The sequence below is a fragment of the Alcanivorax quisquiliarum genome (genome assembly GCF_023051175.1).
GTDB classification, from domain to species: domain Bacteria; phylum Pseudomonadota; class Gammaproteobacteria; order Pseudomonadales; family Alcanivoracaceae; genus Isoalcanivorax; species Isoalcanivorax quisquiliarum.
This window is the reverse complement of the sequence record NZ_JALKII010000006.1, coordinates 115,344-173,014: the sequence shown is the minus strand read 5'-3', so window position 1 is coordinate 173,014 and position 57,671 is coordinate 115,344. Positions and strand designations below refer to the sequence as shown.

The following is a 57,671-nucleotide window of genomic DNA, read 5'->3' as shown; positions in this document are numbered from 1 at the left end:
GCGGCGAGGGCGGGAGGCAGGCATAGCAGATCCTTGCGTGCAATGGGCATCATCAACACCACATTGTTGCCCGCTGCACCGGTTCAGGCCAGTAACGCTTTGTTGAATCGAGCGTAGCATCGCGGTGCCGAGCCCAGCCCAGCCAAGCCCGGCCCAGCCAAGCCAAGCCAAGCCAAGCCAAGCCAAGCCAAGCCAAGCCAAGCCAAGCCCGACCCGACCCGACCCGACCCGACCCAGCTTGGCTCGGCCTGGTGCGTGGCCTGGCACCGGCAGCGAGGAAGTTTGCCGGTTGCTGCGGAAAATGGCCTGCAATCTGCAATCTGCCATCCACCGTCCCTCGTCCGTTTCTGCTGTTCCGTTACCTTTTGCTGCTTTGCTTGTCTTGTTACTGTATAACATTTGCGGCCGCGGTCTTGCGTGTGGTGAAGTTGGCCGCCATCAACACTGCTGCTGTGAAGGAAACCACGCATGCCTCGATTTTCCCGCTTGTCGCTCGCGCCGTTGTTGTTGCCCGCGCTGGCCTGCCTCAGCATGCCGGCGTTCGCCGGCACGCCGCATGTGCACGGCCAGGGGTTGCTGCAACTGGTGCGCGAGGGCGAAACGCTGTGGGTAGAGCTGACCGTGCCGGCGATGGATGTGGTCGGTTTTGAGCAACTGCCCACCCAGCCGCAGCGGGTGCGCGATGTCGAGCAGGCCGCACAGCGCCTGGGTGATGTGGCGCACCTGTTGAAATTGCCGCCAGCTGCCGGCTGTGAAGTGCAGACGGCATCGGTGGAAAGCGGGCTGCTGCCAGTTGCAGCGCAGGCGCCGAGGCATCACGCTGACCACGACCACGACCACGACCACGACCACGACCACGACCACGACCACGCCGATTTTCATGGCCACCTGGAACTGAGCTGCAAACGGCCGGATGCGCTGCGCTCGGTGGAGATCGTGCTGTTCGTCACCTTGCCGCGCCTGGAGCGGCTGATCGTGCAGAGCCTCGGCGAAACGAGCGCGCAGGAAGTGCGCCTTCAACGCGGCGGCGATTACCGCGTGGTGCTGCCATGACGGCGCCAGCGGCTCTGCATATGGCAGATGTGCGCTACCGCTGGCACCGGCGCGCCCCCTGGGCGATCAACCTGCCGGTGCTGACGCTGGCAGCCGGGGAGCATGTGTTTCTCGCCGGCCCGAGCGGCAGTGGCAAGAGCACGCTGCTGGCGCTGATCGCCGGCATCGCGGCACCACAGGCCGGGCAGATCACGGTGCTGGGCGAGCGGCTGACCAGCCTGTCCGGCGCCCGCCGCGACTGCTTTCGTGCCGAGCATCTGGGCATCATCTTTCAGCAATTCAATTTGCTGCCTTATCTTTCCGTGCTGGATAACGTACTGCTGCCGTGCCGGTTTTCCCGCCGCCGGCGCCAGCAGGCCATCGAGCGTGACGGTAGCCCCGAAGCGCAGGCAACGCGGTTGCTCGGGCGGTTGGGGCTGGCGGCGGACGATGTGCTGCGCCGGCCCGTGACGGCGCTTTCCGTTGGCCAGCAGCAGCGCGTGGCCGCAGCGCGAGCCCTGATGGGCGCGCCGGGGCTGGTGATTGCCGACGAGCCGACCTCGGCACTGGATGCTGACCGCCGGGCAGAATTCGTCACCCTGCTGGTGCAGGAGTGCCAGGCCGCCAGCGCGGCGCTGCTGTTTGTCAGCCACGATCTGTCGCTGGCATCGCGCTTTCAGCGCAGCGTGTCATTGCCGGACATCAACGCGCTCTCACCGCCCGCTGCATTGGCGTCGAGCGGCCCGCACACGCAGGGAGCCGCCACCGAACACAGCACGCTGCCGGGCAGCCACGGGAGCCGCCCATGACGGTACTGAAACTGGCGCGAGCAAGCCTCTGGAATCGCCGCACTACCGCCGTGCTGGTGGTCTGTTCGATCGCCCTGAGCGTGGCCCTGCTGCTGGGCGTGGAGCGGGTGCGCACCGAGGCCCGGCAGAGCTTTGCCAATACGCTCTCGGGGGTCGATCTGATCGTCGGTGCGCGCAGCGGCCCGATCAATTTGCTGCTTTACAGCGTGTTCCGCATGGGCGACCCGACCGCCAACGTCAGCTGGGCCAGTTACGAGACATTGCGAGAGCATCCTCGCGTTGCCTGGGCCGTGCCGCTATCGCTGGGCGATTCCCATCGCGGTTTTCCGGTGCTGGGCACCACGGCGGAATATTTCGAGCATTATCGTTACCGGCAGGGCGAGCCGCTGGCGCTTGCCAGCGGACGCATCTTCGACGATGTGTTCGATGCCGTGCTGGGGGCCGAGGTGGCGCGCAAGCTCGGCTATCGCGAGGGGCAGCGTATCGTGCTCGCCCACGGCACCGGCGCCATCAGCCTGACACACCATGATGACAAGCCGTTTCGTGTGGTCGGCATATTGGCACCGACCGGCACGCCCGTGGACAACACCGTGCATATCAGCCTGGCAGGCATGGAAGCACTGCACATCGACTGGCGCGGTGGCGCGCCGCTGCCCGGCTACCGTGTCGGCGCCGAGCAGGCGCGGGACATGAACCTGACACCTTCTTCGGTGACGGCGGTGATGCTCGGCCTGACTTCACGCCGGGCTGTGTTCCAGATGCAGCGCGAGATCAACACCCGGCGTGATGAAGCGCTGCAAGCGATACTGCCCGGGCTGACACTGCAACAATTGTGGGACATGATGCGCGTCGGCGAGCAGGCCCTGCTGGCCGTTTCGGCGCTGGTGGCCGTGGTTGCCCTGACGGTCATGCTCACCGCCTTGCTGACCGGCCTGAACGAACGCCGCCGGGAAATGGCGCTGTTGCGCGCACTCGGCGCCCGGCCGTGGCAGATATTTGCGCTGGTGCTGGGTGAATCGCTGGTGCTTTCGCTGGCGGGGGCGTTGCTCGGCGTGCTGTTGTTGCAGGCGCTGGCCTGGGGTGCATCGGGCTGGCTGGGCGGCCAGCTTGGCATGACGCTGCAACTGTGGCCGCCCACCTGGCGCGAGGCAGCGCTGCTGGCCGGATTGATCGGCGGCGGCGTGCTGGCCGGGCTGTGGCCGGCCTGGCGCGCTTATCGCAATGCACTGGTCGATGGCATGACCATCAGGATGTAAAACCGTCGGAAAGGTGAATGATGCACAACCTCAGATTTGCCGCGCTCTGCCTGCTGCTGATGGTAATAGCGCCGCTGCACGCCGCCGAAGAGCTGGAGTGGGATGACATGATCCCGCCCGGCTGGCCGCCGGAAGAGCTGTTCGATGGCGTGGACATCAACCAGCTCGAAGATGACGACCCGAAAGCTATCGAGTTTTTTTCCCGCCTGGAAAAACTCTGGGACGAAGCACCGATGGTGGACGCCCTGCACGGCAAGCGGGTGAAACTGCCGGGCTACGCGATTCCGCTGGAAGGCGACGGCGAAACCGTCACCAGCTTTTTGCTGGTGCCGTATTTCGGCGCCTGCATCCATGTCCCGCCACCACCGCGCAACCAGACCGTTCTGGTGGACATGCAGGGCAACAGCAAAGCGCAGATTGATTACGCTTTCTTCACCGTGTGGGTCACCGGTGAAATGCGCGTGGAGCACAGTGAAACGGATCTGGCGCTGACGGGCTATACCCTGCTGGCCGAACAGGTGGAGCCATATCTGGAGCCGGAAGACGACGCCGGCGGCTATCAGGGCGAGGGCGCCTATGACGATCCCTACGGCGATCCCTACGGCGATCAGTATCAGCAGCCCTGACGCGATGCGGCACGCGTGATGCAATCAGCAGCGCGCCGGTGACATTCGCGCAGCGATAGCGCTACACTTGGCCCCGTCAAGGGGAGTAGCTTCTCGCCACAGTGTCGTCATCACGGCGGTTCCGGTTTCGGTGCCCCCGGTGCTGTGGGCAACGGATGCAACGTTGCAAGCAAGACCTTGCCTTCAACGGGCAGGTCGTGCGTGCAAGAAACAGAAACGGCCTGTTCAAGTGAGCGGGCCGTTTTTATTTGAGAGGCAACAACATGCAGACAATCGGTACCTGGTGGATGTGGGCCGGCTTTGCCGTGATCGTGCTGGTGATGCTCGCCATTGATCTGATGATCGGCGGCGGCAAGCGCCACCGGGTTTCGTTCCGCGAGGCCGCCACCTGGTCGGTGGTGTGGGTTGCGGTGTCGCTCGCGTTTGCCGGCGGTTTGTGGTTTTACCTGGATCAGGTTGCCGGGCGTGTGGTGGCCAACGACACGACGCTGTTATTTCTCACCGGCTATGTGCTCGAAAAATCGCTCGCCGTCGATAATGTGTTTGTGTGGATGCTGATTTTCAGTTTCTTCAGCGTGCCGGCCGATCTGCAAAGGCGGGTGCTGCTGTACGGCATTCTCGGCGCAATCGTCCTGCGCACCATCATGATCTTCGGTGGCAGCTGGCTGATCAGCCAGTTCGAATGGATTCTGTATATCTTCGGTGCGTTTCTGGTGTTCACCGGCATTCGCATGTTGATGCCGGAAAAGGAAACCGATCTCTCCGATAACGTGCTGGTGAAATTCGTGCGCCGCCATTATCCCGTTACCGAACAGCTCGAAGGCGAGCGGTTTTTCGTGATGCGCAACGGTGTGCGTTTTGCCACGCCGCTGTTTCTGGCGCTGGTGCTGGTGGAGATTTCCGATGTGGTGTTTGCGGTGGACAGCATCCCCGCCATTTTTGCCATCACCACCGATCCGTTCATTGTGCTGACCTCGAATATTTTTGCCATTCTCGGTTTGCGGGCAATGTACTTTCTGCTGGCCGGCATGGCCGAGCGCTTCTCCCTTCTGAAATATGGCCTGGCCGCCATTCTGGTGTTCATCGGCACCAAGATGCTGCTGATGCACTGGTTCCATTTGCCGGTGCTGGTATCGCTGGGCGTGATCGTTTCGATCCTCGCGCTGACCATTATCCTCAGCCTGCGGCGCCCGGCCAAAGCTCATTGAGGCCGGGTGCCGGAGCGTGCCGCCAGCAATTGATCGAGCAGGCGCGCCAAGGCTGCCTGTAGCGGTGGCTGCACGCTTTCCGCCTTGCCTTTGCGGCATAGTGCGAACAGTTTTTCCAGCTCGCTTTCCTGGCGCCGGCCAAGCACCGTGCGCCAGTCCGCTGCCGGCTCGGCAGGCAGCTTGCTGCCGGGCAGGCGGCTGCTCAGCGTGCTCCAGGCAGTGATCAGCCGGCCAAGCAGCACCCATGGATACTGGCGATTCTCCACCGGCCCGAAGCGCACCGTAGCGTGATCGGCGCTGGTGCGCGCCAGCCGCTCGGAAAAATACACCGACGCCGCCGAGCCGGCCGCACCCACCGCCGCCAGCGCGGCGGTCAGCGAGCCCAGGCTCATGCCACCAGTGGCGGCATCCAGCGATGCACCCACACCAGCGCCCAGCGTGCCACCGCCCGCACCCGCCAGGAGCGCCAGCCGCTTGCGGCTCAGGCCCCAGCGCTCCCAATCCTCGATCACGAACAGCTTGCTCGGGTCGGGCATGCTCGGGTCTGGGACATCCTGCTCGCTGGCATAGCGCATCACATCCGCATCAGTCTGTAGATAAATTTCCGCTAGCGCCGACAGCGCCTGCGCTTCCTGCTGTTGCTGATGCGACTGCCAACGTGCCTGCAAGGTAGCGATAAAAGCGGCATCCAGTTTATGGCCATCCAGCTCGGCCTTTTCCTGATGCGTCAGCATGTCGAGCAGCGTGCGGCTGATCAGCCGTGCCGATTCCTGCGCCGCACCATGCTGATCGAATACAAACTGCGCCATGGTGCGCTGATACAACGGATGCTGCTGCAACGCATCACGCTGCGCCCGCTGCCAGCGGTGCGCACACCAGCGCAGCAGCAAAAAACGCGGCAGCAGGGCATACACCAGCCACAGGCAAGCGAGAAACGGCCACCAGCGGCCCAGCAGCGCCGGGTCAGCCGCGCTGGCGGTGCCCGCCAAACGGTAAAATTGCGAGGCTTCCACCAGCTCCAGCGTCGGCACCGCTGGCGCCAGCCACAGCCAGGGCAAGGCCAGTGCGCGAACAAACGCGAGCAACTCCGGCGGCTGGATATTCAGCGTCGTGCTCCAGCCGAAGGCAATATCCTGCACCGTCACATACACGAACAACGCCAGCAGCGCGGCGGCATTGAAGGCCAGCGCAAAGCGTTGCGTCAGTAACAGCAAAAACGGCGTGTGCAAAGTATCGAAGATGCCCGGTTGCTGATGCGGCGCATCCAGCAGCCGGCGCAGCGGCCCGCGTAAAAAACGGGCCGGTAAATAGCCCAGCAGATCACTGAGCAGCGGCAGCCGCCGCGCCTTGCCCAGCGACATCGCCAGCGCTGCCAGCGCGAGCAAGGCTTGCAACAAGGCAAAGCCGATAATCCACAGCACATTCACCTGCGCGGTGCCATCGTAGGCCACCAGCCCGGCCATGAACCCGAACCCGAGCAGCAGCCCCAGCAGCACAGCGGCGGTTTGCACGCGCCGCAGCGCCGTCACCAGCCGGGCGCCGGGCGAGGGTGGTTGCGGGAAGGCGTTGGCCAGCCACTGGTCAAGCCGCGCCGTTTCGGGTGTGTCCGGTGTGGTTTGCTTCAGCACATCGGAAAATCCGGCCTGCGCCGGGGTGGTGAAAGTGCCGCCCGGATGCCAGGCGGCATCGAGATCCACCAGCCGCTGCAACGGGTTGGGCGCTGCCCGCTGCGCCGCCACGGCGGTGCCAGGCTGCGGCGGCAGTATCTCATGCGATGGCCCGGCTCGGCGCATCCGGCGACGCAGCAACAGGCGAGTCAAAATCCAGCTGGGGCGATGCTTCATGCACGGCTCACAATAATGGCAAGACCAGTTCAGGATAAGGTGCCGCCCCAGTGTAGCGGAACATTGCGGCGGCGACTGCATGGCAGGGCTTGCCGCCGGGTGCGGCTTGCCCGAGGTGCGTTGGCCAAGGCTTGGGCTGGGGGTATCTCAGAGCGGAACTCAGAGGAGGTAACCCGGAGGAGGTGGTAACCCAAGGCAACCCCGAACGTAACCCAAGAAGTACTCAGGAAGTAACCCAGGACGTGCGACCAGCCTTGTTGTGAAGTGTGACGGGCGGAATGTTGTCGGCTCGTGAGCGCGAGAATGGCAATCCCGGCGCAGGGCCGGGGGCGCGTATGATGGAGCAAGGTGTATCGAAAGCTGAAGGAGCCGGCAGCACCTCGTCCGGGTATGAACCATCCCGCACGGTGCACACTATGCCATCAGCATCAGCATCAGCATCAGCATCAGCATCAGCATCAGCATCAGCCGTCAGCCGTCAGCCGTCAGCCGTCAGCCGTCAGCCGTCAGCCGTCAGCCGTCAGCAGTCAGCAGTCAGCGCCAGCGAATGCAGCCGCGCCTGATGATCGTAAATATCCGCCACAACAATCAGCTCATCCGCACCGGTTTGCGCCACCAGCGAATCAATGCCGGCCCGCACCGTTTGTGGCGAACCGATAATTGAACACGCCAGCATCTGGCTGGCCTGCATTTTTTCACGCGGCGACCAATACTGCTCGATATCGTCAATCGGCGGCTGGCTGAGCCCGCGTGCGCCGCGCAGCAAATTGGCAAACGACATCTGCTGGGTGGTCGCCAGCCGGCGCGCTTCATCGTCAGTATCCGCCGCAATAATATTGACGCCCACCATGGCGTGGGGTGCTTGTAACTGTGCCGAGGGTTTGAAACGGCTGCGATACACCTCCAGCGCCGGCATCAGCTGCTGCGGCGCAAAATGCGAGGCAAACGCATAGGGCAAGCCAAGCTCCGCAGCCAGCGCCGCACCAAAGGTGCTTGAGCCCAGAATCCACAACGGCACCTGCGTGCCTTCCCCGGGAATAGCGCGAATATTCTGGCCTGGTAGCGCCGGCGCCAGCAGCGCCTGAAGCTCCAGCACATCCTCGGGAAAGCGATCCGAGGTCGCCGGTGTGCGGCGCAGGGCGCGCAGCGTGCTTTGATCCGTGCCTGGCGCACGGCCCAGGCCGAGATCAATCCGGCCGGGATAAAGATGCGCCAGCGTGCCGAACTGCTCCGCAATCACCAACGGCGAGTGATTCGGCAACATGATGCCGCCGGCACCCACGCGAATGCGCGACGTACCCGCCGCAATATGGCTGATCACCAGCGACGTTGCCGCACTCGCGATGCTCTCCATGTTGTGGTGCTCCGCCACCCAGATACGCTGGTAACCCAGCTGCTCGGCGTGCACGGCCAGATCACGCGCATTGTCCAGCGATTCGCGGATGCTGCCGCCTTCCGTGACGCGCACCAGATCGAGAATTGAAAGGCGGGGCATGATACCTCTCCTGTGCAGGGGGTGCGGGTAAGCACGACCCAGAGAAAAGCCCCAGTCGGATCAGCGCCTGGGGCTTGGGCTGCCGGAGGGCCGTGCGTGCAGCAGGCCGATCCGGCCGGATCAGATGCAGCCTAGTGTAACGAAATGGCGCGGCGATGGCTGCCCGGCAGGACAAGCGTCGGCCGTGACGGAAAACCCCCGGCTGGGAATGTCCGGCAAGTTGCTGATAGCGATCAGGGCTGCTGGAAGCTTGGGAATCGTTGTGCTGCGTGCTCCGTGTGACACACCAGGCAGGCATCCAGCATCTCACCAAATACAGCGCGCTGCCGAGGCTTGTCTCCCGCCTGAGCTGCCTCTGCCAGCCGGGCACTCAACGCGTGAAATGCCGCGTCACGCGCCAGAAACTCTTCCGACGCGGCCGCGAGCAGCGCCCGTTCCTGATCTTCGGTCAGCGCCTGCGCCAGAATAAAACTGTCATGGATTTGCCGGGCCTCGCGAGCGACCAGCGCGTCCTCGCCACGCACCATGGCGTTGATGATGTTCTGGGTAGCGCCGAGAATGGCATTCATTTCCTGGATCAGCAGCCCTCTCACATCGGGAGGGAGTCGAGAGCCAATGTCTTCTTCCGCCAGGGCCGGCGTGACAGGAAAAATGCTGTATGAAAATAGCAGTACACATATTTTCAGATATCTGTTTATCGACATTGCAGTGGCCCGCCTATCATGGATGGGTGTGCCTCGATGCTACGGGGCGGGGCAGGCCGGTTCAAGGGCACAGGTGCCTGCTGTGATGGGCGACAAAAAACGAGATGGCGCGCGCCAGTGAGAAATCAGCCGAACCAGCATGTGTTGACCATGAGCCTTATGGGTTCTACATTCGGATTTGTATCGAGGGCAAGTGGGGCAGCTCTTTACAGGTGTCACAGTATTGCCGCTGAAGAACGCCATATTGGGCAGGTTGTGGTGCGGTGGATCGCCAAGCTACTGTGCTCTGGCATATGTCCATATTTTTATGGCGTGAAAAAGTGCTGGCCACGGCTGGGCGGGCGTTATAACGATAACAGAGCTGCATTTGAGGTTGGGACATCCGGCGCAAGCCGATACCAACAGGGAGAAAGGAGTATGGAACGCAAGAAGCTGTATAAGCCCATTCGCATTGTCAGTTTTATCGTGCTCGCCTTGATGCTGGCATCCGTCCTTTTCGCATTCACCATGACCGGCCTTCACTGGACCGGCATCAATGTCTGAATCCTGAAAGGGGTGCCCTCATGAATAACAGACAAGCCAGGATCTTCGCGTGGGGTTCGACCATCGCCGCTGCGGTGATATTTCTCGGCCTGACGCTGGATAGCCACCGGCAGTTTCCCAATCTGACCAACGCGGAAAATATTACCCCCGAGGTGACGCACGGCAAGGACGTGTGGCACAAATACAACTGCATCAACTGCCATACCCTGTTTGGCGAAGGTGCCTACTACGCACCGGATCTCACCAAGATTACCCAGCACCGCAGTGAAGCCTATCTGCATGCCTACATGCGCGATCCCGGCAGCTTTTACGATGAGCAGCGCCATCGGCGCCTGATGCCGCAGCAGAATCTGAGCGAAGAAGAGATCGTGAATCTGGTCAAGTTTCTTGATTGGGTAGCCAATGTCGATAACCAGGGCTGGCCGCCCCGGCCGATTCTGGTCACGGGTGGCTTCACGGCCGGGCCGGGTTCCAGCGGGGCAGGGCAGCCAGTGCCGGTGCAGAGTTCCTCCACCTCGGTGGGTGTGCGCCCCGTTGACGCCGGGGATGATATCCGCGCCCTTGGCGAAAATGTATTCCGTACCGCCATGCCCACCTGTGTTGCCTGCCATTCGCTGGCGCCCGGCGCGGACGGTGCCGGCCCGAGCCTGGCGGGAATCGTCCGCCGCACCGAGGCGCTGCTGGCGTCGGGAAATTATCAAGGGCAGGCATCCGATGTGGAAGGTTATCTGAGAGAGGCCATCGTTGATCCCAGCGCACACCTGAATACCGGCGGCATGTATTCCGCCAATGGTGTGTCCTTCATGCCGGACACCTACGGCGAGAGCCTGAGTGAAGAAGAGATCGAGCAACTGGTCGCGTTCCTGACCACACTCAAGTAATACAGGCAGCCGCAGCGCCGTGCTTGCCACGGTGCGTGGCTCAGACGGAGAACAACGATGCGCTACAAGTCACAGTCAGTCGCCTATTGGTACTTTGCCGTCGCCCTTGTGCTATTCGGTCTGCAACTGGTCTTCGGCCTGCTGTCGGCAACGAAATATCTGGGGCCCGATCCGCTGCTGTATATTCTTCCTTTCGACGTTACCAAAGTCATTCACACCAACCTGCTGATCGTCTGGGTGCTGACCGGTTTCATGGGCGCCACCTACTGGCTGGTGCCGGATGAATCTCGTACCGAGCTTCACAGCACAAAATTGGCCTACGTTCAGCTGATTCTGTGGACGGGCATGGGCGTGGCGGCGGTGATCGGTTATCTGTTCCGCTACGGCACCGGAAACAAGTTGCTGGAGCAACCTCTGCCGCACAAGCTGGTGATGGTGGTCTGCTTCCTGATCTTTATCTACAACATCGGCATGACGATCAAGAAATCCGGGCGCTTCACCACTACCGAAGGAGTGCTGGTGCTGGGGATCGTCAGTTCCGCCGTGCTGTTTTTCCCGGCACTGCTTTATTACGAAAACTACACCGTTTCGATTTTCTACCGCTGGTGGACGATTCACCTGTGGGTGGAAGGTGTGTGGATGATGATCATGGGCGCGTTCCTCGCCTACCTGCTGATCCGCCTCTCTGGCGCGGATCGCGAGGTGATGGAGAAATGGCTCTATGTGATCGTCGGGCTGGTATTTCTGGCCGGCATCCTGGGCACGGCACACCACTATTACTGGGTCGGCGTGCCGCATTACTGGTTGCCAATCGGCGGGTTTTTCAGTGCGCTGGAGCCGCTGGCTATTGTCGGCATGGCGATTTATGCCTACGGTGCGATGCGCCGCTCGGGCATGTCGCACCCTAATGTGCTGGCGTTGCACTGGACATTGGGCAGCACTATTTTCACCCTGTTTGGCGCCGGGCTGCTGGGGCTGGCGCATACATGGCCGAGCATCAACAAGTGGACACACGGCACGCTGATAACCGCCATGCACGGCCACGCGGCCTTCTACGGCGCCTATGCCATGATCACGCTGGCGATGATCAGCTACGCACAGCCCTCGCTGACCCAGGGCCGCCCGGAAAAAGGCACGAGCATTGGCTATTGGGCATTCTGGCTGCAATTGGGCGGGATGTTCGGCATGACGATCTCCTTTGCCACGGCGGGCATCGGCCAGGTTTATCTGGAGCGCATCATGGGCATGGGTTATCTGGATGCACAACTGAAAATCCAGATTCACTTTGTCATGCTGATTATTTGCGGCACCATCTTCGCTACCGGGGTGGCGCTGTTTATTTACGATTTCTTCCGCTATCGGCCGCGCTTCGATGTCGACGAACCGGCGGCAGAGGGCAGCACGGCATCTGACGCCCGCGTGAGTTGAGATGAGAGCAGACGACGCGTTGCGCGGCCTGGGCAGCCAGGCCGCCGAAGCCCCCTGGTATCACCCCACCGGCAACGAAGTGGGCCGGGTCGGACAGTGCCACGCCAATGGCCTCGCGGTGATGCTCAAGGGGCCGACCGGTTGTGGCAAGACCCGTTTCATCGAGCACATGGCCTGGAAGCTGGGGCGCCCACTGGTCACCATTCCCTGCCACGATGATCTGGCCGCCAGCGACCTCATCGGCCGCTTCCTGATCCGCCACAACGGCACCGTCTGGCAAGACGGTCCGCTGACGCGTGCGGTGCGGGAGGGGGCGATCTGCTATCTGGATGAAGTGGTCGAGGCCCGGCAGGATACCGTTGTGGTGCTGCACGCGCTGACTGATCACCGCCGTATTCTGCCGATCGACAAGACCGGCGAAACCGTACAGGCCGCGCCCGGATTCCAGCTGGTGGTGTCGTATAACCCCGGCTACCAGCGCATGCTGAAAGACCTCAAGCCGAGCACCCGCCAGCGTTTTGTTGCAATGGATCTGGATTTTCCGCCTGCGGATATCGAGGCGCGCATCGTGCACCGTGAAAGCGCGGTTGATGACGCCGCCGCTCGCGGGCTGGTGGCACTCGCCGAACGTATCCGGCAGTTGCGTGACCGTGGCCTGGCCGAAGTGCCCAGCACGCGCTTGCTAGTGAACGCCGGCAAATTGATGGTCGCCGGTATCGGCCCGCGAGAAGCCTGCCAGGCGGCCATTGTATCGCCGCTTTCCGATGAGCCATCCATGGTGGCCGCGTTAAGCGATCTGGTCGAGGCCACTTTTGTCTAGGCGGGCAAGGGCAATGAAAATCTGGCGCGTGCAAGCCCGCCGAATGCGGAGAAGCGCATGTACACAATATGCCGCGTTGCAAACAATGCTTTGATGAAACCCGCCGCCGGGCCAGCAAATCATGGCTGAAGCAGAAGACCTGCTCAGTGATGCCGCACGCCACGCAACGGTTTATGCCCAGCGGCTATGGCGCCGCTACCGCCCACCGCCGCCGGCGGCACCCACCGCGCTGCTGGCGGATATCGCACCGCGACTCGATCTGCTGGTGACCGCCGTGGCCGGGCGCAGCCTGCCCATTCGCATCGCGCAACTGCCGGCCCGGCCGACATTGCTGTCACGCATATATCGCCGCAACCAGTCGCCCTGGCTGAAACAACCCATACCGGCCACCAGCGGGGAGCGGCTGTGGTTGCCGGCCGACTCCGGCATGGAAAACATCACCCAAGGCAACGCATTTTTCCGCGCCATGGCACTGCAACAGGCGGCAAGGGCCAGCCGTGGCAGCGCCGAGTGGCTTGATCCGGCCTGGCCGGCATTGCTTGCGGATGCTTATCTGCTGCTTGAAGCCTGGGCCGCCGATATCCAGCTGGCGGAGCAACTGCCCGGCATGGCCAGCGCCGTCACCCGGTTACGCCAGCACGCGTTGCAGATGCGCCCGCCGCTTCACGCGTTTTCTCCCGTGCGCCGGCCACTTGAAAGCTTGCTGCGGCAATTGCTGGCAACACCCTGCGGGCAGCTCTGCACGGTAATGCCGCACAGCTCGTCACCGCAAGATTCGGTATTGCTGGCACCGAAAGTGCTGGCCAGTATCGGCCTGCCCCCTGACGACAAAAACGGCGGCAATGCCCCATTATTGAAAGACTGGTGGACAGGCGAACTGCGCCGGCCAGCGCTCGGCGAGCGCAACACAATTGCCGACAGCGGCATACTGACCGAACCACAGACAACCAGCGAACCGACGCGCAGCTCCCGCCTGCTGCGGCGGCCGGAAGTGCGTGAAGCGGAAGACGGCGAGGACGATAACAAAGACCCCGGCATCTTCATGGTGCAAGCGGATGAACCGCATCAGCAGGCGGAAGATCCTCTCGGCCTTAATCGCCCGGTCGACAAAGATGAAGACATCAGCGCCGATGAATATGGCGACATGCTTTCGGAGCTTTCCCATGCGCGGCTCGTCTCCACGCCGGGCCGCTCCAGAGAAGTGCTGATCTCCGACGACCCGCCCGACACCAACACCGCCATGCAATTGAAAACCGCGATCCGCGAACAGAACGGCCTTCGCTACCCGGAATGGGATTATCGCATCAGTGCCTATCACCAGCCCGGCACAACGCTGCATGTGCTGCCCAACTTGCCGGGTTCCCAACAGTGGGTGGACGAGACACTGGCCGAACACCGCAGCCTGCTCAACCAGATCCGCCGTCGCTTTGAAATGCTCAGCGCCCAACGCGTTACCCGGCGCAAGCAACTGGATGGCGACGATATCGACCTGCAAGCCTATATCGACAGCTATGCTGATTTCCGCGCCGGCAGCAGCCTCTCCGAGGCGCTATACCAGACCCGGCGCACCGCCGAACGCAATCTGGCCATCACCCTGCTGATCGACATCAGCGGCTCCACCGACAGCTGGATAGCCAGCAACCGGCGCATCATCGACGTGGAGCGCGAAGCGCTGTTGCTCGTCAGCGTGGCACTGGAGGGGATGGGCGAACCGTGGTCAATCCAGGCATTCTCCGGCGAAGGGCCGGATGCCGTCATCGTCCGCCAGATTAAATCCTTCGATGAAAACTACAGCAACGACGTGGCGCTGCGCATCAGCTCACTGGAACCGGAACACTACACCCGCGCCGGCACCGCCATCCGCCACGCGAGCACCGGGTTGCTGAAGCAGCCGGCCAGCCACCGGCTGCTATTGGTGCTCTCGGATGGCAAGCCCAACGACAACGACATCTACGAAGGCCAATACGGCGTGGAAGACATGCGCCAGGCCATCACCGAAGCCACCCTGCAAGGCATCTCCGCCTTCTGTCTCACCATTGATCGCCAGGCCCCGGCTTACCTGCCACGCATCTTCGGCGCCCACAATTACGCACTACTGCCGAAGCCGGAGTTATTGCCAATGGTGTTGCTGGATTGGATGAAGCGGCTGGTGATGCATTGAGTGTCGACCATCGGCGAGCGGTGCCAGTCTCTATGTCGAATCAAGACCGCTTCCATTTTTTTCCAACCCCGCCAGCACCGCCCGGAAATTCGCCAGCCTTTCGATAATTGCCTCGGTCGGCTCATTCAGCGCGGCCGTAAATGGTCGCGAAGCAAATCTGGCAGGCGGCTTTCCCCATCTGCTCGCTACCCGAATCAATAAAAACCCAATAAAGTGTTCGCCTGCCGGGTAAATTGGATACTGATAACAGGAGCGCCCTGTGAGCATTCTCGATAGCGTCAATAACCCCCTTGAAATTGCCAGCGTTACTCTGCCCGCTGGCGGTGTTATCGGCATGGCCATCTGCCCGGGGAAAATTCAGCAGCAGTCCGTATCTGGTGAATTCAAGCGTGATCTCGATCTGGATCTCGACCTGATCAAAGTCTGGGGTGCGGCAGCGGTGGTCACGCTGATGCCACAAAGCGAACTTGACGCGTTGCAGGTTGGTCATCTGGGTACAGTGACAGAAAGCCGGGAGTTGCTCTGGTTTCATTTACCTATTGAAGATATCTCCGTACCCGAAACCTCTTTTGAGCGCGATTGGCTATACCAGGGTTTACGACTGCGGCAGCTACTGCGGGCGGGCAAGCGTATTCTGATTCACTGCCGGGGCGGCTTGGGCCGTACCGGCATGATAGCGGCCCGCCTATTGGTCGAGCTGGGAATGTCCGCCAACCAAGCTGTGACGGAGGTGCGCAAAGCCCGCCCCGGCGCCATTCAAACGCCGGCACAGGAGCATCATGTCCACGAGGCAAACCTCGCCACCAACGACGACTGGCTGGATCGCCTACTGGGCTGTTTGCTCGGCGGGGCTGTGGGCGACGCCTTTGGCTATGCCGTCGAGTTTGATTCCCTTGAATTGATCCGACAACGCTTCGGCCCCAAAGGGATGACTCAGCCACAGTATCAACAAGGCAAACTGGTGGTCAGTGACGACACGCAAATGACCCTGTTCACGCTGGAAGGCTTGCTCCGTTGCACGGACGGTGAGGGGGCTGTCAATCAGGAAGAGGCACTGGAGCAGATTCGGCTGGCTTATCTGGATTGGTTGGATACGCAAAGTGGCCGAGCCGCCTCGCCCCATCTGAGCGGACAACTGGCACGCAGCCCAGCCTTGCGAACACAGCGAGCACCGGGTAATACCTGCCTCGCAGCACTGAGCCAGGGCGGTAAAGGCACCCTGAGACAAGCCATCAATAACTCCAAAGGCTGTGGCGGGGTTATGCGAACTGCACCCGTTGGATTTCTGAGCCTGAACGACCCTTTTGATTTGGCGGCGGGAGCAGCAGCTTTGACGCACGGCCATCCCGACGGGTGGGCATCGGCGGGCGTATTGGCGCGTATCGTCCGTCGTCTGATTCGTGGCGAGCGCAAGTTTCTGGCCGTGCGCAACGGTTTCAGCGACGCCTCCGAATGGGGGCATGTATATGGCGTCGTTCCGAGCACTGATCTCTACCGTCTGGCCAAAGAGCTTGGCAGCCGGATGCGCTTCAATCCCGAGCAGGCAATTCGCCGTCTGGGGCACGGTTGGGTAGGTGACGAAGCACTGGCCATTGCGCTCTATGCGTTTTTATCGGCCCGCAACTTTCAAGATCTGATCATCCGCGCCGCCAATCACGATGGCGACAGCGACTCCACTGCGTCCATTGCCGGTCAGCTCTGGGGTGCCGCACGGGGTATCGCCGATATCCCTCACGCCTGGGTGCGCCGGCTGGACGTGCTGGACGATATTCTGGCTCTGGCCGCACAAGCCAAAGATTGGCCAGTCGAGGTCGATAGCCAAAAAGAAAATTGGTTTGCATCCGGCCGGTTACCGCCGCCTTTAGCAGGTGTGGGCGAAGGCGGTGAAGACGATAGCAGTCCAGAAGATGATGAAGGCTGGAGTGATGGCGAAGACTGCGAAGTAATAGATGAAAACGCAGAGTGGGAAGATATCGCGGTCGAAGGGTGCGACAGGCTGAAAGAAAAGTGCGAGCCGACGGGCGAAGAAAAGTGGGACGACACCCTGGAGATTGTGATCGAGCAGGCGAAACCGGACATTGTCAGCCAATCGCCGGGCTTGAAGGAGCAGTTTGACGCCGCCTGCATACCTGCCGAAGCGTCAGCCACCGAATACCCGCCACCGGCTTTTTTTGATTTTTCCGATGCGGTACAGCGAGCGCATGGCCTGGTTGCCTTTTATCATCATGGAAACTCTCACCGGCTCCAGACCACCCAGCTGATTTGGGAGCAGCTGCCGGCGCCGCGAGCGGATAACAGCACCCGCCTTTGCCAGCACATGGGCATAAAAGGTCATGGCAAAAAAGGTCTGCTGCGATTAATGTCCCGCTTCCTCAAAGAAGCCGATGAGGCCTGCGCCGCCGTTGTCACTGACGGCACCAGCCTCACGCCCGAAGGCACCATCGACTGGGCTGCCACCGCAGACGAATTTCAGCAAATGGATAAAGCCCTGTTGAGTTTTGCCTGGGCTTTCAGCCGGGCGGTTGAACGATTTGTGCAGAAGGCCTCACACATCCAGCATGAATAGATTGCTGATTGGAGTTATCCGGCACCACCCCGCAGCCTTGCCGGTGGTCTTGAGCATACTGCGGATATGCTGCACGAAGTTGAGCTGCTTGTTCGAGGTGGTTGCCCAGAAGTCCTGACGGTTATAGGTCAGGTCATCAGTTTCCTGCTCGCCTTCTTCATTGGTAAAGCTCATGGAGTTTTTCTTGCCGAAAGGCGGGTTGGCCAGTACATAGTCCACACTGATCGGGCTGGGCGCGATCAGTGCGTCATTCGGGGAAATCAAGCTCTCGCCGTCAATTTCGCCGATGTTGTGCAAAAAGATATTCATCAGGCAAAGGCGGCGATCATTTCGATCAGTCGATACAGCTTCGCCGGGTCCTGAATTTTATTCTGTGCCTTGGTAAAGATTTGCCCGAGCATACCCTTCTTGTTGCCCAGCTTGCGTAGCAGCTCCACATACAGCACTTCCAGCTCCGCACCCTTCTTGCGAGTGAGCGCCTGCCAGGAATATTTTTTCGGAATACCCACATCCCGATTGTGGGGCGGCTTGCTGTATTCACCGGCCATTTTCAGGAAGATCAGGTAGGTGAGCCACTGAATACGGTGTCCGGCTTCCCTTCACAAATGATAGGTTGCCGCCGATACATGGACGAGTGTAGCCCGAAAAGAGCTGCTCCGGCCCTTCCTATTACAGCCAGCCGATTGCAGCCAGTAGAGGAGGGTAGCGGTTGGCAGCGCCACGGGCAGGCTTTTTATGAATCTGCGAAATGCCCCTGCGAGGAAGGGGCCGGGCTTACCGGCCCCCTGATCGGGCTTCTATCGTCGCGTGATCATTCCGCTGGCGTCAGCTTCAACAACGCACTGCCACCACCCCGCGTGCCGTCTTCCAGCAGCCAGATGGCACCCTCCGGGCCTTGTTCCACTTCGCGGATGCGGCGCTGCATTTCGAAACGCTCGGCTTCGCGAGCGTTCTCGCCATCGAACTCCACACGCACCAGCGCCATGGACGACATGCCGCCAATAAAGCCGCTGCCGTGCCAGTCGGGGAACTGATCGCCGTCATAGATGATGAATCCGGCAGGGGAAATCACTGGCGTCCAGGTGATGACGGGTGCATTGAATTCCGGGCGGGTGCTGTGATCGGGGATCGGCGTGTCATCGTAATGGTTGCCGTTGGAAACGAGCGGGTAGCCATAATTGCCGCCGCGCTCGATCAGGTTCAGCTCGTCGCCGTCTTTGGGCCCCATTTCATGTGCCCACAGGCGGCCGTCTGCATCGAACGCCATGCCAAGAATGTTGCGGTGGCCGAGTGACCATATTTGCGCGGCAATATCGCCCTGATCGGCGAACGGGTTGTCTTCCGGCACGCTGCCATCGTCATTGAGGCGCACGATCTTGCCCAGGTTGGTGTTCATGTCCTGCGCCGGGTCGAATTCCTTGCGTTCGCTGGAGCTGATCCACAGCATGCCATCGTCGTCGAAGGCGATGCGGTAGCCGAAGTGGCCGTCACCGCTTTTCTTGGGGGTTTGGCGCCAGATCACCTCAAGGTTTTCTAGCGCGCCGCCACCTTCGTCATCGAGCGCCAGTTCGGCGCGTGCGACAGCTGCGCCAAGGCCGCTCTCGTCGGCTTCGACAAAGCTGATGTAAACGAGCTTGTTATCCTCGAAATCCGGGTGCAGCACCACATCGCCCAGGCCGCCTTGTGCGACATGCTCAACCTCGGGGACGCCGGTGATCGTGCCGGTGTGGTCGTTATCAATGTCGTACAGCTGCAATTCGCCCGCCATTTCGGTGACCAGCAGGCGGCCATCAGGCAGAAACGTCATCGCCCAAGGGGAATCGAAGCGTGCCACTTCGATCACGTTGAACGCTTCCCGCTCGGGCGTCACTTCTGCGGGCGCGGCTTCGGGGGCCGCGGGCGCGATTGCGCTGGGGGTTTCTGTGGTGGCCGTCTCTGCGGCGGTGCTGGTTTCAGGGCTGTCTGTGTTGTCGCTGCACGCCGCAAGCAGCCCGAGGGCCGCGGCGAGAATCAGTGAATATCTGAGGGGGATCATGACAACTCCTTCTGCGTCTGAAGGGGAGCGAGTGCCGGGGCGCGGCTCCCGTTATGAGCATGACGAAGGCCGGTCTGGCAGGGGCTGCCGGGGCCTTGTCAGCCGACTATAGCAGACGGTGCGTGTTTTGCCGTGGCGGTGGTGTAGCTGGGCGCAGGTGTCGTCGATCTGCCTCGGCGCGAGGGGCGACATGATATGTCGCCCTTGTGCGCGATGATCGTCGGCAAGCTTGAAAGCCTTCCAGATGACGGGCTGAATCAAGCGGCCGAAATATCAGACACAATAGGCGATTGATTGCTGCGCGTCGGGGAAGGTCGCGTTGCAAGAAGTCTCAGAGCAGGTGGCGCGAAAAAAAGCACGACGAGGGGGAGGATAATATGGCGGGGGCAATCGCAAAGGCCAGCGCATACGGCGGTATTCTGTTGAAAGAGGGCGGCCAGATACTGCTGAGAGAGCCGAGCAACCATTACGACGGTTACGTCTGGACGTTCGCCAAGGGCCGGCCGGAGCCGGGGGATACACCTGCTGTGACAGCACTCCGCGAAGTGCGGGAAGAAACCGGCTATCAGGCAGAGATCATCGACGTGCTGCCGGGCCTGTTTCATGGCGGCACCACCACTAACGCCTATTTCATCATGCGCGCCCTTGAGCCTCAGAGTGCGCTGGATAGCGAAACCTGGGCCACCTGCTGGGTAACATTTCAGGAGGCGGAGCAGCTTATCGGGCAGACAAAAAATACGATAGGCCGCCAGCGTGATCTGGCCGTGCTCGCTGCCGCCAGAGCCTGGTTCGAACAGCATGGCGCAGCCTGTTTCGAGGGCGCGACGCGCACCAAAGAAGCGGTACAGGGCGAGCCCGTGACAAAGGCGCTTGCACTCGCCGCCGAGCAGCACTATCTCGGTTCGCCAGACGTGGTGCAGGCGTTGATGGCAAGCTGGTTTGACGTGGTCATCGACTGCCTGGCGCAGACCGCCACCGCAGAGCAACGCCACGCCAGAATGGTCGAGCTGGTACGCATCATGACGGAGGATGGCACCGGCTACACCCGCATCCCCAGCTGGCACACTGAAGGCGCGCTGGGCAAGGCGCTGATAACTGCCTGCAATCTGGATGCTGAATATGACCAAGGGGAAAACCTGGCGCTGATTGTTTCGGAAGCGCTGACTGCCATTGATTCCGCAGTACGCGAATTGGCTTACTACACAGTAGACGCACGCGACGGCGCCGAGCAATTCCAGCAGCGCACCGGCGAGCTTCTCAGCTTCGCGGTGGCGGTGTTCTTCGGCACCCATGAACTGCTGTTTCCCGGAAAAACACTGGTGAGTTTCAAGCCGCCGGCGGCTGCCAGTTAGTTTTAACTTTTTGGCCGAGCTGAAAGCCGTGGAGAAGCGCCAGCCCCCGCTCAAGTCCAGAGCATTGGACATCGCCCCCGGCACCCTGCTGATCTTCAAACCGGCCCCGGCGCTTCAAGCCCAGGTGGTGGAAGGCAGTCGCGTGGAATTCATGGGTGAAACCCTGAGCTTCTCCGGGGCCGCCATCAAAGCGTTTCGGCAGATCGGCCACCCTCGTAAAGTGGCGCGAGGGCCGGATTACTGGTGCTGGGAGGGTGTGACATTGACGGAGTGGAGTGTGGAGAAGCAGGTTTAAGCAGGGGGAGGCAAGCTGTTTGGGTCGGCCGCTTGGCATCTTCCGTAAAGGTACGGGCGATCAGGTGCCCTGTCTCCACGCACGCCGGCCACACGGACAAACGGGCATGGCAACCTATGACAGTCGATAGTGCAGCGGTTAAACTCGCCGCTTTGTCCCTCTCGCAAGGAGTTGTTGCGTGAACACGGAAAATCATTCCCAGACGGCTGCGTTTCTCTGGTCTATTGCCGATCTGCTGCGCGGCGACTTCAAGCAGTCCCAGTACGGCCGCATCATCCTGCCGTTCACGTTGCTGCGGCGTATGGAGTGCGTACTGGAGCCGACCAAGGCCACGGTGCTGGCCCAGGCGCAAGAGCACAGCAACAAGCCCGACCTGGTCCGTGAACGCCTGTTGCTGCGTGCCGCCGGTCAGCAATTCTTCAACGCATCTCCCCTGAGCCTGGCGACCCTGTCCGATACCCAGACGCGGGACGACCTGATGAGCTATGTGCAGTCCTTCAGCAAGGACGCCCGGGAAATCTTCGAGCACTTCGAGTTCGATAACTTCGTTCAGCAGCTGGCCAGCGCCGATCTGCTTTATCAGGTGGTGCAGCGCTTCGCCGCCACCGACCTGAGCCCCGAGCGCATCAGCAACTTCGGCATGGGTATCATCTTCGAGGAGCTGATCCGCAGGTTCGCTGAAAGCTCCAACGAAACCGCCGGGGAGCACTTCACCCCGCGTGACATCGTGCACCTGACCACCTCGCTGGTGATCACCGGGCAGGACGACAAGCTCAAGCCCAACAGCATCGTCACCATATATGATCCGACAGCGGGCACGGGCGGGTTTCTATCCGAGGGCGACGAGTACATCCAGTCCATCAGCGACAAGGTCACCGTATCGCTGCATGGCCAGGAGCTGAACCCCGAGTCCTACGCCATCTGTAAAGCGGACATGCTGATCAAGGGGCAGGACGTTACCAACATCAAACTCGGCAACACCTTGGCCGATGACCAATTGGCCGAGAACCGCTTCGACTTCATGCTCAGTAATCCGCCGTTCGGCGTGGAGTGGAAAAAGGTGCAGAAGCAGATCACCGATGAGCACAAGGAGAAAGGCTACAACGGTCGTTTCGGCCCCGGCCTGCCGCGTGTGTCGGATGGCTCCCTGCTGTTCCTGCTGCACCTGGTCAGCAAGATGCGTGCTGTACAGGGAGGTACGAATGTCGCGGGAGGCAGGACGCCGGGAGCGACTGATCCACGGGAAGGCGGTTCGCGCATCGGTATCATCCTCAACGGCTCGCCGCTGTTTACCGGCGGAGCAGGATCAGGCGAGTCCGAGATCCGTCGCTATCTGCTGCAGAACGACGTGGTCGAAGCCATAGTCGCGCTGCCCACCGATATGTTCTACAACACCGGCATCGCCACTTATGTCTGGGTGCTGTCCAACCACAAGGCAGCCGAGCGCAAGGGCAAGGTGCAGCTGATTGACGGCAGCCAGCACTTCGCCAAGATGCGCAAATCCCTGGGCAGCAAGCGCCAGTACATCACCGACGAGCAGATCGACGAGCTGGTGCGCCTGTATGGCCGCTTTGAGGAGACCCCGCAGAGCAAGATCTTCCCCGTTGAGGCCTTCGGCTACCGCCGCATCACCGTCGAGCGCCCGCTGCGCCTGAACTTCCAGACCAGCCCCGAGCGCATCAAGAAAGTGCTGGAAGAAAAGGCCATCCAGAAGCTGGATACGCCAGTTCAGGAGCGCATGATCGACGCCCTTCGCAGCATGGACGCCAGTACCGTGCATCGCAACCGTGAGCAGTTCACCAAGTCGCTGAGAGAGGCTCTCGCGAAGCACTATGTCAAACCCAGCACACCTGAGCTAAGGGCCCTGCTCAACGCCCTCAGCGAGCGCGACCCCGAGGCGGATATCTGCATGACCAAGGGCAAACCGGACGCCGACACCGGCTTGCGTGACTACGAGAACGTTCCGCTGGGTGAGTCGGTGTATGACTACTTCGAACGTGAGGTAAAACCCCATGTACCCGACGCCTGGATCGACGAGAGCAAGACCGATGCGCTGGATGGTGAGGTGGGTATTGTCGGCTTCGAGATTCCCTTCAACCGGCATTTCTATGTATTCCAGCCACCGCGCCCGTTGGAAGAAATCGACCGCGACCTGAAAGCCTGTACCGACCGTATCAAGCAAATGATCGAGGGGCTGTCGGCATGAGGGAAGGTTGTCAGTCCGCAAATTCCGGGTACAATCCGGTCAACAATACCCGCCAAGGCTATGTTCTCTGGAGCACCCTCAAACCGGCAGGTTACTCAATACACCCGCCATGCCTCTCCTGGAAGCACACTCTGGCGGGTTTTTATGCCTGAAGTTTAACGCAGTAGGCGCTTGCGAAAACGTGACACCAGCGGTGGCGCAAAGCTCTCCGGTACACAGCGTCATCCCTGCTGCTGACACTATCCCCCCGAGAGCCCAAGCTGTCACCCTGAGGGCCCAAGCTGTCACCCCGAGGGCCCAAACTGTCATCCTCATTGCCCAAACTGTCATCCCCGCGAAGGCGGGGATCCACACCGGCAAGCAAAGGAGTGCTGCATGAAACAATCCGCCGTCTACCTGTTGTGCAGCAAACCCAATGGCACACTCTACATCGGTGTCACATCCAATCTTGTACAACGGATATGGCAACATCGTGAAGGTGTAGTCGAGGGATTCACTCGTCGATACGGCGTAAAAACACTGGTCTGGTATGAGCAGCACGAAACCATGCAGAGTGCCATCAGCCGCGAAAAAGCATTGAAGAAATGGAATCGCTCCTGGAAGTTGCGTCTGGTGGCAGAACGCAATCCACAATGGCTCGACCTGTGGCCAGAAATCACCGGCCAAGAGTCCGGGTTTTCAAGTACGCCGTCATTTCGGGAAGCCTCAGGCGCACCGCTATCCCGGAACGATTCAGGTGGCTCGTCATTCCCGAGTGCTTTTATTGAGAATCCACGCTCACCCATGGATTCCCGCCTTCGCGGGAATGACGGTATTATTGAGGTAGACGAGCAATGAGCGGGTTTAAGCCGTACCCGGCGTATAAGGATTCGGGGGTGGAGTGGTTGGGGAAGGTGCCAGAGCATTGGGCGTTGATTCCAATAAAGCATCTCGCCTCACTCAATCCGAGAAAGTCGGATTTCCAGGTTGGTATACAGCTACTTTGCAGCTTCGTACCTATGGAAAAGCTGAAGACTGGTGTTTTGCTGTTGGATGAAGAACGCCAAATTAAAGAGGTTATAAATGGCTATACCTACTTTGAAGATGGCGATGTTTTACAGGCCAAAGTGACGCCGTGCTTTGAGAACAAAAATATTGCTATTGCTACTGGGTTGACCAATGGCATTGGCTTTGGCTCCAGTGAAATTAACGTGTTGAGGCCTAATCACTGCGTGAAGGCTGAGTACCTTTATTACCGCTTGCAGGAAGACAACTACATGGATTTCTGCACTTCCAGCATGATGGGTGCTGGTGGACTCAAGCGGGTGCCTACAAATGTGATCAATAATTTCACGATCGCGGCACCTGGGCTCGCAGAGCAAACCCAAATCGCCCGCTTCCTCGACCACGAAACCGCCCGCATCGACGCTCTGATCGAAGAGCAGCAGCGCCTGATCGAACTGCTCAAGGAAAAGCGCCAGGCCGTCATCTCCCACGCCGTCACCAAAGGCCTCGACCCGACGGTGCCGATGAAAGATTCCGGCGTGGAGTGGCTGGGAGAGGTGCCGGCGCACTGGGAGGTTGTTCGGCTAGGTGCACTCTATTCCGAAGCTGCAGATAAGGGTCTACCAGGACTTCCAGTCCTGCAGGTATCGATTCATCATGGGGTCTCGGATAAAGAGCTTACAGAAGAAGAATCGGATAGGAAAATAACCCGCATTGAGGATCGCGAAAAATATAAAAGAGTTCGCACCGGTGATCTCGTTTACAACATGATGAGGGCTTGGCAGGGCGGCTTCGGTGCCGTCAGGGTTGAGGGCTTGGTAAGCCCTGCTTATGTAGTTGCTCGACCTGAAAAAAATTTTGAAATTTCTCGGTATGTTGAGCAGCTATTGCGAACGGACCGCGCTGTGGAGGAAATGAGAAGGTATTCATACGGCATAACGGATTTCCGTTTACGTTTGTATTGGGACCAATTCAAAAATATCCGTATTGCTCTGCCGCCTGAACAGGAAAGGCAGGAAATCATGAAACGGTTGGCTTTGGTAACAGGCGAAGCACGCGTCTTGGAGGATGAGGCGGCCCACTTGGTATCGGTATTGCGCGAACGTCGCTCCGCCCTAATCTCCGCCGCCGTCACCGGCAAAATAGACGTGCGCAACTGGCAACCCGCAACAGCGGATAAGCTGGTGCACGAGCCCATGCCGATGACAGCTGAAGAGCCAGCCTGCTACAAGGTCAGTCCAGAGGGCATGGCATAACCAAATCATTATTGAGGGAGGATGTTATGGTGAGTGATGATTCGGGCTGTTACATCGGCAAGCAGATCTGTAGCTGACCATGGCAGGGGCGGCGCATATGTAAAGTTGCCTGTGTATCCTTACATGATCAGGACTGTATGTAAGGATTCCGCCTGCATCCTTACACATGAGACACAAGCCCAGCCGGAGTCGGTGAGCGGTGAATTCTATGAATGAAGCGCGTTTGCAGAAGTATCTGATACAGCACTTCCCCAGGGAAGACGCCACCTGTGAGTGGAAAGAGTTCAAAAGTCTGCGTCATGCATTGGTTGGTGGCGCTGGTAAAGACGTCATCAGTTATCTGTCCGCTATCGCTAATATGGAAGGTGGTCACCTGGTGATCGGGGTAGAGGACGCTACGCTGCGCATCGTGGGTATTCAGGACTTCGGCAACCATACGGTCGATAATGTGCGGCAGCGTGTATTGGAGCGGTGCCGGGCGTTGGACTCTGAGGGCTTTCGCATTGAGTCTTTCACCACGGACGACACCCACAGAACAGTGTGGGTTTTTCATATTCCCAAGCATCGACCACGGATGCCGGTGTATGCCCATGACAAAGCCTGGCAGCGTTTGAATGACTCGCTGGTGGAGATGCGTCAGGAGCGCTTGGAAGCGATCCTGCAAGAGCCGCTGGAAGTCACTGATTGGTCAGCGCAGATTGTTGAGGGCGCCACGCTAGCTGACCTGGACCCAGCCGCGCTTGAGCTGGCCCGTGAAAAGTTTTCGGAGAAGCATGAAAGAGCGCCTTTTGCTTCTGATATTCGTGATTGGGATTTACCGACGTTTCTCGATAAAGCCAAAGTCACTATCCAAGGTAAAATCACTCACACCGCATTATTGCTGCTAGGTCGGCCAGAAGCAGCACATTTCCTGCCGACCTTGGCGCAAATTACCTGGAAGCTCGTTGGTGAAGAGCGAGCCTATGAGCACTTTGAGCCCCCGTATCTACTCAGCACGACAGAGGTGCTGCACCGTATCCGCAATGTCGGGTACAAGCTGTTTCCGAAGAACCAGCTGCTGTCTACCGAAGTAAGCAAATATGACACCCGAGTGATTCTGGAGGCCCTGCATAACTGTATTGCGCATCAGGACTACCGGCTGCGCTCGCGCATCCTGGTGACTGAGCGTGCAGACCGGCTGGTGTTTGAAAATGCTGGCGGTTTCTACGAAGGCAAGCCGGAGGACTACTTCGGTGGTGAAGTTACGCCGAGCCGTTATCGTAATCCTTGGTTGACCCATGCGATGGTTAATCTGGGGATGATCGATACCATGGGCTTTGGGATCAGCGCTATGACTCAGTCGCAGCGTAAGCGTTATTTTCCTCTGCCTGATTACAGCAAGTCATCTTCGGACACAGTGGTGCTGGAAATCTATGGGCATGTCATTGATGAGAATTACACCCGCTTGTTACTGGAGCACCAGGACCTGCCGCTCAACACCGTGATTTTGTTGGATCAGGTACAGAAAAAACAGAAGATCACGGCTGATGCAGCTGCTTTGCTGCGCAGGCAGGGGCTAATTGAGGGGCGCAAGCCAAACTATTATCTTGCAGCTGAAATAGCGCAGACCACCGGGAACAAGGGCGAATATATCCGCAATCGTGCTTTTGATGACGCCTACTACAAGGACCTGATTCTTGACTATCTGCGAGAGTATGGCTCGGCTAGCAGAGGTGACCTGAGAGGGCTTGTTTTAGACAAATTGTCGGATGCCTTAGACGATCAGCAGAAGGAAAATAAGTTTCGCAACCTGATGTACGCAATGTCAAGACGCGACCAAACCATTGATAGACAACGAGTTCAAGGCAAGCAGCGCTGGGTTTTAGTCCCTAAGCGGCAAGACAACATTTAGACGAATTAGACGGTGTTTAGACAGGTTTTAGACGAAATCCGGGGCGGCGAAGATTGCCGATGCCTCGGGGGTAGACGCTTTGGAAGGGGAATGAGCATGGCCATCAGCAAGGAACACCAGTTCCAACAGGACATCATCAGCGCCATGACCGCCCAAGGCTGGCTCACCGGCCCCGCCAGCGGCTACGACGAGGTCACCGCCCTGTATACCGAGGACTTTCTCGGCTACTTCAAGGACGCCTGGCCGGAGCGCTGGGAGAAGTTCGCCAAGGCTAACCCGAACAACCCGGACGGCGTGCTGGTGCAGAAGCTGGTGCGCGAGCTGGAGCAGAGCGGCACCCTGGATGTGCTGCGCCATGGCTTCAAGTTGCCGGGGGTGAAGATCGAGGCCTGCAGCTTCAAACCCGACCACGGTATGAACCCGGACACCCTGCGACGCTACCAGTGCAATCGCCTGCGCGTGGTGCCGGAGGTATCTTATTCGCCGCACGCGCGGGAAGCCGCGAACGGCGGGCAAAGCTACAACCCGCGTCTGGATCTGGTGCTGTTCGTCAACGGCATCCCCACCGCTACGCTGGAGCTGAAAAGCGAGTTCAAGCAGGCGGTGGAAAAGGCCAAGCACCAGTACCGCTACGACCGTCCGGTAAAAGACCCGCTGACCCGCAAGCCCGAGCCGCTGCTGACCTTCAAGCGGGGTGCGCTGGTGCACTTTGCGGTAGGCCAGAGTGAGGTGGCCATGACCACCAGGCTGGCGGGCAAGGACACCTTCTTCCTGCCCTTCAACATGGGCAGCCTGGATGACGGTGCCGGTAACCCGCCGCCACCGGATGACAGTCAGTACGCTACCGGCTACCTGTGGAGCCAGTTGTTCCAGCCGGATGCCTGGCTCAAGGTGCTGGGCCGCTTCCTGCATCTGCAGAAGACCGTAAAGGAAGACGTCGACGGTAAAAAGATCACTCAGGAAACCATGATCTTCCCGCGCTACCACCAATGGGATGTGGTAAACCAGCTGATCGACACCACCCGTGCCGAAGGGCCGGGGCAGCGCTACCTGATCCAGCACAGCGCCGGCTCTGGCAAGTCCAACTCCATTGCCTGGACGGCGCATCAGCTGGCTGCCCTGTATGGGGATGATGGTCAGAAGCTGTTCAGTTCGGTGATTGTCATTACCGATCGCACCGTGCTGGACAAACAGCTGCAGGACACCATCTACCAGTTCGAGCATGCCCAAGGCGTGGTCAGGTGCATCACCCGGGATATCGGTAACAAGAGCAAGTCCGAGCAGCTTGCCGAAGCGCTGGCTGAACAGACTCGTATCATCATTGTTACCATCCAGACCTTTCCGGCACTGTTCGACGCGCTGGACAAGCATCCCCAGCTGGCCAGTGGGCGCTATGCTGTGATCGCTGACGAGGCGCATTCCTCGCAGACCGGCTCCTCGGCCAGCAAGCTGAAGCAGATTCTCGGCAGCGATGCCCCTGGCGCTGATAGCCAGGATCAGGAAGAGATCAGCGCCGAAGAGCTGCTGGATGCCGCCGTGGCCGCCCGCGCGCCGAATGAACGCATCAGCTATTACGCCTTTACCGCCACGCCCAAGGCCAAGACCCTGGAGCTGTTCGGTCGCGCGCCTGATCCAACCCTGCCACGCGGCCCTGACAACAAGCCCGAGGCATTCCATCTGTACTCCATGCGTCAGGCCATCGAGGAGGGCTTCATTCTCGATGTGTTGCAGAACTACACCACCTACAGCACCGCCTGGAAGATCGCACACCCGGATGGCGGCGACGAGGAGGTGGACTCGAAGAAAGCACGGCAGAAACTCGCCCGCTGGGTGCGCCTGCATCCGTACAACATCAGCCAGAAGGTGGAGGTGATCGTCGAGCACTTCCGCGCCAACATCCGCCACCTGCTCGACGGCCAGGCCAAGGCCATGGTGGTCACCAGCAGCCGGCAGGAGGCGGTGCGTTACCAGTTGGCGATGGTCGCCTACGTTAAACAGATGGGTTACACCGATGTGCATCCGCTGGTGGCGTTCTCCGGTAGCGTACTGCCCGATGAGGTCATTCCTGAAGAGGTGACCGAGAACAGCAGCCTGCTCAATGCTGGCCTGAACGGGCGGGACCTGGCGGATGCCTTCGACACCCAGGATTTCAACGTTATGATCGCCGCCAACAAGTACCAGACCGGCTTCGATCAACCCAAGCTGTGCGCCATGTACGTGGACAAGAAGCTGCAAGGTGTGGACTGCGTGCAGACCCTGTCGCGGCTGAACCGCCTGTTCCCGGGCAAGCAGACCTTCATCCTCGATTTCTTCAACGAGGCTCAGGATATTCTCGATGCCTTCCTGCCGTACTACGCCAAGGCTGAGTTGACCGATGTCACCGATCCGCAGCTCATCTATGACCTGCAGAAAAAGCTGGATGCCGAGGGCATCTATTATTGGAGGGAGGTAGAAGCCTTTGCGCTGGCATTTTTCGATCCCAAAGCGCCGGCCAGCAAGCTCAGTTATTACTGTGCTCCAGCTCGGGAGCGTTTTGCCAAACGCTATGCCTTTAGTATCGAAGCCCAACAGCAAGCGCTGGACTGTAAGCGTACGGCTGAAGCCAATGGTGACGCTGTCGGGTTGAAGAACGCCGAACATGCGCTCAAAGAGGCTGGCGAGCAGATAGACCAGCTCGACCTGTTCCGCAAGAACCTGCGCAGTTTCGTGCGGTTGTACGAGTTTTTGTCCCAGATCGTCGCCTACGATGATCAAGAGCTCGAACAGTTGTGCGTGTACTACAAACACCTTCACCCGCTGCTACATGGCGACCGCCTCGACGACGAGGCGGTGGATATAGGCGATTTGAAACTCACTCACTACCGGTTGGCGAAACGAGCGGAACATCGGTTGCGTCTGGGCGATGAAGACGGAGAGTACGGGCTCAAGCCCGTTACCGCTGTGGGCAGCGGCAAGGCCCATGATCCTGATAAAAAGCGCTTGTCGGAAATTATTAAAGCGCTGAATGATATCTTCGGCGCCGAGGTTAGCGACGATGATCAGCTGCAATTTCTTTCAGGCATTGCCCAGCGCATTAGCCGCCAGGAGGATGTCATGGCCCAGGTTAACAATCACTCGGCGGAACAGGTGATGCACGGGCTGTTCCCCAAGCGCGTGTTGGAAACGGTGCTGGATGCCATGACAGATCATGAAAAACTGTCACTGGAAGTATTGGATAACGAAACTAAAAGCCGTGCGTTCGCGTTGGTGATTCTGAAGATGCTGACGCAAGCGGAAGACTTTTTCCCGATGCGACGAAGCTAAGGCGCCCGGTGGCGGCAGCCACGAGATCAATAGCGGTCATTTAATATCGGGAAGCCGGCTGCAGGTTGGGGCGTCTGTGCAAGGATGGCGCTCTCGGCGAGAATGCTTGGGGTTTCACTTTTAGCTTCCACATAGCCGTAAGCTCGTCCGCCACATAGGCAGCTCAAATCTGTATTTCGCCGAGTCGGACTATTCAGGTTCCTACTGCGCGGATTTGCCAGAAGGTTCCCGTTACCGCGGAAAGCTTGCAAGGCCGCCAATATATCAATTCGACACTTTTTCGGCACTTGAACAAAAAAGCGGAACGGAGAATATATAAAAGCCTTATATATCAACGCGTTCCGCTTTCATTTGTTGGTGGGGCAGATGCGGCTGGGGCACAGCCAGCGCCTGGAAGAGATCTCCGTGGAGGCGGACATCGCCGAGAGCCAGGCACTCTACAAGCATGACAACCGGCTCACCGGTGTGAAATGGGTGGACGGCTTGCGCGCATCGGTGCGCCCGGTGATCACCTATGCCTTCTTCCTGCTGTTCACCGCCGTGAAACTCAGCGCCCTGTACGTTCTGATGGCCGACTAGGGACTCGCATTCGTGGTGGCCCTGCCGCAGATCTGGGATCCGGAGACCCAGGCGCTGTTCGCGGCGGTGATGAGTTTCTGGTTTGGCCAGCGCGCACTGGCCAAGGCGCGAGGGCAGTGAGATGCGGCACATCACTCAGGACGGACTGGACCTGATCAAATACTTCGAGGGGTTCAGCCCGACCGTCTACATTTGCCCGGCCGGATACCCGACCATCGGCTACGGCCATCTGGTTCGGGGTCATGAGCGGGACCGGTACGGGCAGGGCGTCACCGAGCCAGAGGCCGAGGACCTGCTGCGCCGGGATGTCCAGGCGGCCGAACGCGCCGTCCTGCGGCTGATCGACGTGCCCCTGACCGATGGTCAGTACGATGCGCTGGTGTCGTTCACTTTCAACCTGGGGGCAGGGGCACTTCAGCGGTCCACGTTGCCCAGAAAGGTGAATCGGGAGGAGCATGCAGAAGTGCCAGCACAACTGATGCGGTGGGTGTGGGCTGCAGGAAGAAAACTAAAGGGACTGATTCGACGAAGAAATGCTGAGGCCAGGTTTTATGCTGGAATTTCTTGTGACGGAAGAGGAGCTTCAGCCTCGGTTATGCCGGCGCAGGTAGGCTAACAATCGCTCATATCTCGCATCGTTTTCCAATGCTGGATCGACGTTTCGAATTTGTTCCAAGCAAGCACCCAAGTCACCGGGTGGCCACTGTGCTTGTTCGCCGATCACCAAGTCCAGAAAATCCAGTGAAGGTTGGGGGAACTGTCGACAGAGATCGGCTTCGTGAAGTTGATGGACCAGGAAGTCTGGATGTGCAGGCGGTTGTAACCAAGCCCGAAGCATAGTGAATGCTTCTGGAAAGGCGTCCTGTGCCGCCACGCACAAACGTCCGAGGCTTTCCGCAATATTCGGTGAAGTGTGTTTCCTTGTCTTTGGCCAAATCGAGCGGAGGTAAGGAGCGACCCTGTTGGCCCAGTAGTCGGCACGCTGATTACCCGCTCCTTCGAGCGCGCGGACAAGGGCTTGTGCGGCGTCGTGGAGGCCATCCGATGGCAGTGCGCGAGTGGCGCGACCCAATTCAGCAGTTGTGAACGTGTCACCGGGGTCTAATGCGGCAAATGTGAGCAGGGCTGCGTATTGCCCATCGTGTTTACCAAGGGCTGCATAGTGTCGAGCAGTGTCGAGGAAGAAGGGTTTGATTGCTTCCATCAGTGGGCGATAAAGTCGTGGCGACCAGAGGAAGCCTTCCCATGCAGAACGGGCCTCACTTTCGGAATGCTGCCAGTCAAATAGTGGTAGCAGATTTTGTCTTGCCCAGTCTGGGTCCACGCGAAATAAGGCGATAACGTGTGCCGTTAGTAATACGCGGCCATGCCGGTATTTATCAATACGAGTATCACAAAGTGCCGTAAAGATGGGGCTTAGCTCGTCGGGAAGGCCCTGCTCATCTTCCAATGACCTTCGGTACCACCAGTGTAGCAGCGCCTGTGTAACGTGGCCTATCGGATGATTGATTGCGCGCATCACAGGGTCGTCGGTGTCGACACCTTCCTGATGATCCAACGCCAGGATACGGCTCGTGAGCGAAAGAAATAGCTTCTCATGGCCTTCGAAGGTCTTGGCGATGGCCTGAATCCACCAGCTGACGCCATGAGCAAGTGTTTGCAGTACTTCGTCTGGAGCATCGGCTATCACCGGTGCCATGTAGCGCCATGAGCGCTTGATGAGTTTTTCCTCTGACCAGGCCTGCAGGGCCTCACGCCAGCGCTCGGTTGGCCAGACACCTTCCCTGGCTAAGGCGCACAAGGCACAGGCCGTGGTAGCAAAGTTGTCGCGGCAGCGTTGTCGCCAGTCGTCTTCCTGCCAGTGGTCTGTGGCAGGTTGCCGCTTGAGCCATTCGATCAGCTCACGGCGACGACGAGGTGTGGCAACGAACTTGCGCCACTCGTCACCATCGCCCATCCAGTATGGAAATTCATCACGCTGATCCGCCGCTAGCTCCCACTCTGGATACTGGGCTGAAAGTGCGTCCAGCCTTTTCTTGCCAGCTTCGCCCAAGACAGCGCCAGCCTGGGCGATCTTCGCCAGTCGCAGCCAAATCTCCCGGTCCACGATCCTAGCCCAGCGCTCGGGCTCGATGTCGTCCTTGAACATACCGCGGGGTGGTCCAGCAAGGATGGCCTGCTCAAGTTCTTCCAACATCAGCTCATCGAGTTGCGGTGCAAGAGCAACCAGCAAGCGCATGGATTCACGTTCGGTTTCCACCGACCACAACCACCAATGATCATCAGCAAGCAGCCAATCGAGCGCCCGGCGACGGGGTATGACATCGTCTTGCGCTGCGGCGAAGAACGACAAGCGCCGGAACAGCGGATAGGGCGTGTGCGACCACGATCCCGCCGTGAGTGCCGCGCGCTCGCGGGATTGCGCCGCCGTGGCTAGCCACGCATCCCGGGTCAGTTCGATCAAGGCCGTCCAGTCGTGGAAGTCCTTGTTCTGAGGGTGCTCACTGATCGAGGGTTGATGAACGTAGGACAGATCACTTCTGTCATCCGCGCCGCCGAGCTCGCGCATTAGATCGAGCGCATCGCCTAGCAGGCCGGTGAAATCGGATAGCAACTCCGGCAATGCCGCAGTCCATCGTTTATCCTTGGGCAGATCGCGCAAGCTGGAATGGACATGATCCGTGGACAATACGATCTCCCATTCAACGAGATCCTTAACACGCTGCGGTTCGCGGGTATCACCATCCTCCTCAGTCCAACGAAACGGTTCACGTAGCGATACTCGTGGCGTGAGCGCATCGCGTAGTTCCAGACGCAAGGCAGTGGTTAGGCCGTCACGTTTGAAGCAGCCTTGCCAGCGGTAAAGATTGAAGTCGCGGGCCCATGACCTAACACGCCCCGTCAATAACAGGCGCCAAAGCGTCTGCATTATTGGGCGTGGAATCGCGTTTGGAGCGTTGGCACGGATACGGTCCAGTTCATCCGTGTTGCCATCGTGTTCGAGCTTGGCCAACTCGTCCAGTCGGTGATCGATCCACCACGCTAGGTTGTCGTGTAGTCGGCTACCACGCTTGGCCAGCCACAGCAGCAGAGACGGATCATCGAGATGTCTTATAAGCCAGCGGGAAATCTGCCGCATTACTTCATCCCACTGGGCACCACGTCCTCCGGTATCGACGAGAACCATCCAGGGGGCCAAGTCGTAGGGGGACGGTCTCCGGGTCAAACTAAATGACAGATTGTCGTCATAGTTCGACTTGGGCAGCACGCCGAAACGGGGCAGGTCAGCCTGCTTATAGCGTTCTTCGCTCAAAGTTGCTAACCAATCCAGCGATGGGACCGGGTCCAACTCGGCAAACCGCTTGGCAGGCAGGCCATGCGGATCGCTCAGCGCCCAAATTAGCCGGCCGACGAAGTCGTCCTGCTCCGTGCTCGCCAAGGGGCGAGCCATGGCGGACTCGATGACGATGCGCTCCTTGCCGCGTACACCGTCGCGGTACGTCTCAGCCCAGGCTCGCAAGGTCTTGTGCAGGTAGGCGTGACGATTATGTTCGCGGTATAGAATGGGTGTAACGTTCTTGGCGCGCCATTCGTTGGCGCGCTCCTCCTTTCTACCTTTGGAGTGACTGCCAAAGGCGAACATCTCCGGCGGCGACTCGCCAAGCAGGCGGTCGGCAGCGAGTGCGTCCATCATATAGCGCAGCACCGGATCATTGATGCTGTAGCCCACGAAACAAACGGTATAGTTGCGAAACAGCTCGCTGACGAAGCGGGCCGCCCAGCGTTCGGTAAGGTACGCCAAGCCGAAGTCGCCGCTGGAGACGACCAGACGATCCAGATCACTCGGCGTTGAAGTGGCAGTCAGCAGGCCATGCAGGTAAACCAGCCCATCCCAACGGTTCTTAGGTACTGGCAGCAGCGGCGCTTGGAAACGCTCGACCGAAAGCGACCTCGTGGTAATCACTTCCTCGAAGAGGCGGTCGAAGTTGGTGGTGACCAGCCGCGTGCGGCCATCACGGCATTTGCCTAATGTCAGCAAGGCCTCGTGAGTTGCCATTGCGTTCGGGGCGCTGAGGTCTGGCGTCAGGATGCTCGCAAGCGTCGGCCGCACTGCCTCGCGACCGCCGACGATGTCTGATTCCAACAAGCCAATGGCGGTGTCGAACTGCCCGGCTTTGATCGCCGCCTGTTGTACTGAATTGGGCTCCTCACCCAGTGACTCGAAAATCTGCTTCACAAGGCCGGCAAATCCAGGTAGACGAGCTGGGTAGGAGATGCCAGCTCCGCAGAAAAAAACAACGCGTCCATCCTCATGCGCCTGTAGTAGGCGCTCAGGGATGTCCGGTCCACCTTTTATAAACTGCACGCTTACTCCTCTTCGAACTCAGCGTTGCTAAACCGCAGCACGTTGCAGTTCTCCTTCACAGTCCGCTGCAGCGCCTCATCAAATCCGTCGCGGCTCTTGGCTTCGATTTCGACTGAGATCGTCACGTCGACGCCCAGTTTGGCGGTGAACTGCTGCACTACTTCGTCCATGAGGGTGGCGAAATCCATCTTCGCTTTCACCGGGTCCAGGGCGATGGTGCCGTAGAACTGCTTTTTCACGGCAGCGGTGCTTCCTGCACTCGGTTGTCCCGTTTCACCTGGGGTCGGGGGTGGCGTTGTGCCTGTTTCGCTTGTCGTGCCAGGGGTTGGTGTTCCGCCGGTTTCGCCGGGTTGGGTCGGTTGTGGTGTTGGCTGCATGGCCTGACGGATGCGCTCTGCATAGGCTGCGGCCGCTTCACGGTCAATCAGCAACGAAGATTCGTCCAGAGAAGCGATGGAGCCTCGGCCGAAACTGAAGCCGAGGTAGCGATCGCCCTCCTTGTCGGAGGCGAAGCCAAAGTAGTCCTCGCTTTCAACGCCCTGAGCAATGGCGTTACGGAAGACGTTGTCGTTCACCAGCCGCGGCAGGTAGAGGTAGTGGCAGGTGTCTTGCCAGACCTTGAGCGCGCTGACTTCTGTCACCCCGTCCTTCAAATACCACTGTTTCAGCACGTTGCGCAGGTGGATCGGGGACCACTCGTAGATCAGCCATTCCTCCTCGCGCAGTTTGTCTTCGATCGCCTGTACCAGGTTGGGGGCCGTGGGTGATACGGAGACCACTTCCCAATTCAGGGTCGGCTTGCCCTTGATGAATTCTTCAACCGGTGCGATCAGCCACTTGTAGGTTTCCCGTATCAGCTGCGTCAGGGACTGCTCCGAGCCGTCCCGGTGGCGCTTGGCCTGGTTCAGATGGGTCAGGTCCTGATTGAGGGTGCCGCTCTCGATATCCGTAACGATGGATCTCCAGGCGAGGTAGATGCGGCCCTGTTCCTTCAGCCGGCTGACCACGTCGAAATCCGGTGCCAGGAAGATCAACCGGTTCTGCTTCTGGCGCGGTTGGTCGCCGCGGTTGCGCAGGATTTTTTCGGCTTCCCCAAAGGCCTGATTGGTCTCGGCGCGGCTGTAGGCGGCATTGGTCGGCAGCACCACCAGCCTTGGGCCGGAGCCGTAGTCGTCGGGCACGTCCACCGAGGGGGTGAACACATGGATACCGCCAAACTGGTGGTTGCGGCCGAAGATGCGGTTCACACGCTCCTTTAACAGGGGCAGCAGTTCATCCCGTTCGTTTATGTTCTGCTTGCGGCTCTCCATTTCCCGGCGCAGGTTGGGCTTGGTATCCAGCCAGTAGCGGTCCTGCTCGGCATAGAGATAGTGCAAACGGTCGCGCAGGCGCTTGAGCACGTCCTCGAACACACCAATAGCCTGACCGGGCTGTACCGTTCCGAGCAAAATGCGCTCGGCCTGAACGCCGCGAATCATCTGCTCCCGTGTGGACGGCGCACTGCCCAGGAAAATAGTGCGGGCGGTGCGGCGCGCGGCCTGCACACCACCGAATAGCGTGTGGTGACCGTCGATGTCGTAGGGGGCGGAACGCGGCCCGTCTACCTCGCGTTCGATCACCGGCTCCCAGCCCTGGGGCAGGTAGTGGATGCTCTTGTTGCGTACATTGCTGTCTTCCAGCGGCAGCGAGCCAGGCATGATCAGCGCGTCTTTGTTGTCCGAGTTCCACAGCCGGTGGATGACGATGGCCATGTATTGGAGCACGCCGCGGGTGCGCTGGAATTTTTCCAGAGTGGACCAATCCTCGTAGAGCCGGTCGAAGATCTCCGGGTGGATAGGGTAGGAGCGGCACAGACGCTCGAAGTATTCGTTGGACTGGGTCTCAACCGGGAACTTGTCGGCGTGCTGCCGGTAGAAGTCGGAAAACTGGCGGCTGATGCCTTCCACCTGAGCGCGCTCGCCCGGGTTCTCGAACAGCCGCCGGCGCACGATCTCGAACGCTTCCTCGGTGCCCACCGGCTTCCAGACCGACTCCACCCGGGCGAAGTATTTCTCCAGGGAGTTCAGGGCGCGCTGGCCCATGGTCCCGCCCACCTCCAGCTCGGACTCGGGTAGCGAGGCCAACAGGATGGCGTTAGGCACAGCCTTCATGGCCTCGGTCAGGCCCTGAATAAAGCTGATGTTGCTGTCGAAGGTGCCGGCCTTGTACTGCTTGCCCAGCTCCAGCTGACGGATAAACGCCACCAGCTCATCGATTAGAATCACGCACGGCGCCGCCTGTCGAATCAGCGCGGTCAAAACCTCTTTGCCCGGCGAAGTGCCATCGGCATCGCTGCCGGCGACCATCTCATAGCCTTGCTCACCGAGCAGCTGATAGGCCAGTTCTCCCCACAGAGTATTAACGGAGGTGTTGCCGTATTTGCGCGGCTGACTGGGTGACAGTTTGATACCGTCGATCACCGCGATCTTTGCGCGGGGCAGGTCGTGGATACCGGCCTCATCCAGTACCGGTGGCACGCCCATCAGCTTGTCGGTACTCACTTCACGGCTGGCCAGGTGGTACACCGCGAGCATGGTATGGGTCTTACCGCCACCGAAGGCGGTTTGCAGCTGGATGACCGGATCGCCGCCCTGGCCCGCCAGGCGTTGCGCCACCGAGATCAGCAACAGGCGCATGCCTTCGGTGATGTAGGTGCGGGAGAAGAACTTCTCCGCGTCCTGATATTCAGCGGGCGCCGTGCCGCTGGCCACTTGGGTGATGTCGGCAGCAAACTCAGACTGCTTGAAGGAGCCTTCCAGAACGTCTTTGTGGGGGCGGGCGATCTCACGCCAGGGTTTCAAACTCATGGTCTACTCCTCAAAAGTCCAGTCCGTGCTGCTCGCCGGCGTGGCCGACCTCGTGGGAGGCGGCGACGATGGCGTGCCAGGAGCCGATCAGTTCGTTGTAAGCGCGGGCTTCCTCGGCCCACTTCTTGCGCTCGCACAGGGTGTACAGGTGGTAGGCAAGCTGGCGGATGGATTCGCCTTTCTCCGGCATCTTGGCCAGCAACTCGCCCGCGGCGGATTCGCCCTGATTATTGAGACGGCGAATCATCTGGTGGCAGGCTTCCCAGATGGGGGTGCGCTGGTCCCGTGTGGGATCCCAATCCGCCTCGTACTCGCTCCATTTGAGCAGGCGCACCTTGCCGCCGCCGGATTCCACCACGCCCGCTTCGCGCACACCGTCCACGCTGGTGCCTTTGGCGCGGGAGAGGGTATCCGCCTCGCCAAAGGGGCCGGCGCTCCAGCCGTATTGGTCGAACCAATTGGCGCAGAACTGGGTGTCGGCATCGAAACTGCCGGACTCCGGGCTCAGGTATTCGGTGATGGCACGGTTGATCAGCACCAGGGCGTCGTGCACGCTCATTTTGGAGCCGTCCTGGTTCAGCACGGCTTCGTATTTGGAGAAGATGGCCATGCCGGGGCCTATGGCGGCCTGGGCCAAGTCCACCGGAGCGATGGGCGTCTGACCGGTCTGGCCGCCGATCATGGTTTCCAGGGCCTCGGGCATTTCCTCGCGCAACTGGCGCTGGAAGTCGCGGCGGGAAATGGACTCGGCGTTGGCTTCGCGTTTGCGGCAGACCAGAACGATGGATGAGGCCAGGGCGTTACTGCCGATGCCGATACTGCGACCTTCTCGTTCAGTTCGCACAGGCCAGGTCCCGTCAATGGAAAAGCCAGCCTGAATTACTGCCTCGAGGAATGTGACCCATCCAGTGCTGGTGGTACTGCCTTCCTTGGTTTCCGACTGCTTAAATGCGTAATAGATCGAAACAGGAAAAGCCGGATGTGACTTCTCTGCCATGTTATGAATGGCGCGGGTCATGCCATCCATAAAGAAGGTTTCTGCTTTTTCCTTGCTGCCGTGGCGATAGGGTGTGGCGACCAGTTCTTCCGCCTTGGGTACCGCCATAGTGCCGAATAACGCGGGATAGATATTGCGCAAGGAGCGACGCAGCCAGATATAGAAAAAATCGGATAAATCTGCGTAGCCAATGTTGTCGTAATAAGGTGGGTCGCAGGAAACTATCTTGTTTTGTGCATGGTCCGAGGTGGCTGCGTCAACTTGTAGCGAGTAGCTTGCTGTATTAGCTGGTATTGAAGCGAACGCGTTGAAAATGGACTCAACTGAAGAGAACCAAGGGCCAACTTTTGAAAAGGGGGATAGCTCAACAAAATCCCAATTCATTGGTATTGCTTGTCGCGCAAATAGCGCTCGGACATTCTGGTTGGTTGAGTTCCAGCTACAAACGGAGTTTGACATATCTGACCAACGAGATGTTGCAAGCCCTAAGTACACCGATATGGCCTCCCCATAGGCAGTAGCCCCTGAGCCGCCTTGGGCCAGGCCTTGGCCATCATCCGGCAGGCCGGCGGCTTTGGCATCTGCAATGGCTTTTTCGCGGGCTTCCTGCACCAGATCGGAGAAGGTGGTTAAGGCCACCAGTTGGCGGGGGGTGAAGAGGTCGCCAAAGGTATTGAGTCCATAGTTCGGTGTTTTGAAGTCCCGTGGATTTACTGGCAGGTTGTGCTCCGGTTTCCACTCGGGCTGGGCTTTACGAGCGACCTGTATCATTTCCTCAGTCGGTGAGAGGTAAACCCGGCCCCGATTACCTTCAGCCACAATTGCCATCAATCGCTCGCCCATGCGTCCGGCTTTACCTTCCTCGCGGACATACTTAAACGGCATGGCTGTCTGCGACATGATGCAGGTGGCGCCGGTACGCTCTACCGTTCCAGCAATAGCATCGGCGGGCTGTTTGCCCATCCTGACTTCAAAGTGATAGGTGTTACCCTCGATAACCGGCTCTACCCAGGCCTCTTTGCCCTTTTTGCTGGATAGCACAAACGAACGCACCAGAGGCACATCCACGTCACTAAAGGCAGGGTTAGGACTTTTCACCGTTCTGGCCCACAGCCAGGCAATCACTGTCAGTTCTTCACCTTCGTAGGCTTTCAGGTCTGGCCGCTCGGCCACCATCTTCGGGGTAATTTTGATTTTGGGGTAGAGGTGGCCAATGCGTTCAAAGGCCTCTTCGCGCATCCAGTGGCCATAGCGGCGCACATCCTCGGCCAAGCCCTTGGCCCCGGCCCAGTCTTCCATCATATCCGGCTGTTTCTCGCCTTCCGGCAGCGGGCCTACAGGCTTTTGCCCAGCGAACTTGGGCGGAATCTCGATCATGGCCTTGTTGATCATCACCGCCACCGGGTTCAGGTCACTGGCGTAGCTTTCCAGCCCCAGACGCTGGGCCTCCAGAGGAATGGCACCGCCTCCGGCAAAAGGGTCGTGGAAAGCGGGCAGCTTGTCGGGGTTGAACAGCTCCGCAGCCTGCGGGTGGTTGCGGTTGAGGTGGCAGGTCTCTCGCCAGCTTTCCCAGATCGCCTCGCGGGCGCGGTTCAAGACCTCTTCGTTGTTGGTATTCTCCCACTTCACCAGGTCGCGAATGATCTGGAACAGCTTCTCGCGCTTGATCTCCGCCTCTTTCTTGTTGACCCCATAGCCCAGCTCGCGCTGGTAGCCGGGGTCGTTCACCAGTTGTGCAAATAGGATGGCCCTGGCCGTTACAAAAGGGCGCCTTGCCCACCAAATGTGAATGGAGCGTGGGTGATTGCGCGTGAATGGCTGCTTCTCATTTGTCGAAGCTACATTGATATCATCCAGCGGCAGGGCGACTTCGATGAGTTTTTTGGGTGATTTTATGTCTGTCATCTTGTTCCTGTTTATTTCCAAGTCGCGGGGCGTTGCAACACAATGCCCGCACTGGTCGTGATGGTGTCGGGTAGCTGGCTCTGCCGGATTTTGGTCTGGCTCAGGGTGAACGCGGCTGTAGCCGCGTTGGCCAGCTGTACCGAGTTCCGCCCTGGCGGCTGGGCGACGATAATCCGTTTTTGCGGAAACCGCTTGCGTACGAACTGCACGGGAGTGGTCAGGTCACTATCAGCCGAGATGATCAGCGCGGTGTCAAAATGATCGTCAAAAGCGTCAGCCAGCAACTGTACGGCGATATTGACGTCCGTCATCTTCTCTTCGTAATCCGGCCACTGGGCGCCGCAGCTGCGGCACTGGCGCATTTTTTTCAAGTAATGACCGTGGTGAATATGCAGGTTAGGCCGGGTGGCCAGGGCGTCCAGATAGTCGTCCTGGCGCTGCTTGTCCGCATGGTTTTTGCCGGCCATGCGCAGACGCGCCGTGAAGTAATGCGTGGCCAGCAGGGTCTGCTCTGGCTTGAGCAGCGACGTTGACAGAGCAGCCAGGTCCAGCCAGTAATAGCGCTTCCAGCCTTTGCCCTTGAGGCCAAAGTACAGGTTGAAGCCGTCGATATAGCTGATCACCCGGCTCACCAGCGACCTCCTGCCCGTTCAACTTCTGGTTGACAACCGGAGGTTGTGAACCTATAGTTCGGGTCATTAACCCCGCCGGTGAGAGTATCACCGGCCCGACGCCTCCCAAAGCCACTGGGGGGCGTTTCTCTTTCTGGGCCTTGAAAATCCGATGCCTGATAAAACCCATTTGGAATCATAAGATTGCCTCTGGCTTCTCGGCTTTGGCCAGCAGGTCGTCGAGGTGGTAGTTGATGCTGGCCACGCCAAAGTCCGGTTCGGAGGTAAATGGGTTTCTGACATAGTAGGGGCCTTCGTAAGCATCTTCGTCCACCAGGACGATGGCCAGGATGAACTTCTCCGCCTGGTTCAGCGCGTAGATGATCTCGTTACGGCTGACGGTAATGGTGCTCTGGCCCTTTGCGCGGCCCTTGACCTCGATATGGCGGTCAGGCGGTATGGAGCCATCAGGGTTCGCCGGCGGTCTTGCCGTGACGTCCCAGCCGCATTTTTCGGCGGAGACGTCCTTCACCTCATGGCCAAAGTCGCGTTCGATCTCCATCACCGCTTGCATGGCGACGTTTTCTATACGGGAGCGCGCTTCGGCATCGGCGCAGAAGGTGGTTTCGCCCTTGCGCTGGGCGAGCAGGCCCTGGGGAATCACCAAGGCACCGCCGATCACTACCGGCGTACTGGAGACCACGTTTTTCATGGCTTCCAGTTCGCGCTTGCGCTGTGCCAAACGCTCGGTGAGTTCGTCCACCCGGCGACGGGCCATTTCCGGCTGCATGCGGGGCTGTTTGCCGGCGGCGACGTCGTCGCTGAGCTTGATGTAGCGGTCGGACCAGTAGTTGATTTCCTTCACCAAGCGCTCATTGACCGCCGCCAGCACCTTGTCGGCCTGACGCTCGCGCCGGGTTTTGACCTCTTGGTAGTGTTCCGGTACCAGGTGCTGCGAGGCGTGGTTCAGCGCCAGACCTTCCAGATTGGCGTTGATCCAGGGGGCGTCGAGGATGTCCTGAACCAGCTTCCGGTCGTAGTCGTCAATGGGTTGCAGATCCAGGTGAGGCGCCCAACCGGCGTGGTAGGCATTGCCCTGACTGTCGATCTCAACGAATTGCAGGCGGCGCGAGGCGATGTGCGGTTTGTCGCTCTCTTTTTCAGAAATGCCTTCGCGGACGCTGTGGTCCACCATAAACAGGATCTTCGGTTCCAGCCCGTCGTCATTCGGGTCCACCAGTACGGCGCCTTGCTTGAGTTTGCCGCGGTGGGCCGAAAGGATCAGATCGGTAGTGGCGTGCATCAGTGGATGGCCGGGATGGATGAGGTCGGCCATGGGTTTGCCATGCACCCGGACCAACTGCTTTTCAAAGCAGATGCGTTCGTACTTCTTCAGCACCGGGGTGCGCCCCTGGCCTGGTAAAGAGCCGCCAATGACCCTGTCCCGCTCGCGAATGGCGGCGGGCACGTGGCGCACTTCATAGCGACCGGCTTCGCGGGGGCGCATTTCGCCATTGAGGTTCTGGAAGGCCTCGGTGAAAAAGGCGCGGATGAAGTAGGGCTGCAGTTTGCGCGCCTCGGCCTTCTCCATCTCCTCCTTGACCGCGTAGAGGTCCTCCAGGCTCATGTGCTGCTCGACCAGGGCATTGCGACGCAGGATCTCCCGCAGGTGCTCGGTGTCCAGCGCACCCTCGATCACCTGGTTAAGTTTGTCTTTGACTTCTGGGGACTCGCCATAGCGGATAGCCTCGATCAACAAATCCTTGAGAGACTTGTTCTCAAAGGCCTCGCCCAGGATGTCGAACACCTTGCCGCCCAGGGCCTGCTTTTCCACTTCCAGTTTGTCGAAGAGTTTCTGGAAGACTTCGCCCTCCCGGGTTTCCCTGGCCACCAGGTTCCACAAATGGCAGACCTCGGTCTGGCCGATACGGTGGATACGGCCAAAGCGCTGTTCCAGCCGGTTGGGGTTCCAGGGCAGGTCGTAGTTGACCATCAGGTTGGCGTTTTGCAGGTTGACGCCTTCGCCGGCGGCATCCGTGGCGACCAGCACCAGTACATCCGGATTGTTGCGGAACTCTTCCTGGGCCTTGCGGCGGTCGTCGCGGCTGGTGCCACCATGGATGGTGATGACCGCCTCCGGCTTGCCCAGCATGCCGCCGATGCGCCCCACCAGGTAGTTGAGGGTGTCCTTGTGCTCGGTGAAGATGATCAGTTTGCGCCGAGTGCCGCCGTTGGTATACATCTCCGGGCGGTCTTGCAGCAGGTGGGAGAGTTCCTCCCACTTCTTGTCGTTGCCGGACTGGACTACGCCCAGGGCCTGCTGCTCCAGGTCCTTCAGGATCAGGATTTCCGCCTCCAGTTCGGGAATGGTCTCGGCGGCGGTGGCCTGGTCGACCACCTGGTCGGCGTAGAGTTCGTACTCCTCGGCACTCAGTTCTTCGTCGAGCTCGTCGATGTTGTCGGGCAGGTCGATCTTCTTTTTGACGGCGTATTCGCCCAGAGTTTCGGCGATGCCGTTTTGGACGCTGTGTCCACGGGCCACCAGTTTCATCTCTTCCAGGCGTGATTCGAGTCGTTTGCGGCGACGCTTGAGTGACTGATAGATGGCTTCTGGGCTGGAGGCCAGGCGACGCTGCAGCTGGGTGAGGGCGAAACCGACGGTGCCTCGGCGTTTGCCGTCAAGGTTGTCGGCCCGGTTCATCTCGTTGCGGACATAATCGGTGACGGCCGCATAGAGCGCCGCTTCGGCATCGGAGAGCTCGTAGTTGGCGGTGTAGGCTAAGCGCTCAGGGAACAGGCGAGTGCCATCGAACTTGAGCAGCTCTTCCTTGATCATGCGGCGCATCATGTCGGAGACGTCCACCTTGTGGGCGCCCTCCCGGAACTTGCCGTAGAAGCGATCGCCGTCCAGCAGGGAGAGCCAGATCTGGAAGTCTTCCTCCTTGCCGTTGTGGGGCGTGGCCGTCATCAGGAGGAAGTGGCGGGTGATGGAGCCGAGCAACTCCCCGAGTTGGAAGCGCTTGGTTTTATTGACCTTGTTACCGAAGTAGTTGGCGGAGAGCTTGTGGGCCTCATCGACGATGATCAGGTCCCACTCGGTGTTCTTAAGCTTCTCCTGGTACTCCTCGTTGCGCGACAGTTGATCGAGCCGGCAGATCAGCTGGTTTTGCTCATCGAAGTAGTTGCCGGAGGCGCACTGTTCCTGTTTCTCTCGGCTGAAGATCTCGAATTGGACGCCGAATTTCTCCAGCAGTTCGTCCTGCCATTGCTCGGTAAGCCCTCCGGGCGAAACGATGAGGATGCGCTTGGCATCGGCGCGCATCAGCAGCTCGCGGATCAGCAGGCCGGCCATGATGGTCTTGCCGGCACCCGGGTCGTCCGCCAGCACAAAGCGCAGCGGCTGCCGGGGCAGCATGGATTCGTAGACGGCGGAGATTTGGTGCGGCAGCGGCTCCACATTGGAGGTGTGGACCGCCATCATGGGATCGAAAAGGGCGGCCTGAGAAATCCGGTAGGCTTCCAATCCCAGTTTGAACTCTGCACCGGGCGCATCGAAGGCCCAGGGGCGGCCTGCCTGTGCCAGCTCAAGGCGAGATTCGTCCGAGCGGAAGAGCATTTGCTCGGCCAAGCGGCCCTGGCTGTCCTTGTAGTAGACGGTGAGCGCGCTGTCGCCAACGGGCTCCACCTGGACGATGCGTACCACCTCATCGCCTTGTATGCCGCGGACTTGAGCGTCTTTTTTGATGTCTTCGAGCTTTAGCATATGGCCCCCCCTAATCAGCCTCCATGCCCTGGGATGCCTGCGCATCCTGAGTGCCCTCGGCATAGCCCGGTGCAATGACCAGATTTTTAACGCCATAGAGCGTTTGGCGGTTTTTTAGCCACAAATGGTACTCGGCCCCCGTCAGCGCGTGATTCTCCGAGCAGTCGACGTTCCAGCGCCGCAAGACATAGCCCGCCACGGCCGCACGCACGTTTACCTTCAGCATGCCGTTCTGCATGCCGTATTCGTATTCAATGGTTTCCGGGTATTGCAGGCGCGGGTGCGGCACCAGGTGCATCTCAACGATGCGGTTCCACTGAATGTCCGCTTCTTTGGTCTCGTTGGCCGGTATAGCGGATTCGTTCACCAGTTTGGGCTTGGCGATGCGGTTGATGACAAAGTCAGTGAAGCGTTCGCGCTTGCGGTCATAGGCGCGCACATGCCAGCGCAAGCCGTTATCCACCAGGGCAAAGGGCACGATTTCGCGGGTGGTCAGCCCGCTGGACAGGGAGCGGTATTGGATCTGCAGTGCTTGCTTCTGATAGATGGCCTGGCTCACTTTGGCCAGAGTGTCGAGCTGAGGGGGGTTGAGCTGGGTAGGCGTCTCGGCACTGATCAGCGGCCGGTGCGTGCCCACATAGTCGTCGCCGAGTCCGTAGCACAGTGCGGCGAGTGCCTGGCTTTGCGAATAGTCGAATATCGGCTTGAAGTGATCGGACTGGATGTAGGTCTTGGCCTTGGTGTCGTATTCCAGGTTCTTGGGCGCCAGCTCCTTATAGAGGGATAGGTCCCGGGTAGCCGCCGCGGCCTTGATGCCGAAGCGGGTGACCAGGTCAGCACGGTTTACGGCGCCCAGAAATCGCAGCTTGAAGTCGATGTGGAACAATCGCTCTTGCTGCGCCTGGCTGATGTCATCTAGTAGGGCTGCCCCCATCTGCTCACCTGTCAAACCCGTGGCCTTATGTTGTGCTTAAAATTAGCACGATCATAGTGCTGATGCCGCATGGGTGTCAATACTGGTTGTTGACATCATCAAAATGATGATGATTAAATCGGCAAGGTATCAGCAACCAACGAGGCATCACCATGGCAAATGGAGCGACACATCAACTGGCGGGCGCCGTGGCTGGCATTGCGGCCTGCGCGACCGACAACCCTGACCGGGCGACCGGCGTCCATCACCCTCTGGCGGCCGGTGCAATCGGAGCGGCGCTAGGCAAACTCCCGGACCTGATTGAACCGGCGGTCCATCCCCATCACCGACAATTCTTTCACAGCGTGGTGGTGGCGGCCGGCCTGGTGGCGGGGATGCGCAAGCTGTACCAGTGGGCGCCGGACGATGATTTTGAAAAACTCGTGCGTGCTTTCCTTCTGGTGGGCGGTGCCGCCTACCTGAGTCACCTGGCCCTGGATGCCCTGACCAGCCGCTCGCTGCCTCTGGTTGGGAAGATTTGAAGCGTGCTGTTTCCTTCGCCCAACCGGTTTCCCAATCAAACCTTTCGCCAAGTCCGTCGATAAGTCATTGATTGTAAAGGATGCGGCATTCTCCGGTCACGGACTTCGCCCATTTCGGCCGGTGAGAGTGGCAGAGAATATCTGGCCGGAGAGAGCGGATTCCGGCGCGAGGCGAGCTGGGTGCTCATTCTGGGAAGTCCGAGAGAGTCCGCCGGAACCCGCGCGGGTACGCAGCCCCAGAAATGAAAAACCCCAACCGAGAAGGGTTGGGGTTTGGGTATTGGTGGAGCCGGCGGGAATCGAACCCGCGTCCGTCAGCCATCCACCTGCAGATCTACATGTTTAGCCCGCTCTATTGATTTAAGCGCTTACGGCCCGAGGGGCAGGATGTCAGCGCCGATTCCCTGAGGATTTAGCAAATCAGCCCGGGACGAGCCTCATTGCGAGCCTGTGTAGCTTAGCCGGTCGCGCTTCCCCACAGGCTGGGTCGCTTGACCGTAGGCGGGGTATTAGGCCGCCAGTGCGTAAGAATCGTCGTTTGCGATTACTTAAGTGTCACGATGGATTTACGAGAACCGTAACCTTCTCGACATGCACCACAGGATTCAGCACCAACGTCGAAACCTTGTCGGCCCCTGATCTCGCGTAGTGTACAGGAAATTGGGTCTGCGCGTGGATTTTCAAGTGCGAGCCACGTCGCAGCGGGTGCGAGCAGGACGTTGCCATTGGGAAATGTAAACTTCGCTGTTTCCTGTCTGACAATCCGGCAAGGAGGCCATTATGTGGTTGACAGATGCAGGATGATACCTTTCGTAACACGAGCTGAAGCGCAGGAAGCAGTTGCCGTCAGGGCCGGGGCCACAAGCCACGGGTTGGGTCAGCAAGAGTCTGTTTCCGCTGTGTACCACACGAGGCTTGCGGCGGCCCCGTTTCCGGGGAGCCGATCAGAGCGTAATCCTCAATGAGGAGGAAGAGAGATGAAAGCAAACATAGTTGCAGTATCGAATCGTCTGGATAGCCGCCGGGGCCTGGCTCTGGTGTATCGCGCGCTGGTTCTGCTGGTGGCAGTAGGTGCCTATTTTGGTGGCCTGCTGATGGTGGATGCTTTGTTCGATGCTCGCCTGCCAGTGGTGATGTTTGCGGTATTTTTCCTGCCAGCGTTGTTGCGGGCCTGGCTGATGGTTTATTGGCTGGTTCGCAAGGACCCACGCGCCGGGGTGGGTGCCGCTAACGAAAAAGTGATCTGACTTGATGGCTGGGCAGCAGCCCGCCGGGTGTGATGCCTGGCGCGGCGGTGTCGGCGGATGCGGAGCAGGTTTGGCCTGGCTCCGCATTTTTTTTGCGGCGCGCCGGAGCGGCGCGGCGCTGGTGATGCCTGAGCCGTTTGCAGGCGCTATTAATGACGCATGGGGCTTGGGTTGAGCCTGGATTGAGCGGCTTGTTCCGGCGAGCAAGTGCAGCAGGGGCAATATGTAGCAAGCGCAGCTTTGCCAATCGGCGCGGGGCGCTTCGATTGATCCCGCGCCGCTGCAGCTCCAAGCCCTGATGGCCATCTTGTTCGGCATCTGGCGGTGTCGGCGCCCGATAAGGCTTTGCTTCGCCCCGCTCGGTGGCACGGCGGGCAGCGTATCAGTTGCGCCGCATCAGCCTCTGTTTCTGCCGGTTCCAGTCGCGCTCTTTTTCGGTGGCGCGTTTGTCGAACTTCTGCTTGCCGCGGGCCAGTGCGATCTCCAGCTTGGCGCGGCCGTGGCTCCAGTAGAGGCTCAGCGGCACGCAGGTGAAGCCTTCTTTCTGAACGCCGCCGAAGATGCGGCCCAGCTCGCGCCGGTTCAGCAGCAGCTTGCGCAGCCGCAACGGGTCGGGTGTCACGTGGGTGCTGGCGCTACCCAGAGGCTCGATGCGGCAGCCGAACAGCCACGCCTCGCCGTTCTTCAGCATGATGTACGCTTCAGACAGGTTGCAGCGGCCCTCGCGCAGTGCTTTGACTTCCCAGCCTTCAAGGACGAGGCCGGCCTCGAAACGCTCGTCGAGGTGGTAGTCATGCCGTGCTCTGCGGTTGATGGCGATGTCTTTGGTGCCGGTTCTGGATTTCGCTTTGCTCATAGGGCGGCGATTATAGGGCAAGCTCGCGGCTTGAGCACGCTGGTTAAACTGGCGAGAATGGCCGCTTCCTGAACGGGGACAGCTTTATGTCAAAGGACAACACGCCGATTCACGGCATCTGGACTAGTCGGTGGGTATTTATCCTCGCAGCGGCAGGCTCGGCGATCGGTCTGGGAAATATCTGGAAGTTTCCGTACATGACGGGCGCCAACGGTGGTGGTGCCTTCGTGATGGTATATCTGGTGTGTATCGCCTGCGTCGGCATGCCCATCATGATTGCCGAGGTCATGCTCGGGCGGCGTGGCGGCATGAGCCCGGTCAACTCCATGCGCAAGTTGGCGCGGGAGAACGGCGTGAGCAGCCGCTGGACGGGGGTTGGTGCGCTGGGTGCCCTGTCAGGTTTTCTCTTGCTGTCGTTCTATACCGTGATCGGCGGCTGGACGTTGTTTTACGTCTGGGAGATGGCCTCTGGCGCATTGCACCAAGCCAGTGCCAGCGAAGTGCAGGGGGTGTTCGACGGTATTATGGCCAATCCCTGGCTGGTGCTAGCTGGCCATACCACGTTCATGGTGATGACGATGGTGGTTATCGGGCGTGGGGTGGTGCGGGGTATCGAGGCCTCGGTGCGTATCCTGATGCCGCTCTTGTTCCTGCTTTTGCTCGTCCTGTTTGGCTATGCCCTGACCAGTGATGGTTTTGGAGCGGCGCTACGCTACCTTTTTGCGGTGGATGTTTCGCGGCTGACGGGTATGTCTGTGCTGGCGGCGGTGGGGCACGCGTTCTTCACGTTAAGCATCGGGTTGGGGGCGATCATGGCCTATGGCGCCTATATGCCGCGTAATACGGTGGACGGCAAGGGCGTGCGCAAGCCGGTGTCGATTGGCAGCACCGTGTTAACGGTGGGCGTGCTGGATACTGTTGTCGCCTTGATGGCGGGAATGGTGATATTCCCTGTGGTGTTTGCCAATGGTCTGGCGCCGAGCGAAGGCCCGGGGCTGCTGTTTGTCACCCTGCCGCTGGCGTTTGCAGAGGTGCCGCTGGGCGCGCTGTTCGGGTCGCTGTTCTTTATTCTGGTGGTCTGTGCAGCCTGGACCTCTTCGATCTCCATTGCCGAGCCGCCGGTGGCCTGGCTGGTGGAGAAGGGCTTCAGTCGGCCTCAGGCTGCGGTATTGGTGGGCTTGCTGGCCTGGACACTGGGTATCGGCTCGGCGCTGTCGTTCAATGTGCTGTCGGATTACACCTTGTTCGGCAAGACGTTCTTCGGCCTGGTGGATTTCGTCACGATCAACATCATGTTGCCGGTGGGCGGCTTGCTGATTGCCATTTTTGCCGGTTGGGTGATGAAAGAAACCCATGTGCGCAAAGAGCTGGCGATGAAGCGCTTCGGTGTGTATCTGGTGTGGCGGGCAGTGTTGCGCGTGGTGGTGCCGCTGGCGCTGGGGACGGTGTTCGTGTTCTCGCTCTGGCAGGGCCTGAAGCCGGCGGCTGCGCCGGAGTCGCCCACAGTGCCGGTCGAGGTGCCGGCTGCTGATCAGGGCGCCGAGAGTGTGCCGCCGGGTAAGCTGTGAGCCTGATCCACATCGAAGTGGCCTATGCGTTGCCGGCGCACCAGTGGCTATTGAAGCTGGCGGTGCCAGCCGGCACCACGGTGCTGGAGGCGGCAACGCAGGCGGTGGCTTCGGGGCAGTTGGGTGAGCTGGATCTGGCGGCGCACCAGCTGGGCATTTTCGGGCAGTTGCTCAAGGCGCCACAGGAACGGGTGCTGGAGGAGGGCGAGCGGGTGGAGATTTATCGCCCGCTGCTCGCTGACCCCAAGGAGATTCGCAAGGCGCGGGCGAAGCAGGCGCGCAAGCGGCTACGTCAAACGTCAGATTGACGGCACGCCCGGTTCGTTTGCTTCGCCGGGCGCCGGGGGCTGCGGCACGTCGCCGCCCTGGCGGGCACGTTCCTGCTCGCGCAGGCGCTCTTGCAGCTCCCGATCCTGCTGGCTGGTCACGCGGCGGCGGAAATCCTTGATCACTTCGCCTTCGTGATGGCTGTAAAGGCCATTATCAAAATGCACCACAATGCGCTGTTCCACCTTCTTCCCGCGGCCGGGCTGATACACCATGGGGTAGAACCACATGTCCGGTGTGAAAGGGTCGATCAGGGTCGGCTGTCCCAGCACATAACGCACCTGTTCCGGGGTCATGTTCGGCTGTAGCTGGCCGAGCATATCTTCGGTAACGAAGTTGCCCTGGGGGATGTCGATGCGGTAGACGCCGGGGAAGCGCAGGCCGCTGCATCCGGCGCTCAGAAGCGTCAGGACAAGCAGGCTTGCGGTCAGGATTTGTGGGCTGGACAAGGGCAGCGGCATGGTTTTTTGATTTCGCATAGGTTCCGGCGATAATACAGACTTGGTTTTGGGACACAAGGTTCCCGCCTCTCGTTCCTGCTTGCAGGTACAAATGGAGATATGACGTTGGATAATCTGGATCTACGCAAGGCCGGCCTGAAGGTCACGCTGCCACGGGTGAAGATTCTTCAGCAGCTCGAAACCGCCGTCGAGCGGCATATGAGCGCTGAGGATATTTACAAGGCCCTGATGGAATCCGGTGAGGACGTTGGCTTGGCAACGGTTTATCGGGTGCTGACTCAGTTCGAGCAGGCTGGCATCGTGATGCGGCACAATTTCGAGGGTGGCTCGGCCGTGTTCGAACTGGCTGATGAGGGCCACCACGATCATATGGTGTGTCTGGATACCGGCACGGTGCTGGAATTCCTCGACCCGGAAATCGAGCGCCGCCAGAAGATCATCGCTGAAGAGCATGGCTATGATCTGGTGGAGCACTCGCTGGTGCTGTATGTGCGGCCGAAGAAGCAATGAACTCAGTCGAAGGCTCCTCAACGGAGTCTTTTTTTTGGGGCACGCCCCGAGTTTGAGATAGGGCACGCCAGCCGCTGCGTCGGGGCCGGGCGTGCCCGCTCTTGCAGCCGGATTGATATCCCGCGCTTCACCATGCTCCCCGCCACCGGCCCAGGCCCCATGGCCACCGTGATGGCAAACTTGGCGGCCAGACGGCCAATGAGCGGCCAATGAAAGACACATCTCGCCGCGCTCCGCCACTACTCCGGGCCTGATTCAGGGTCTTCTATCACCGGGATTTTCTGTGGTCCGGGGTTTCTATAGTCGCCTACTATAGTCGCGGCTTCCCATGATCGGGGGTTTCTACAGCCGGTTGTAGCTGGGGCTTCTTAAAAGTCAGGCTCTACTCCGGGCTGCCGTTCAAACAACAGCACACCCATTGCGAATGACACTCCCGGCCCTGCGGCCGGGATGGTGGCAGCGGCGTGGTTACGCCTGCGCTTTCTCCAGCATCTCCCGAGCATGCGCCAGCGTGGAGTCGGTCATTTCCAGGCCGCCGAGCATCCGCGCCAGCTCGTTGGTGCGGTCGGTGGTGTCCAGAATCTGGATGCGGGTGCGGGTGGTGGTTTTGCTCTGCTTTTTGAGCACATGCCAGTGCACCCGCCCCTGGGCGGCAACCTGAGGCTGGTGGGTGATGCACAGCACCTGGGCGTGCTCGCCCAACTCGCGCAGCAGCCGGCCGACAATCTCCGCCACCGCGCCGCCGACGCCCACATCCACTTCGTCGAACACCAGCGTGGGCACGGTCAGCACGCGGGCGCAGATAACCTGAATGGCGAGGCTGACACGGGAAAGCTCGCCACCAGAGGCCACTTTTGCCAGCGGCCGCAACGGCTGGCCGGGGTTGGCGGTGAACAGGAATTCGATGGTTTCCAGGCCATCCGGGCCAGGGGTGCAGGGTGTCAGCGAGACTTCCAGCCGTGCCCCGCGCATGCCCAGCGCCGCCAGGTGCTGGATCACGCCGTTGCCCAGCTCGCCAGCCTTGCTGCGGCGGCGCTCGCCCAGTGCGCGGGCGGCGGTGTCGTAGGCGTCATGGGCGGTTTTTTCGGCTGCTTCGAGCGCGGCGAGATGTTCGTCGTAGTGGGCCAGCGTGTGCGCTTCTTCGCGCAGCTGCTGGTGCCGCTGGTACAGCTCTTCCGGGCGCACGCGATGTTTGCGGGCCAGTGAATAGGCCTGGCTGAGGCGCTCTTCCACCTGTACCAGCCGCTCAGGGTCGATCTCCAGGCGATCAAGGTAATGGCGCAGGTCGTCGGCGGCGGCTTCGACTTGCAGCCGCGCGGATTCTACTGCGCTGAACACGCTCCCCAGCGCCGGATCATCATGGCTGGCGTCGCCGAGCCAGTTCAGCGCCTGGCCAAGTTGGTCATTGATGGTGCCTTCCTCCTGCTCGAACAGCAGGCTCAGGCTTTGCTGGCACAGGCGGATCAAGGTGTCGGCATGGCCGAGGCGTTTTTGCTCAGCTTCCAGGGCGGCCAGTTCGTCTTCGCCCAGCGCCAGCGCGTCGAGTTCTTCCATCTGGAAGCGCAGCAGTTCTTCTCGCTCGTGCTGCTCGCGGGCCTGGGCCAGGCTCTCGTCGAGCGTGCGGCGTGCGGCTTGCCAGGTTCGCCAGTGCTCACGCACAGCAGCGGCAAGCTCGCCGGCGGCCGCATAGCTGTCGAGCAGGCTACGGTGCACGTCGCGGCGCAGCAGCGCCTGATGCTCGTGCTGGCTGTGAATGCTGATCAGCATCTCGCCCAGCTCGCGCACGGCCTGCACCGGCATGGGGCTGCCGTTGATCCAGGCGCGGGAACGGCCGTCGGCGCGCACGGTGCGGCGCAACATGCAGTCGTCGCCATCGTCCAGCTCGCGCTCGGCCAGCCAGGCGCGGGCGGCGGGCAACTGGCGCAGATCGAACATCGCCTGCACCTCGGCGCGTTCGGCATCGGCGCGCACCACAGCGCTGTCGGCACGCTCGCCCAGTGCCAGCCCCAGGGCATCGATAATGATCGATTTGCCGGCCCCGGTTTCCCCCGTCACGACCGTCAGGCCGCTGCCGGGTTCCAGTTCCAGGCTGTCGACCGTGGCAAAATTCTGCACGCTGAGATGGGTGAGCATGGGCGCCTCTTGCATGGGCTGTATGGCTGAAGAGCCGGGCCAGTAAACCGGCATGGCATGCACTTTAGCAGGGTACTGCCACTGTCCGTAAGGTCAGTTGACCGAATAATAAGGAAATCGCAGCCGCTTGATAAGCCCCGGTGCCGTTGTGGAGAAGCGCCAGCTTGGCTATAACAGAGTTTGTAAATATGGCGGTACCCCCCAATATATAAGCTATGCCTCGTTACCAATTGAATGAACGCAAGCAGCGTCTGTTGATGGCTCTCGTGGAACGTCATATCCGCGATGGGCAGCCCGTGGGTTCGAAAACGCTGGCGGCGTCCGGCTCGTTACCGGTCAGCCCGGCGACGATCCGCAATGTGATGGCGGAGCTTGAGGATATCGGGGTGCTGTATAGCCCGCATACCTCCGCCGGCCGGGTGCCGACTGATCTGGGCTATCGCATGTATGTGGATGCGTTGCTGCGTTCGGCGCCCATGAACCAGCCCCATGCTGGTGTGTTGCGGCAGGAGCTGGAGCAGCTGCTGGATGTGGATCAATCCCCGCAGGAGCTGGTGATGCGCGCCTCGCGGGCGCTGGCGGAGCTGACGCGGATGGCGGGCGTGGTGGTGGTGCCGCGCCGTGAGGTTGTCACGCTGCGCCAGGTGGAATTCTTGCCGCTGGCGGATCGGCGTGTGCTGGTGGTGCTGGTGGTGAATCGTGCCGAAGTGCAGAACCGCGTCATTCATACGGAGCGGGAATATTCCGAGGGCGAGCTGAAGCAGGCGGCCAATTATATCAACCGCACCTATGCAGGCTGCGATCTGGACGATATCTGCGACGGGCTGCTCTCCACCATGCGCACCGACAAGGATCAGATGGATGCGCTGATGCAGACCACCATGGATGTGGCCGCCAAGGCGCTGCAACAGGACGGCGATGCAGGCGATTATGTGGTGTCCGGCGAAGCCAATCTGCTGGGCATGGCGCAGGCCGATAACCTCGATCGGATGCGAGATCTGTTCGATGCCTTCAATCACAAGCGCGATATCCTGCATCTGCTGGAGCGGTGCGTGCACGCCGAAGGGGTGCAGATTTTCATTGGCAGCGAGGCCGGTTATCAGGTGTTCGACGAGTGCTCGCTGGTCTCTGCGCCGTATCAGGCCAATAGTGGTACGGTCGGCGTGCTGGCCGTGGTCGGCCCTACCCGGATGGACTACGAAAAGGTCATTCCCACGGTCGATATAACCGCCCGCATCCTCTCTGCCACGCTCGGAAAGCTCTGAAACCGGGCGCTCCGGCCTTGAATACGGCACCTTGATTCCCATATCTTTGCCACCTTTCCAAATGGCGGGCCGCCTCGTGCCCGCCTGATGACCTCGGAGCAAGACATGAGTGAGCAGGACAAATCACGCGACATTCCGGGCAACGAGCCGACAGAGGATCTGAATCAGAGCGCGCAGGCCGCGATGGACGAGGCGGCGGATGTGGCAGCAGAGGCGGCTGCCGAAGGCGGTGACGAGGGCGCTGACAAAGGCCCCGGTGCCGAGGAACAGCTGGCGCAGCTGAGCGAGGAATTGGCACAGACGCGCAAGGCGCTGGCGGAGGCCGATTTGCGCGCCCAGGCCGAAATCCAGAACATGCGCCGCCGCATGGAGCGCGAGGTTGCCAATGCCCACAAGTTTGCCGTCGAGAAGTTTGCCGGCGAGATCATCAGTGTGGCGGATTCGCTGGAGCGTGGCCTGGCCGCGCTGAATGCGGAAGACGAGGCTCAGGCGCCGGCGCGCGAGGGGCTGGAGCTGACACTCAAGCTGCTGCTGGATGTGTTCGGCCGCTTCAATATCGAGCAGATCAATCCGCCGGGGCAGCCGTTCAATCCTGATCTGCATGAAGCCATGGCGATGGTGCCGAGCCCCGATGCGGAGCCCAACAGCGTCATTGAAGTGCTGGAAAAAGGTTACGCGCTCAACGGCCGGCTGCTGCGCCCGGCGCGCGTTGTCGTGGCAAAAGCCTGACGCGCCTCTTGAAACGCAGTGGATGACCACAATATAGCCAATCAAACAGTTCAGTCGTGGCAGGCTGCCTGAGGGGGTCGCCACGATGTGCAAGGAGAAAGAGAGTTATGGCCAAGATAATCGGTATTGACCTGGGTACCACGAACTCCTGTGTCGCCATCATGGAGGGCGACAAGGCCAAGGTGATCGAGAATAGCGAAGGCGGCCGTACTACGCCGTCGGTGATCGCCTATACAGACGAAGAGACGCTGGTCGGCCAGTCTGCCAAGCGGCAGGCGGTGACCAACCCGACCAACACCGTGTTCGCGGTAAAGCGCCTGATCGGCCGTCGTTTCAAGGACGACGTGGTGCAAAAAGACATCAAGATGGTGCCTTACAAGATTGCCGAGGCGGACAACGGCGACGCCTGGGTTGAAATCAAGGGCGAGAAGCTGGCGCCCCCGCAGATCTCTGCGCAAGTGCTGATGAAGATGAAAAAGACCGCTGAGGATTATCTTGGCGAGTCGGTGAGCGAGGCGGTGATTACCGTTCCGGCGTACTTCAACGATGCCCAGCGTCAGGCCACCAAAGATGCCGGCCGTATTGCCGGGCTGGATGTGAAGCGGATCATCAACGAGCCGACCGCTGCCGCGCTGGCCTATGGCATGGACAAGAAAGGCGGCGAGCGCACCATTGCCGTGTATGACCTGGGCGGCGGTACCTTCGACGTCTCTATCATCGAGATCGCAGAAGTGGATGGCGAGCATCAGTTCGAAGTGCTGGCCACCAACGGCGACACCTTCCTCGGTGGTGAAGATTTTGACCTGGCACTGATCAATTTCCTGGCAGCCGAATTCAAGAAGGATTCCGGCATTGATCTGGGCGGCGATCCGCTGGCCATGCAGCGCCTGAAAGAGGCAGCCGAAAAAGCCAAGATCGAGCTGTCCTCCGGTGAGCACACCGAAGTGAACCTGCCGTATATCACCGCAGACGCCACCGGGCCGAAGCACCTGGTGGTCAAGGTAACCCGAGCCAAGCTCGAATCGCTGGTGGAAGAGCTGGTCAGCCGTTCGCTGGAGCCGTGCCGCATCGCACTGAAAGATGCCGGCCTGCAGGCGTCGGGCGTCACCGATGTGATTCTGGTGGGTGGCCAGACGCGGATGCCGCTGGTGCAGCGCAAAGTGGCCGAGTTCTTCGGCAAAGAGCCGCGCAAGGACGTCAACCCGGATGAAGCCGTCGCTATCGGTGCCGCGATTCAGGGTGCAGTGTTGTCGGGTGATGTGACAGACGTGCTGCTGCTGGACGTGACCCCGCTGACGCTGGGTATCGAAACCATGGGCGGCGTGATGACTCCGATCATCGAGAAGAACACCACGATT

44 protein-coding genes and 1 other RNA gene (2 of these 45 cut by a window edge) are annotated in these 57,671 nt (G+C 60.0%); 28 read left to right on the top strand and 17 right to left on the bottom strand.

Annotated features, from left to right (window positions below):
• A protein-coding gene (gene mtgA / locus MU846_RS10325; RefSeq protein WP_246952395.1) for a monofunctional biosynthetic peptidoglycan transglycosylase crosses the window boundary here: on the bottom strand, positions 1 to 24 show its beginning. Its footprint begins 684 nt before the window's first position; the window shows 24 of its 708 coding nt (coding positions 1-24); its start codon is at positions 22 to 24; its stop codon lies beyond the left edge, outside the window.
• A gap of 444 nt (positions 25 to 468) precedes the next feature.
• Between mtgA and MU846_RS10320 the strand changes: the two genes are divergently transcribed.
• The 5 genes from MU846_RS10320 to MU846_RS10300 all read left to right on the top strand — a co-directional run bounded on the left by MU846_RS10320 (position 469) and on the right by MU846_RS10300 (position 4,931).
• Entirely contained in the window at positions 469 to 1,053 is a 585-nt protein-coding gene (locus MU846_RS10320; protein WP_246952394.1) for a ZrgA family zinc uptake protein, read from the top strand.
• Positions 1,050 to 1,841, top strand: a complete 792-nt coding sequence (locus MU846_RS10315) for an ABC transporter ATP-binding protein (RefSeq protein WP_246952393.1) — start codon at positions 1,050 to 1,052, stop codon at positions 1,839 to 1,841. Before MU846_RS10320 ends, MU846_RS10315 begins: the two co-directional genes overlap by 4 nt.
• Positions 1,838 to 3,097: an ABC transporter permease gene (locus MU846_RS10310; protein ID WP_246952391.1), complete on the top strand. Its 1,260-nt coding sequence runs from the start codon at positions 1,838 to 1,840 to the stop codon at positions 3,095 to 3,097. Before MU846_RS10315 ends, MU846_RS10310 begins: the two co-directional genes overlap by 4 nt.
• A 17-nt stretch (positions 3,098 to 3,114) precedes the next feature.
• Positions 3,115 to 3,723, top strand: coding sequence for a DUF3299 domain-containing protein (locus MU846_RS10305; RefSeq protein WP_246952389.1), 609 nt, complete (start codon positions 3,115 to 3,117; stop codon positions 3,721 to 3,723).
• Positions 3,724 to 3,986: 263 nt separating this feature from the next.
• A complete protein-coding gene (locus MU846_RS10300; RefSeq protein ID WP_246952386.1) occupies positions 3,987 to 4,931 on the top strand; it encodes a TerC family protein in 945 nt (314 codons plus the stop codon).
• Here the strand turns inward: MU846_RS10300 and MU846_RS10295 are convergent.
• From MU846_RS10295 to MU846_RS10285, 3 genes are all read right to left on the bottom strand, one after another.
• Entirely contained in the window at positions 4,925 to 6,775 is a 1,851-nt protein-coding gene (locus MU846_RS10295) for a DUF2868 domain-containing protein (RefSeq protein WP_246952384.1), read from the bottom strand. The genes MU846_RS10300 and MU846_RS10295 overlap by 7 nt on opposite strands.
• Positions 6,776 to 7,295: 520 nt before the next feature.
• Positions 7,296 to 8,270 carry an LLM class flavin-dependent oxidoreductase gene (locus MU846_RS10290; protein WP_246952383.1) on the bottom strand — a complete coding sequence of 325 codons (975 nt, stop codon included), beginning with the start codon at positions 8,268 to 8,270 and terminating at the stop codon, positions 7,296 to 7,298.
• 233 nt (positions 8,271 to 8,503) lie between these two features.
• On the bottom strand, positions 8,504 to 8,974 hold the full coding sequence (locus MU846_RS10285) for a cytochrome c (RefSeq protein ID WP_246952380.1): 471 nt from the start codon (positions 8,972 to 8,974) through the stop codon (positions 8,504 to 8,506).
• A gap of 417 nt (positions 8,975 to 9,391) precedes the next feature.
• On the opposite strand from MU846_RS10285, the gene MU846_RS14640 reads away from it, so the two are divergent.
• From MU846_RS14640 to MU846_RS10260, 6 genes are all read left to right on the top strand, one after another.
• Positions 9,392 to 9,517, top strand: a complete 126-nt coding sequence (locus MU846_RS14640) for a hypothetical protein (protein WP_306799353.1) — start codon at positions 9,392 to 9,394, stop codon at positions 9,515 to 9,517.
• A gap of 20 nt (positions 9,518 to 9,537) precedes the next feature.
• Entirely contained in the window at positions 9,538 to 10,398 is an 861-nt protein-coding gene (locus MU846_RS10280; protein WP_246952378.1) for a c-type cytochrome, read from the top strand.
• A gap of 57 nt (positions 10,399 to 10,455) precedes the next feature.
• Positions 10,456 to 11,826 (top strand): cbb3-type cytochrome c oxidase subunit I, encoded by a 1,371-nt coding sequence (locus MU846_RS10275; protein WP_246952376.1) that lies wholly within the window; start codon positions 10,456 to 10,458, stop codon positions 11,824 to 11,826.
• Between the two features lies 1 nt (position 11,827).
• The gene (locus MU846_RS10270; RefSeq protein WP_246952374.1) at positions 11,828 to 12,646 is read left to right on the top strand and encodes a CbbQ/NirQ/NorQ/GpvN family protein; all 819 of its coding nucleotides are present in this window, start codon (positions 11,828 to 11,830) and stop codon (positions 12,644 to 12,646) included.
• Positions 12,647 to 12,767: 121 nt separating this feature from the next.
• Positions 12,768 to 14,807: a nitric oxide reductase activation protein NorD gene (locus tag MU846_RS10265; protein ID WP_246952371.1), complete on the top strand. Its 2,040-nt coding sequence runs from the start codon at positions 12,768 to 12,770 to the stop codon at positions 14,805 to 14,807.
• 259 nt (positions 14,808 to 15,066) lie between these two features.
• Complete coding sequence (locus tag MU846_RS10260; protein WP_246952369.1) at positions 15,067 to 17,373, top strand: ADP-ribosylglycohydrolase family protein; 2,307 nt, start codon at positions 15,067 to 15,069, stop codon at positions 17,371 to 17,373.
• Here the strand turns inward: MU846_RS10260 and MU846_RS10255 are convergent.
• The 3 genes from MU846_RS10255 to MU846_RS10245 all read right to left on the bottom strand — a co-directional run bounded on the left by MU846_RS10255 (position 17,353) and on the right by MU846_RS10245 (position 19,408).
• The gene (locus MU846_RS10255; RefSeq protein ID WP_246952367.1) at positions 17,353 to 17,682 is read right to left on the bottom strand and encodes an N-6 DNA methylase; all 330 of its coding nucleotides are present in this window, start codon (positions 17,680 to 17,682) and stop codon (positions 17,353 to 17,355) included. The genes MU846_RS10260 and MU846_RS10255 overlap by 21 nt on opposite strands.
• Complete coding sequence (locus tag MU846_RS10250; RefSeq protein WP_246952365.1) at positions 17,682 to 17,921, bottom strand: hypothetical protein; 240 nt, start codon at positions 17,919 to 17,921, stop codon at positions 17,682 to 17,684. The genes MU846_RS10255 and MU846_RS10250 overlap by 1 nt, the downstream gene beginning before the upstream one ends.
• 263 nt (positions 17,922 to 18,184) lie before the next feature.
• Positions 18,185 to 19,408, bottom strand: coding sequence for a PQQ-dependent sugar dehydrogenase (locus MU846_RS10245; RefSeq protein ID WP_246952363.1), 1,224 nt, complete (start codon positions 19,406 to 19,408; stop codon positions 18,185 to 18,187).
• A 377-nt stretch (positions 19,409 to 19,785) separates the two neighbouring features.
• On the opposite strand from MU846_RS10245, the gene MU846_RS10240 reads away from it, so the two are divergent.
• The 9 genes from MU846_RS10240 (at position 19,786) to MU846_RS10200 (ending at position 31,890) form a co-directional block, all read left to right on the top strand.
• Entirely contained in the window at positions 19,786 to 20,760 is a 975-nt protein-coding gene (locus tag MU846_RS10240; protein ID WP_246952360.1) for an NUDIX domain-containing protein, read from the top strand.
• A gap of 64 nt (positions 20,761 to 20,824) precedes the next feature.
• Positions 20,825 to 21,055 (top strand): hypothetical protein, encoded by a 231-nt coding sequence (locus tag MU846_RS10235; RefSeq protein WP_246952358.1) that lies wholly within the window; start codon positions 20,825 to 20,827, stop codon positions 21,053 to 21,055.
• 178 nt (positions 21,056 to 21,233) lie between these two features.
• Positions 21,234 to 23,261, top strand: coding sequence for a type I restriction-modification system subunit M (locus MU846_RS10230; protein ID WP_246952356.1), 2,028 nt, complete (start codon positions 21,234 to 21,236; stop codon positions 23,259 to 23,261).
• A gap of 375 nt (positions 23,262 to 23,636) precedes the next feature.
• A complete protein-coding gene (locus tag MU846_RS10225; protein ID WP_246952354.1) occupies positions 23,637 to 24,098 on the top strand; it encodes a GIY-YIG nuclease family protein in 462 nt (153 codons plus the stop codon).
• Positions 24,095 to 25,501, top strand: a complete 1,407-nt coding sequence (locus tag MU846_RS10220) for a restriction endonuclease subunit S (RefSeq protein ID WP_246952351.1) — start codon at positions 24,095 to 24,097, stop codon at positions 25,499 to 25,501. The genes MU846_RS10225 and MU846_RS10220 overlap by 4 nt, the downstream gene beginning before the upstream one ends.
• 208 nt (positions 25,502 to 25,709) lie before the next feature.
• A complete protein-coding gene (locus tag MU846_RS10215; RefSeq protein WP_246952349.1) occupies positions 25,710 to 27,392 on the top strand; it encodes an RNA/DNA-binding domain-containing protein in 1,683 nt (560 codons plus the stop codon).
• Positions 27,393 to 27,488: 96 nt separating this feature from the next.
• A complete protein-coding gene (locus MU846_RS10210; RefSeq protein WP_246952347.1) occupies positions 27,489 to 30,695 on the top strand; it encodes a type I restriction endonuclease subunit R in 3,207 nt (1,068 codons plus the stop codon).
• A gap of 366 nt (positions 30,696 to 31,061) precedes the next feature.
• Positions 31,062 to 31,274, top strand: a complete 213-nt coding sequence (locus tag MU846_RS10205) for a hypothetical protein (RefSeq protein WP_246952345.1) — start codon at positions 31,062 to 31,064, stop codon at positions 31,272 to 31,274.
• A 121-nt stretch (positions 31,275 to 31,395) separates the two neighbouring features.
• Complete coding sequence (locus MU846_RS10200) at positions 31,396 to 31,890, top strand: lysozyme (protein WP_246952343.1); 495 nt, start codon at positions 31,396 to 31,398, stop codon at positions 31,888 to 31,890.
• Here MU846_RS10200 and dsr1 read toward each other — a convergent pair.
• From dsr1 to MU846_RS10170, 6 genes are all read right to left on the bottom strand, one after another.
• Complete coding sequence (gene dsr1 / locus MU846_RS10195) at positions 31,858 to 35,640, bottom strand: anti-phage defense-associated sirtuin Dsr1 (protein ID WP_246952341.1); 3,783 nt, start codon at positions 35,638 to 35,640, stop codon at positions 31,858 to 31,860. The two genes, MU846_RS10200 and dsr1, sit on opposite strands and share 33 nt — an antisense overlap.
• Before the next feature lie 2 nt (positions 35,641 to 35,642).
• On the bottom strand, positions 35,643 to 38,486 hold the full coding sequence (locus MU846_RS10190; RefSeq protein ID WP_246952339.1) for an ATP-binding protein: 2,844 nt from the start codon (positions 38,484 to 38,486) through the stop codon (positions 35,643 to 35,645).
• 10 nt (positions 38,487 to 38,496) lie between these two features.
• Entirely contained in the window at positions 38,497 to 41,388 is a 2,892-nt protein-coding gene (locus MU846_RS10185) for a DUF1156 domain-containing protein (RefSeq protein WP_246952337.1), read from the bottom strand.
• Between the two features lie 11 nt (positions 41,389 to 41,399).
• Complete coding sequence (locus MU846_RS10180; RefSeq protein WP_246952335.1) at positions 41,400 to 42,020, bottom strand: NYN domain-containing protein; 621 nt, start codon at positions 42,018 to 42,020, stop codon at positions 41,400 to 41,402.
• 175 nt (positions 42,021 to 42,195) lie between these two features.
• Positions 42,196 to 45,762: a DUF8742 domain-containing protein gene (locus MU846_RS10175; protein ID WP_246952332.1), complete on the bottom strand. Its 3,567-nt coding sequence runs from the start codon at positions 45,760 to 45,762 to the stop codon at positions 42,196 to 42,198.
• Between the two features lie 10 nt (positions 45,763 to 45,772).
• Positions 45,773 to 46,696 carry a WYL domain-containing protein gene (locus tag MU846_RS10170; protein WP_246952331.1) on the bottom strand — a complete coding sequence of 308 codons (924 nt, stop codon included), beginning with the start codon at positions 46,694 to 46,696 and terminating at the stop codon, positions 45,773 to 45,775.
• A gap of 152 nt (positions 46,697 to 46,848) precedes the next feature.
• On the opposite strand from MU846_RS10170, the gene MU846_RS10165 reads away from it, so the two are divergent.
• Complete coding sequence (locus MU846_RS10165) at positions 46,849 to 47,217, top strand: metal-dependent hydrolase (RefSeq protein ID WP_246952329.1); 369 nt, start codon at positions 46,849 to 46,851, stop codon at positions 47,215 to 47,217.
• Positions 47,218 to 47,498: 281 nt separating this feature from the next.
• Here the strand turns inward: MU846_RS10165 and ssrA are convergent.
• Positions 47,499 to 47,853: a transfer-messenger RNA gene (gene ssrA, locus MU846_RS10160) on the bottom strand.
• Between the two features lie 341 nt (positions 47,854 to 48,194).
• Between ssrA and MU846_RS10155 the strand changes: the two genes are divergently transcribed.
• Positions 48,195 to 48,464 carry a hypothetical protein gene (locus MU846_RS10155; protein ID WP_246952327.1) on the top strand — a complete coding sequence of 90 codons (270 nt, stop codon included), beginning with the start codon at positions 48,195 to 48,197 and terminating at the stop codon, positions 48,462 to 48,464.
• Positions 48,465 to 48,846: 382 nt separating this feature from the next.
• Here the strand turns inward: MU846_RS10155 and smpB are convergent, their stop codons facing one another.
• Positions 48,847 to 49,320, bottom strand: a complete 474-nt coding sequence (gene smpB, locus MU846_RS10150) for an SsrA-binding protein SmpB (protein WP_246952325.1) — start codon at positions 49,318 to 49,320, stop codon at positions 48,847 to 48,849.
• 86 nt (positions 49,321 to 49,406) lie between these two features.
• On the opposite strand from smpB, the gene MU846_RS10145 reads away from it, so the two are divergent.
• Positions 49,407 to 50,888: a sodium-dependent transporter gene (locus MU846_RS10145; RefSeq protein WP_246952323.1), complete on the top strand. Its 1,482-nt coding sequence runs from the start codon at positions 49,407 to 49,409 to the stop codon at positions 50,886 to 50,888.
• Positions 50,885 to 51,196 carry an RnfH family protein gene (locus tag MU846_RS10140; protein ID WP_246952321.1) on the top strand — a complete coding sequence of 104 codons (312 nt, stop codon included), beginning with the start codon at positions 50,885 to 50,887 and terminating at the stop codon, positions 51,194 to 51,196. Before MU846_RS10145 ends, MU846_RS10140 begins: the two co-directional genes overlap by 4 nt.
• On the opposite strand, the gene MU846_RS10135 is transcribed toward MU846_RS10140, so the two are convergent.
• A complete protein-coding gene (locus tag MU846_RS10135) occupies positions 51,188 to 51,694 on the bottom strand; it encodes an outer membrane protein assembly factor BamE (protein ID WP_246952319.1) in 507 nt (168 codons plus the stop codon). The two genes, MU846_RS10140 and MU846_RS10135, sit on opposite strands and share 9 nt — an antisense overlap.
• A gap of 81 nt (positions 51,695 to 51,775) precedes the next feature.
• On the opposite strand from MU846_RS10135, the gene fur reads away from it, so the two are divergent.
• A complete protein-coding gene (gene fur, locus MU846_RS10130; protein WP_246952317.1) occupies positions 51,776 to 52,186 on the top strand; it encodes a ferric iron uptake transcriptional regulator in 411 nt (136 codons plus the stop codon).
• Between the two features lie 468 nt (positions 52,187 to 52,654).
• On the opposite strand, the gene recN is transcribed toward fur, so the two are convergent.
• The gene (gene recN / locus MU846_RS10125) at positions 52,655 to 54,319 is read right to left on the bottom strand and encodes a DNA repair protein RecN (RefSeq protein WP_246952311.1); all 1,665 of its coding nucleotides are present in this window, start codon (positions 54,317 to 54,319) and stop codon (positions 52,655 to 52,657) included.
• 215 nt (positions 54,320 to 54,534) lie between these two features.
• On the opposite strand from recN, the gene hrcA reads away from it, so the two are divergent.
• The 3 genes from hrcA to dnaK all read left to right on the top strand — a co-directional run.
• Positions 54,535 to 55,584, top strand: coding sequence for a heat-inducible transcriptional repressor HrcA (gene hrcA, locus MU846_RS10120; protein WP_306799352.1), 1,050 nt, complete (start codon positions 54,535 to 54,537; stop codon positions 55,582 to 55,584).
• Positions 55,585 to 55,689: 105 nt separating this feature from the next.
• Positions 55,690 to 56,313, top strand: coding sequence for a nucleotide exchange factor GrpE (gene grpE, locus MU846_RS10115; protein ID WP_246952308.1), 624 nt, complete (start codon positions 55,690 to 55,692; stop codon positions 56,311 to 56,313).
• A gap of 107 nt (positions 56,314 to 56,420) precedes the next feature.
• Positions 56,421 to 57,671, top strand: partial view of a molecular chaperone DnaK gene (dnaK, locus tag MU846_RS10110; RefSeq protein ID WP_246952306.1) — the 5' portion only. Its footprint extends 672 nt past the window's final position; the window shows 1,251 of its 1,923 coding nt (coding positions 1-1,251); the start codon lies at positions 56,421 to 56,423; its stop codon lies beyond the right edge, outside the window.

Coding starts and splice junctions, on each gene's coding strand:
- MU846_RS10320 (WP_246952394.1), top strand. CDS start 469: ATGCCTCGATTTTCCCGCTTGTCGCTCGCGCCGTTGTTGTTGCCCGCG.
- MU846_RS10315 (WP_246952393.1), top strand. CDS start 1,050: ATGACGGCGCCAGCGGCTCTGCATATGGCAGATGTGCGCTACCGCTGG.
- MU846_RS10310 (WP_246952391.1), top strand. CDS start 1,838: ATGACGGTACTGAAACTGGCGCGAGCAAGCCTCTGGAATCGCCGCACT.
- MU846_RS10305 (WP_246952389.1), top strand. CDS start 3,115: ATGATGCACAACCTCAGATTTGCCGCGCTCTGCCTGCTGCTGATGGTA.
- MU846_RS10300 (WP_246952386.1), top strand. CDS start 3,987: ATGCAGACAATCGGTACCTGGTGGATGTGGGCCGGCTTTGCCGTGATC.
- MU846_RS10295 (WP_246952384.1), bottom strand. CDS start 6,775: ATGAAGCATCGCCCCAGCTGGATTTTGACTCGCCTGTTGCTGCGTCGC.
- MU846_RS10290 (WP_246952383.1), bottom strand. CDS start 8,270: ATGCCCCGCCTTTCAATTCTCGATCTGGTGCGCGTCACGGAAGGCGGC.
- MU846_RS10285 (WP_246952380.1), bottom strand. CDS start 8,974: ATGTCGATAAACAGATATCTGAAAATATGTGTACTGCTATTTTCATAC.
- MU846_RS14640 (WP_306799353.1), top strand. CDS start 9,392: ATGGAACGCAAGAAGCTGTATAAGCCCATTCGCATTGTCAGTTTTATC.
- MU846_RS10280 (WP_246952378.1), top strand. CDS start 9,538: ATGAATAACAGACAAGCCAGGATCTTCGCGTGGGGTTCGACCATCGCC.
- MU846_RS10275 (WP_246952376.1), top strand. CDS start 10,456: ATGCGCTACAAGTCACAGTCAGTCGCCTATTGGTACTTTGCCGTCGCC.
- MU846_RS10270 (WP_246952374.1), top strand. CDS start 11,828: ATGAGAGCAGACGACGCGTTGCGCGGCCTGGGCAGCCAGGCCGCCGAA.
- MU846_RS10265 (WP_246952371.1), top strand. CDS start 12,768: ATGGCTGAAGCAGAAGACCTGCTCAGTGATGCCGCACGCCACGCAACG.
- MU846_RS10255 (WP_246952367.1), bottom strand. CDS start 17,682: ATGAATATCTTTTTGCACAACATCGGCGAAATTGACGGCGAGAGCTTG.
- MU846_RS10250 (WP_246952365.1), bottom strand. CDS start 17,921: ATGGCCGGTGAATACAGCAAGCCGCCCCACAATCGGGATGTGGGTATT.
- MU846_RS10245 (WP_246952363.1), bottom strand. CDS start 19,408: ATGATCCCCCTCAGATATTCACTGATTCTCGCCGCGGCCCTCGGGCTG.
- MU846_RS10240 (WP_246952360.1), top strand. CDS start 19,786: ATGGCGGGGGCAATCGCAAAGGCCAGCGCATACGGCGGTATTCTGTTG.
- MU846_RS10225 (WP_246952354.1), top strand. CDS start 23,637: ATGAAACAATCCGCCGTCTACCTGTTGTGCAGCAAACCCAATGGCACA.
- MU846_RS10220 (WP_246952351.1), top strand. CDS start 24,095: ATGAGCGGGTTTAAGCCGTACCCGGCGTATAAGGATTCGGGGGTGGAG.
- MU846_RS10215 (WP_246952349.1), top strand. CDS start 25,710: ATGAATGAAGCGCGTTTGCAGAAGTATCTGATACAGCACTTCCCCAGG.
- MU846_RS10210 (WP_246952347.1), top strand. CDS start 27,489: ATGGCCATCAGCAAGGAACACCAGTTCCAACAGGACATCATCAGCGCC.
- MU846_RS10205 (WP_246952345.1), top strand. CDS start 31,062: ATGCGGCTGGGGCACAGCCAGCGCCTGGAAGAGATCTCCGTGGAGGCG.
- MU846_RS10200 (WP_246952343.1), top strand. CDS start 31,396: ATGCGGCACATCACTCAGGACGGACTGGACCTGATCAAATACTTCGAG.
- MU846_RS10190 (WP_246952339.1), bottom strand. CDS start 38,486: ATGAGTTTGAAACCCTGGCGTGAGATCGCCCGCCCCCACAAAGACGTT.
- MU846_RS10185 (WP_246952337.1), bottom strand. CDS start 41,388: ATGACAGACATAAAATCACCCAAAAAACTCATCGAAGTCGCCCTGCCG.
- MU846_RS10175 (WP_246952332.1), bottom strand. CDS start 45,762: ATGCTAAAGCTCGAAGACATCAAAAAAGACGCTCAAGTCCGCGGCATA.
- MU846_RS10170 (WP_246952331.1), bottom strand. CDS start 46,696: ATGGGGGCAGCCCTACTAGATGACATCAGCCAGGCGCAGCAAGAGCGA.
- MU846_RS10165 (WP_246952329.1), top strand. CDS start 46,849: ATGGCAAATGGAGCGACACATCAACTGGCGGGCGCCGTGGCTGGCATT.
- MU846_RS10155 (WP_246952327.1), top strand. CDS start 48,195: ATGAAAGCAAACATAGTTGCAGTATCGAATCGTCTGGATAGCCGCCGG.
- smpB (WP_246952325.1), bottom strand. CDS start 49,320: ATGAGCAAAGCGAAATCCAGAACCGGCACCAAAGACATCGCCATCAAC.
- MU846_RS10145 (WP_246952323.1), top strand. CDS start 49,407: ATGTCAAAGGACAACACGCCGATTCACGGCATCTGGACTAGTCGGTGG.
- MU846_RS10135 (WP_246952319.1), bottom strand. CDS start 51,694: ATGCGAAATCAAAAAACCATGCCGCTGCCCTTGTCCAGCCCACAAATC.
- fur (WP_246952317.1), top strand. CDS start 51,776: ATGACGTTGGATAATCTGGATCTACGCAAGGCCGGCCTGAAGGTCACG.
- recN (WP_246952311.1), bottom strand. CDS start 54,319: ATGCTCACCCATCTCAGCGTGCAGAATTTTGCCACGGTCGACAGCCTG.
- hrcA (WP_306799352.1), top strand. CDS start 54,535: ATGCCTCGTTACCAATTGAATGAACGCAAGCAGCGTCTGTTGATGGCT.
- grpE (WP_246952308.1), top strand. CDS start 55,690: ATGAGTGAGCAGGACAAATCACGCGACATTCCGGGCAACGAGCCGACA.